The following is a 56926-nucleotide window of genomic DNA, read 5'->3' as shown; positions in this document are numbered from 1 at the left end:
CTCCAGGAGTTCCAGGGCAACCGGTGGGGGCTCTTCGGCTGGTTCGAGTGCGAGGACGACCAGGAGGCCGCCACCGCCCTGCTGGACGCCGCCGGAGCCTGGGCGCGCGAGCGGGGCTGCGACCGGGTCGTGGGGCCGATGAGCTTCACGACCAACGACGAGTGCGGCCTGCTCGTGGCGGGCTTCGAGCGGCCCCCGATCGTGCTGACGGGCTGGCACCATCCGTACTACCGCGACCTGATCGAGAACGCGGGGGGCTTCCACCGGGCGATGGACGTCCTGATGTGGGATCTCCACGCCCGCGACCGCGAGCGCGTGCACCCCATGATCTGGCGGATCGCCGAGCGCGTCGAGTCCGAGCACGGCATCGTCACCCGCCACTTCCGCAAGAAGGACCTCGACGCCGAGGTCGGGCGCTTCCTCGAGGTCTACAACGCCGCGTGGGAGAAGAACTGGGGCTTCGTGCCGCTGAACGAGACCGAGGTGCGGCACTACGCCAAGGAGCTCGCGCCGATCCTCGACGAGCACTGGGCGATGGTCGCCGAGAACCCCGAGACCGGCGAGGTCGTCGGGGCGGCGCTCTCGCTGCCCGACCTCAACCAGGTCCTCGCGCGGCTGAAGGACGGCCGCCTGCTGCCCTTCGGCTGGCTGACGCTCCTGCGCCACCGCCACCACACCGACCGGGTCCGCGTGTTCGCGCTCGGGGTGAAGCCCGAGCACCAGCACACCGGGGTCGGGGCGAAGCTCTACGAGATGCACTACCAGTCCGCCATGCGCCGCCCGCAGGGCGGCGGCGAGTGCGGCTGGATCCTCGAGTCGAACACGAACATGAACCGGGCCATGACGAAGATGGGCGGCACGGTCGCCCGGCGCTACCGGTTCTACGAGCGGCTGCTGGAGGACGACGCCGAGCCGTCGACGCCGAAGGACTCGAAGTGGACCGGGGACTGGGTCGACGAGGAGTCGGTCCAGGCCGGCGGTCGGGTCTGAGCCTACGCCGCGACGGGGCGCGGGGCCAGCGGCTCGACGTCGGTCGCCGGCGCCGGGGCGCCGGCCCGGCGCCGCGCCGGGGCGAGCACCCGGACGGCGAGCGGGCCGGCCGGGGCCGGCGCCGCCACGGGCGCCGGCCGGGCGGGGGCGGGCGTCGTGGCCTGCGGCAGGTCCCGCTCTCGCGGCAGGGCCTCGCCCCGGGTGGCCATGACGTGCGCGGCGGCGAGCGCTCCCCACGGCGCGTAGCGGGCCAGCAGCGCGTCGACCTCGGCCTCCGTCGCCCGGGCGCGCGGGTCGCCGGTGCGCATCCGCCCGAGGGCCTTGACGAGGTTCAGGTCGCCGGACGGGGGCCGGTCGAGGCGTCCGAGGACCTGGGTGGCCACGAGCGCGAGCGTCCAGGAGCCGATCTCCGGGATCGCGTCGAGGCGGCCCAGCACCCGCTCGCCGTCCCGGTCGAGGCCGGCGTGGGGGACGGCCGCCGCCGCGCCGCGGCCGTGCGGGTCCAGCCGCCCGGCGGCGAGCTCGCGGGCCGCGCGGTGCAGCGCCTGCGCCCGCGCGGGGGCCAGGCCGCACGCCTCGAAGTGGGCGGGGACGAGCCGCGCGGCGACCTCCTCGGCGCTCGGCAGCGCCCAGAGCACCCGCCGGGCGCCCCGTCGCCGCAGCCGTCCCGCCGCGCCGGAGCCGCGCTCCAGCCCGATGACCCCGTCGCGCGCGTCGAGCCCCAGCGCGGCGCCGTGGCGCCACGCGATCCGGCGCTCGATCCGCACGGCGTCCTCGAACGCGATGAGCTGCTCGCACACCGCGCAGACCAGCGCCTCGAAGAGCGACCCGCGCCGGCTCGGCCGCAGCCACGGCCGGTCGCGCAGCGACGGGCCGATCAGCGCGTCGCCGCGGTGGGCGGCGAGGAACGGGCGCAGGTCCTCGTCGCAGGCGAGGATCCGCCGCCAGCGCGTCAGCGCGCGGTCGAGGAGGGCCGCGTCGTCCCCCGAGGGCTCGGCGGCGGTGGCGCCGAGCGCGAGGCGGCCGTCGGCCCGCAGCGCCGCGCGCAGGAGGACGAGACGACCGTCGACGCGCTCCACGCGCCGCACGATCCCGCCCTCGCGGCGCTGCTGCCCCTCGGGCGAGCCCCCGGGCAGGCGGTAGGGACCGACGGGCGCGACGACGATCCGGCGCTCCGCCGGACCGGTCGCGACCGGACGACCGGGCACCGCGCTCAGCGCGCGCGGACGCGCACGCGATGGACGTCGACGACGAAGCGCTGGGTGTCGAGCACCTCGACGCCGCGCGGGAGCGCCGGGCGGCGCCGCGCGGCGGCGCTGCGGTGCGCGACGACCGCGGTGGCGATCGCGCCGGCGACGAAGCCGGTCGTCGCCACGGCGGCCGCCTGGACGGCGACGGCCTTCGCCGAGCGGCGCGGCTCGAGCTCGCGGGCGGTCGCCTCGACGGCGATGAGCTCGCCGTCGACGAGCTCGCTGGGCACCGCCTCCGCCGCCACCGCGCGGAGGTCGAGGTCGGGCTCGGGAGGCGACCAGGACATGACGCCCCCGAGGCTAGCGCCAGGGGCGGCGGCACACGCCGCCCCGGCGGTGGGACCGTCGGACCCCGAGCCCGGTGCGGGACTCCGCGGCGCCTACGGCCCCCGGACGCCCTCGGGGACCTGCGACGGGCGCTCCGCGCCGCTCGGGCTCTTGCGGCCCTCGCCGCCCGCGCCCTCGCCGGGCAGGAAGTCGGTCGTCACGACGTTGTCCAGCGGGATCGGGCGGGTGAGCAGCGCGTTGTCGACCATCCACTGGCCGTAGTCGGCCCAGTCGTCCGTGCTGAGCCAGCCCCACGGGCGGCGCGGCTCGGCGGGGAAGAACGCGCCCTCGCGGACGGTCCGGCGGATCGCCGCGCCCTGCAGGCCGCGGTCGAGGTCGGGGTTGGCCTTCACGAGCGCCTCGGTGCCCACGGCGGGGTCGCGCCGGACCGCCTCGTAGCCGTTGGCGAGCGCCCGCACGAACCGGCGCACGCCGGACTCCTTCTCGGCCAGCGTCCGGCTGCGCGCGACGAGCACGAGCTCGTCGTAGCGCGGCACGCCGAGCTCGTCGACCGGCACGACGACCGGCTTGCGGTCGGCGCGCTCCAGCTCGAGCCCCTCGTAGTTCCAGTACGCGCCCAGCGTGGCGTCGACGCGGCCGGAGACGAGCGCCCGGTTGAGGTTGAAGCCGACGTTCACCTGCTTGACGTCGGACGGGTCGACGCCCGCCTCCCGCAGGATCGTGCGCAGGTAGGCGGTCTGGTAGGGGATCCCGGCGGTACCGACGGTCTTCCCGCGCAGGTCCGCGGGCTTGGAGATCTTCGCCTTCGGCAGGCTGATGAGCGACGTCAGCGGCTTCGTGACGATCGCGGCGACCGCCGTGACGTCCTTGCCGGCGGCCTGCGCGAGCAGCACCTCGGGCTCGTAGGTGATCGCCAGGTCGACCTTGCCGGCGGTCAGCTGGTTGAGGACCGTGGCCGGGTCGCTCGGGGTCCGCAGGTCGACGTCGAGGCCGGCCTTCGCGAAGCCCCCGCTCTCGCGCGCCTGGTAGATCCCGGCGTGGTTCGCGTTGGGCAGGTAGTCCAGGAGCACCGAGAGGCGGGTCGTCGGCGGCCGCTCGTCGGAGAGGTCCTCCGGCTTCTCGCCGCAGGCGGTGAGCAGCAGCGCGGCCAGCAGGGCGCAGGTCAGCAAGAGCGGTCGTCGGGTCATCGAGCGTCTCCGGGTCGGGCGGCGTGGGCCACCGGGAAGCGTTGCGCGTGCGGGGTGAGCGGGCGCCGGGTCACCGGGCACCGTCCGATCCGCGATGCGCCCAGGGTGCCAGGAAGCGCTGCGCGGCGGCGAGCGCTCCGGTCGTCAGCACCGCGAACGCGGCGAGGATCGCGACCGCGGCGAGCGCCCGGTCGGTGGCGAGGTTCGACTGCGCGGACTGGATCGTGCGGCCCAGCCCGCCGTGTCCCTCCTCGCTGCCGGCGTACTCGGCGAAGACCGCCGCGATCGCGGCGATCGCCACGGAGACCTTCGCGCCCGAGAGCGCGGCCGGCAGGGCGGCGGGCAGCTCGACCCACCGCAGGCGCTGCAGGCGCGAGGCGCCCATCGTGCGCAGGAGGCGGGCGTAGGCGGGGTCGACCCGGTCCAGCGCGTCGAGGGTCGCGACGGTGATCGGGAAGAAGCAGATGATCGCGACGATGGCGACCTTCGGCGCGACGCCGAAGCCGAGCCAGAAGACGAGGATCGGCGCCAGCACCGGCAGCGGGATCGCCTGCGAGCCGACGACGAGCGGACCCAGCAGCGCCCGGACGACCCGCGAGAGGTGCATCGCGAGGGCCAGCAGGGCGCCGACGGCGAGCGCCGCGAGAAGGCCGAGCGCGATCTCCTGGCCCGTGACGCGGAACGCGTCCCAGAGGATCGACCGGTCGTCGACCAGCGCCGTGCCGACCTGGCTGGGCGGCGGCAGCAGCAGGTCGTCGACGTCCGCGAGCCGGCAGTACGCCTCCCACGCCCCGAGGACGACGAGGGGCCCGAGCAGGCCGAGCGCGATCCGCACGGCGAGCGGCAGGGCGCTGCCGGACGCGCGCCGCGCGCGTCGCGACGCCCGTGCGCCGGGGACCGGGTCGGGAGCCGGGGCGCTCACGCGGGCGCCCCGGCGGCGATCGCGGTCTGCAGCGCCTCGTGGATCGTGCGGCGCGCCGCCACGATCGCCGCGTCGGTCGCCGTGCGGTCCCGGGCCGGCCCGGCGTCGATCGCGACGGTCGCGGTCACCCGGGCGGGACGCGGCGAGAGCACGACGACGCGCTCGGCCAGCAGCGCGGCCTCCTCGACGTCGTGGGTGACGAGCAGGACGCTGCGCGACCGCTCCGCCAGGCGGTCGGCGAGCCAGTGGCGCAGCGCCTCGCGGGTGATCGCGTCCAGCGCGCCGAACGGCTCGTCGAGGCAGAGCAGGTCGCGGTCGCCCGCCACCGCGCGCAGGAACGACACCCGCTGGCGCATGCCGCCCGACAGCGCGTCCGGCGCGCTGCGGGCGAACGCGCCGAGCCCGACGTGATCGAGCAGCCCCTGCGCGGTCGCGCGGGCCTCGCGGCGCGCCGTCCCCGCCACGCGCAGCGGCAGGGCGACGTTGTCCCGGGCGTCGAGCCAGGGCAGCAGGAGGTCCCGCTGGGGCATGAGCCCCGCGGGGCGGGCGTCGATCGACCCGCCGTCGGGCTGCTGGAGCCCGCACGCGAGCTCCAGCAGCGTCGACTTGCCGCACCCGGACGGGCCGACGAGCGCCACGACCTCGCCGTCGGCGACGTCGAGGTCGATGCCGTCGAGCACCGGCAGCGGGCCGAACGCGTGGCGCAGGCCGCGCGCGGTCAGCGCCGCGGTGCTCACCGCCGCGGGGGAGCCTGCGGCTCGACCGGGCCGACGCGCGTGAGCGCCGCGACGAACGCCTCGAGCTGGTCGGCGGTCCAGCACTCGTGGACCTGGCAGAACGGCGCGTAGCGGCTGATGACCGAGTCGCCGTAGTCCCAGTAGAGCCGCGGCTCGGGGTTCAGCCAGAAGGTCCGGCCGGCCCGCTCGGCGATCCGCGCGAACGCCGCCTCGGCCGGCTCGCGCCCGTTCGTCCGGGCATCGCCGAGGACGATGACCGTCGCCCGGGGGTGCAGCTCGTCCTCGGTCCGCTCGAGGAACTCGCGCCAGACGCGACCGTAGTCCGTGTAGCCCGAGACGTCCGCGACGCCGGCGTCGCGCCCGATCGCCTGCGCGACGTCCTGGAACTCCCGCTCGCGCTCGAAGAGCTCGGTGACCTCGCTGATCCGCTCGACGAAGACGAACGAGCGCATCTTGCGGAACGCGTCGTGCAGCGCGTGCATCACCGAGAGGAAGAAGAGCGACGCGCTCGTCACCGACGTCGACACGTCGCAGAGCACGAAGATCTCCGGCCGCCGCGGCCGGATGGCCTTCTCCTTCACGTCGACCGGCACGCCGCCGGTCTGCAGCGACGCGCGCAGCGTCGCGCGGAGGTCCACCTGGGTCCTGCGCCGGCGGCCGCGGAGCTCGTGGCCCTGGGTGTTCAGGCGCCGCTTGAGCTGCCGGACGACGCGGTGGACCTCCGACAGGTCCTGGCCGGGCGAGCTGGGCAGCGCCCGGTCCATCTGGTTCAGCGCCCGGGCGGGCGGCAGCTCGCCGACCTGCTCGATCCGGCGGCGCTCGAGCTCCTGGCGCAGCGCCTGCTCGAACGCGCGGATCCCCTCGCGGGGCAGGCCCTGGCGCCGCGGATCGTCCTCCGGCGCGTCGGGGTTCGGCTCGGCCTTGAGGTCCAGCGCACGGCGGATCCGCTGGACGTCGACGCCGACGACGCCGGAGCCCTGGACCTGGCCGCCGACGCCGGCGATCGCCAGGCGGGCGAGATCGGTCAGCGCGCCGCCGTCGTCGCCCGTCGCGATCGCGCGGGCGATCGCCTCCCGCAGCGCCTCGAGGTCGAGCTCGCCCCCGCCTCCGCCGGCGCCCTCGCCCTCCTCGGGGCCCTCGCCGGACGCCGCGTCCCCGCCGTCCTGGGCGGTCTCGCGCAGGTCGGCGTCGGTCGCGTGGTGGCGCAGCGCCTCCGCCTCGCCGGCGCGGAAGAAGAAGCGGTCGAAGACGAGATCGAAGACGCGGCGGTCGTCGGGCGACTTCGCCAGCGTCGCCGCGAGCGTCTCGCGGAACGGCTCGCGCGCGGTCCAGGGGATCGCGTCGAGCGCGGCGAACGCGTCGAGCAGCTCGCTCGTGCCGACCGACATCCCCTCGCCTCGCAGCTCCTCGCCGAACGCGACGAGCTGCCCGGCGAGCCCGCCGGTGGCGGGGGCCGAGGCGTGGATGGCCGCCTGGCGGAGCTTCCGGGCGCTCGCCTGGTGGGCGGCCGCCCGGCCGGCGCCCGGGGTCCCCGCGGCGATGCCCGGCCGGTCGCCGGGCGCCAGGCCGCCGACGCTGGAGCGCAGGCCGTGGATGGGACCGGAGGGACCGGCGCCGCTGCTGCTCATGCCGCCTCTCGCCTCCCGCGCCCCGGCGTCAGTCCGCGGCGGCGGGCAGGCGCACGCCCACCCGCTCGGCGACGAGGTCGAGGTCGGTCCGGTGCTTCACGATCACCGACAGGGTGTCGCGGAAGACCCGTTGGTCGAGGTCCTCGGCGCCGAGCAGGAGCAGCGTCCGCGCCCAGTCGATCGACTCGGCGATCGACGGCGGCTTCTTCAGGTCGAGGTCGCGGACCTCGCCGACGACCTCCACGAGCCGGCGCGACACCGTCGCCGACAGGCCCGGGACCCGCGAGCGGACGATCTCCAGCTCGTGCTCGAGCTCCGGGTAGTCGAGCCACAGGTAGAGGCAGCGCCGCTTCAGCGCCTCGGTGAGCTCGCGGGTGTTGTTCGAGGTCAGCAGGACGACGGGCTGGGTCGTCGCGGCGACCCGGCCGAGCTCGGGGATCGTGATCTGGAAGTCCGAGAGCAGCTCGAGGAGCATCGCCTCGAACTCCTGATCGGTCTTGTCGATCTCGTCGATCAGCAGCACGACGGGCTTCTCGCTGACGATCGCCTGCAGGAGCGGCCGGCGCAGCAGGAACTCCTCGCCGAACACGTCGTCGCGGACGTCGCCCCAGCCGCCCTCCTCCTGCGCTCCGGCCGGAGCGCCGTGCTCGGCCTGGATCCGCAGCAGCTGCTTGCGGTAGTTCCACTCGTACAGCGCCTTGGCCTCGTCCAGGCCCTCGTAGCACTGCAGGCGGATCAGGTCGCGGTCCAGGACGCTCGCGAGCGCCTTGGCGAGCTCCGTCTTGCCGACGCCGGCGGGGCCCTCGACGAGCACCGGCTTGTCGAGCTGGATCGCGAGGTGCGAGACCAGCGAGGTGCGCGTGGCGGGCAGGTAGCCGACGCCGCGCAGCGCGGCGTCGAGCTCCTCGACGGATGCGGGAGTCACGGACACGACCCCGATTCTATGGGCGACCCGGGTCGGGCCCGCGGACCGGCGTGCGGTCGCTGTGGGATCCTGGGCCGGTGGAGGGGACCCCGATCGGCCTGCTCGCGACCGCCATCTCGGCCACGGTGGTGGTCGTCGCGATGGGCGTGGCGATGGCGATCGTGCTGCTCGGGCACCTCGTCCGGTCGCGCGCGACCGTCGCCACCGGCATCGTGCTGCTCTTCGCCGCGACGTTCGGGATGCTCGTCGGCGGCTTCGGGGCGTGGCGCGACAGCCCCGGCCCGGCTCCCGACCCGCTGCGGGGCACCGAGGTGCCCCAGAACGAGACCCAGCGCGAGTCGCGGGAGCGGCGCGAGGCCGAGCGGGACGCGCGCGACCAGCAGCCGTAGGCCGCTCAGCCGCGCTCGTCGCGCGGCGGCTCGCCGTGGGACGGCCGGCGGGGCCGCGCCGGACGCGGGTCGTCGGCATCGATCCCGGACTCGCGCAGCAGCCGCGTGGCCTCGGAGCGCCCGAGCGCGCGCGTCCGCTCCTCGTCGGGGGCCGGCGGGCGGGGCCGGGGACGCTCGACGACGGCGTCCGGCACCTCCCAGCCACCGTCGTCGGACCGCGCGGGGCGCTCGCCGGTACCGGCGGCGGGTCGCTCCTCTCCGCGCGAGCGCGCGACGCGGGTCTCGGGCTCCGGCATCGTCGTGCGCTCGCGCCGACGCGTCACCCGGGTCTCCGCGTCGGGCGCCGGACGCTCCTCGGCGACCTCGCGGCGGCGCGCGACGCGCGTCTCGGGCTCCGGGGTCGCGGGGCGGCTGCGGCGGCGCTCCTCGCGCCCGACGACGACGGTCGCCGGATCCACGCGGGGGCCTCGCGGCTCGGGGACCGGGCCGCGGCGCGGCGCCCCGGCGCGCCGCTGGTCCAGCCCGCACGCGAGCAGGAGCCCGACGGCGGCGAGGCTCGCGAAGATCCCCCACGAGAGCCCGACGGAGCGACTGACCTGTCCCACGATCTCCGTGTCGGGGCGGTCGAAGAGGCGGTACACGACGAGCAGCCCGACCCACCCGGCGGCCGCGACCACGAGCGTGCCGTCGGGGAACGGGAGCGAGAAGCGCCGGTCGGTCGCCCGGCCCCAGGTGAGCGCGAGCACCGCGCCGCCGACGAGCAGGACCGCCGCCTCGACGAACGAGAAGGCGCCGAGGGCGGAGATCGTGTTCTCCGTGATCGTCGCCCGGCGCGTGCCGACCGGCGTCAGCGTCTCGGTGTACCACGGCGCCTGGAGGCTGATGAGGACGACGATCGCCGCCACCGCCGTGCGCTGCTGGGCGCTCGTCAGCGCGCCCCACGCGCGCAGCGGCCCGCTCGCGGACCGCGGACGCGCGCGGCGCTCGCGCCGGCGCGGCTCGTCGTGCTCGCCCGGGTCGCTCATCCGATCGGGATGTCCTCGACGTCGGAGGCGGCGGCCGGTCGGGACGCGCCGAGGCCGCCGGGGGCCGCGCCGGGCTCCAGGCGGGCGACCCACCAGTCCAGGATCGCGCGGACGAGCAGCAGCAGCTGCCGCAGGACCTCGGTGACCTGCGCCTGGAGCTCGTCGGGGAGCAGGTCGCGCAGCGCGCGCAGGAGCGACGCGAGCGCCGAGACCTCGTCGGCGCGCGAGGCGCGCTCCTGCGCCGAGGCCCAGCCGGCGGGCGGGACCTCGCCGGCGGCCTCGGCGGCGCGGGCGGCCTCGGCCTCGGCGTGGAGGCGCTCGGCGGCCTCCTGCGTGGCGTGCACGCGGCGGCGCAGCTCGTCGAGCGGGTCGTCGGTGCTGGGGGTCGCGTGGCTCATCGCTCGGCGGCCACCGGCGCGCGGAGGGTCACCTCGAGCGTCCCGTCGCGGAGGGTGGCCTCGTGGGGACGATAGTGCGCGATCGGGTCGGGCAACAGGACCGTTCGCCGCCGGCCGGCGACCTCGACGACGAGCTCGTCGCCGGAGCGCCGCAGCCCGACCTCGCCCCGCTCCGCCAGGCCGACGGCGATCCGCAGCCGCGCGACGTCGCCCTCGACGACGAGCTCGCGCCCGTGGCCGGGGTGCAGGCGGGCCGCGGGATCGTGGTCGGGGTACAGCGCCGCCGCGAGCCGGTCCAGGGCGGCGTCGCCGATGACCTCGGCGTCGTAGTACGGCGCCCGCAGGACCGGCAGGGGGGCGAACGCGGCGTCGATCTCCTCCAGCAGCGCCTGCTGGCGGTCGCGCCAGCCGGCGAAGTACGCGCCGACGTCGGCGGGGAAGAGCCGGTTCACGACGATCGCGTCGGTTGCGATGCCGTGCAGCGAGAGGTACGTGTACGTGCGGCGGGCCTCGTCGACGACGATCCGGTCGGCGGTCGTGACGAGCCGGACGCTCAGCGCGTCGCCGTCGCAGAGCAGCTCGCGCATGGCGAGGAGGTTCGCCATCAGGCGCCCGAGCTCGTCGAGGACCTCCCCGTCCGGGACCGTGATGTCCAGGACGGCCCGGGCGAGCGGCCGGGCGGCGCCGAGCAGCTCGCCCTGGCGGGGGACGATCCGGTCCAGCCACCAGCGGGCGATCTCGGGGAAGGCGAGCAGGCGCAGCGTCTCGCCGGCGGGCGCGCAGTCGACGACGATCGCGTCGTGGTCGCCGCGGTCGCGCAGCTCGACGATCCGCAGCAGCGCGAGCAGCTCCTCCAGCCCCGGGGGCACCGTGAGCTCCTGGGCGGAGATCCGGTCGACGCCGCGCCCGACGAGGCTGCGACCGGCCCACGCGCGGACCGCCGACCAGTGGCGGGTCAGCTCGGCCTGCGGGTCGACCTGGAGCCCGTCGAGCCGCTCGGCGACCGCCGTCGGCTCCGCGCCGATCGGGCGACCGAGCACGTCGGCGAGGCTGTGCGCCGGGTCGGTCGAGAGGACGAGCACGCGCCGGCCGTCGGCGGCGAGCCGCCGCGCGGTCGCGGCGGCGACCGAGGTCTTGCCGACCCCGCCCTTGCCCGTGTAGAGCACGATCCGTGGCCCCGGCGCCATCGTGCCGCGGGAGTCTACGAGGCCGGGTCGCGGCCGTCCGGGCGTCGCGGTCCCGGGACGGCGCGACCGCCGTCCCGGACCGGCTCAGCGATCCGCGGGCGACTCGCCCGGGCCGGGCTGCAGCAGCCCGTCCGCGAGGCCGACGGTCGGCTCCTCCCGCGGCGGCGGCGCGGTCGCGGCGCCGCCGGCGGCACGGCTCCGCGCCTTCGCGCCCGGGCCGTTCGGGGTCCTCTGCAGGTACGCGGTGTAGCGCTCGGCGGCGGCGCAGTAGGGGGCGGCGGGCGGCGGGGCCACCCCCGCGGGGACCGGCTGGCCGGCCGCGAACGCGACCGCGTCGGCCTCCAGCGCCTTGCAGAGCCCGCGCACGAGATCCCGCGAGAGCACGTGGTACGAGACGGTCGCGTTCGCCCCGCCGAGGCTGTAGCGCGTCCAGCGCCCCGTGTCGTAGGCGGGCAGCTCGGCGCGCAGCTCGCGCTCCGCCCGCACGTAGGCGGCGCCGACCTTCGCGTCGCCGGTGCTGAGCGCGACCTCGCGCAGGCCGGACACGGACTGCGCGAAGGCGTTCAGGACCCGCATGCGGGTGAACGTGTAGAGCAGGATGTGGTCGCCGGCGGGGCGCTTGTACCGCGCGCCGCTCGTGGGGGCGCGGCGCACGAGCGAGACGGCCCGCAGCGCGGTCGTGCGGTGGCCGGCCTGGCCGGTGCGCCCGGCGAGGCGCGTCAGCGCCTGCATCCCGGTGATCTGGGCCATCCCCGAGCCCCACGGTGGCGCGCCGCCGCCGAAGTCGAAGAGGTACTGCCAGCTCGGGCCGCCCGCGCGGCTGGAGGCCAGGCGCAGCGCCTCGTCGCCGATCGCCTGCTGCTGGGCGAGCTTCTCCGGGTTCGTCGTCGTCCCGAGCGCGTTGGCCAGCCCGAACGTCCCGAGCCACTGGATCTGCAGCCCCTCGCCCACGTAGTACTGCCAGACGAGCGGGCTGCCCGGGACGGTCGGCCGGGAGCCGGCCACGGGGATCGGGCGCGACGTCCACCAGTCGCGGTTGACCTGCAGCGTCAGGAAGACGCTCGGGGCCAGCGACGCGCTGATCCGCCCCCGGCGGGCCATGTCCTCGGTGTTGTCCAGCACGCCCTGCAGCTCCCGCGCCGCGGTGCTGCGCTTCGGCAGGGACCGAACGGCGGCCCGCGCCTGCCGGTACGTCGCGCGCCACGCCCGCCGGTCGGCGAGCGTGATCGAGCCGGCCCGGCGCAGGCGGGTGAGCTCCCCCTCCACGGTCCGCTTGGGCTTCTTCTTCGCCGTGCTCTTCGCCGCCTGCGCGGCGGGCGGAGCGAGGGACGACGACGGGGGAGCGGCGAGCACGAGCGCGGCGACGAGGGCCGCTGGGGCGGCGACCCGGGACGTCGCGCGCCCGGCCGAGAGGGGCGTCCGGAGGCGCATCGGGCGATGGTAGGCTCGCCGCCTCGCGCAGCGCGCAGGTTCTCGCCCGCGCCCTGCTCCGCGCTCACGTTCGCTCCCGGCCCGGCCCCGGAGCTCCTCGATCCGCTCCCGTGCACGCCGCCCGACCATGAACGCTCGCTCCCGCCGGCGCGCCCTGCCCGCGCTGCTCGTCCTCCTGCTCGGCCTCGCCGGCGCGCTCACCGCGTGCGGCGGGTCGGAGTCCGCCACCGACGTCGTCGCCCGTGCCTTCGGCAAGGGCGACCCGATCAAGAGCGCGACCGTCGACGTCTCGCTCGACCTCTCCGGCGAGGCCGCGGGCGGCCAGCCGCTGAAGCTCGGCCTCAAGGGCCCGTACAAGACCGAGGGCAAGGGCGCCGCGTTCGACTTCGCCGTCGACCTCGGCAGCGCGCTGGCCGCGGCCGGTGGCGGCAGCGGCGCCGCGGGCCAGGGCCAGATCGGCCTCCTGAACGTCGGCGGCAAGACCTACGTGAAGCTCGGGGGCCAGCCGTTCCTCGTGGGCGAGGACGTCGTCCAGGACCTCCAGGACGACGAGCGCAAGGGGGAGGGGCTCTCGTTCTCCTCGCTCGGCATCTCGCCGCGCTCGTGGCTGACGGATCCGAAGACCGTCGGCGACGAGGAGCTCGCCGGCGAGGACGTCACCCACGTCCGCGCGGGCGTGGACCGCGACCGCCTCGCGACCGACCTCGTGAAGCTCATCGATCGCGCGGGCAAGGCGTCGGGGGCCGACCAGGCCAAGCAGGCCGCCGACACGGTCAAGCAGCTGCGCGGCGACCTGCAGAAGGCGACGATCGACGTCTGGGCGGCCGACGGCGACGGCGCGCTGCGCCGGATGAAGCTCGACGCGACGCTGAAGTCCGGCCGGATCGTCCTCGACTTCGGCCTCAGCAAGATCAACGAGGACGTGAAGATCGAGGCGCCGCGCAACGCCCCGAAGCTCCAGGACGCGCTGCAGCTGCTCCAGGGCTCGACCGGCAGCGCCTCGGGCAGCGGCACGGGGTCCTCGGGCGCGTCGGGTTCGTCGTCGGGGGGCTCGTCGTCGGGCAGCTCGTCGTCGGGCGGCTCGTCGTCCGGGGGCGGGGCCGCGGGCTCGAGCTACGAGGCCTGCGTCCAGCGCGCGGGGCGCGACATCGAGGCCCTGCAGCGCTGCGCCTCGCTGGCGCCCTGATCCCGGAGCGGGGCGGCGCCGGCGGACGCCGGCCCAGCGCTCACGCCGGGAGCTCGTCGAGCAGGTCGGCGAGCCGCGCGCGCAGCAGGTAGTGGCCCTCGTCGGCCAGCAGCCGCAGCCGGCCGCGCGGCAGCCGGCGCTCGATCTCGCGGGCGTGGGCGACCGGCACGGTGGCGTCCTGCGCACCGTGGACGAGGACGACCGGCGCCCGCACCGACTCCAGGGCGAAGCCCCACGGCTGCAGGACGAGCCGGAGGTCGGCCAGGAACGGCCCGGCCCCGCGGCGCGTCGCCGCGAGCGCCGCCGCCACGAGCTGCCCGCGCTCCCCGGCGTCGAGCCGCCGCCGGTCCGCGCCCGACGCGGGCACCCCGACCGCGGTGCCGAGCAGCCCGGGGTGGCGGTGCAGGATCCCCACGAGCCGGTCGCCCCAGCGGTGCGCGGCGGCGGGCCGGCGGACGAGCACGCGCCCCAGCCGCAGCGCGGGGGTCGTCGCCACGGCGGCGCCGGGGCCGACCACGGGTGCGATCCCGCCGGCCACGACCGTGCCGTGCAGGCGCGACGCAGGCACCTGGTGCGCGCAGGCGAGGGCGTACGGGCCGCCGGCGGAGACGGCCAGCAACCCGAACCGGCCGATCCCGAGCGCGTCGACGAGCGCGAGCAGGTCGGTGGGCCAGTCCGGCACGCGGCGCCCGGCCAGCGGGTCCGAGGTCCCGAACCCCGGACGGGACGGCGCGATCAACCGGATGCCGCGGCCGTGCAGCACCCCGAGCATGCGGGGGTCGGGCGACAGCGACGTCCCGACGGCGCCGTGCAGGTAGACGACGGGTCGGCCGTCGGCGGGCCCGTAGTCGGCGTAGCCGAGCCGTCGTCCGTCGGGGAGGCGGATCGCCGACGTGGCGGCGGCCGGACCGGCCCGGCCGGCCGTCGGCCGCGGGGCGCGAGTCGGGAGGGGCCGGGCGGGTCGCACGGCCGGACCCTGCCGCCGCCGCCGGGCCCGCCGGGTGAAGATCCCGCCTCCCGGGCGTGGCCGTGCGGTGAACGCGAGCCGCAGGCCCCCTCCGGGTGCCCCGGGACGGGACCCGGCCCCTCGGGGTGTCCCGGGCCGTGACGTTCCCGGTGGCTGGGACGGTGGTCTCGCCGTCGCCCGGGACGGGACCCGGCCCGCTTCTCCCTACGGATCGAGGCGCTCGAGCAGCTCGGCGACCTCCCGCTCGACGTCGCCCTCCGGCTCGCCACGGCGGCGGCGGCGCGCGTTGCGCGCGTCGACGACCGCGCGGGCCTCGGCGACCGTCTCCGCGTCGTGGCTGCGTGCGGGCCGGTCGTCGAGCAGCTGCCGCAGCTCGGCGTCGACGTCGGCGGCCTGCTCGCCGCGGGCGACGCGCCGCCGGTTGCGCGCCTCGAGCATCTGCCGGATGTCGTCCTCGCGCAGCGCGGCCGACTCCTCCGCGCCGCCGCTGCCGCCGGACCCGGCGGGCGGGCGCAGGTCCATCCCGCCGGCGCCGATCTGGTCGAAGGCCTTGCCGTTCAGCAGCACGCCGATCGCGACCAGCCCCGAGACGACGACCAGCGTGAAGACGACGATCGTGATGGCGGTCCCCACGCGGAGCAGTCTGACGGACCGGCGGGCGGCCGTGGACGCCGCACGCCGCGACGCCACGACCGCCGCCGCCGCGGAGCGCTCCCCGAGGGGGCTCCGGGGCGGCCGTCCCCGCCGTCGCCGTGGCCGTGCGATGCTGGACGGCGTGTCCCCCTCGCCCTCCCTCGACCGGCGCAGCGCGGCCCGGAAGGCCGCCCGCGAGGCGGCCCGGGCGGCCACCGACGCGCCGGCGCACGGGGAGGCGCCCACCGGACGCGGCGGGAGCCGGACGAGCGGGGGACAGGACCCGCTCGCGGGGGCGCTGCGCCGCGCGGGCCTCGTGCGCCTGCTCGTCCTGCAGTTGCTGGACGAGGCCGAGCCCGCGTACGGCAATCGCCTGATCGAGCGGATCCGCGAGCTCTCCGCCGGGCTCGTGACGGTCAACCCGAACACGATGTACCCCCTCCTGCGCGCGCTGGAGGAGGACGGCTTGGCCACGGGCGAGTGGGAGCATCCCGTGCGGCGCTCCCGGCGCTTCTACCGCCTGACCCCGGCCGGCGAGGCCGAGCGGGAGCGCCTGCGGGAGGAGGTCCTCCCGGCCCTCGACGAGGTCGCCGAGGCGGTCAGCGCGCTGCGGCACGAGCTCGGCGGCTGATCGCGCCCGGCCGATCGGCGCTGGCTCGGCCGGCCCGACCGCGCGCCGGACGCGCGAGCGCATAGTGTTCGCGCCGCCGCCGGCGCCCGCCCCGAGGCCGCGCCGGCGCGGTCATCGATCCCCGAGGAGTGGAAGCCGCATGTCGTTCGTCTTCAAGGCCGCAGTCGTCGGCGCGGGCACGATGGGCGGGCAGATCGCCCAGACCATCGCCGCTGCCGGCATCGACGTCGTGCTGAAGGACATCAAGCAGGAGCTCGTCGACCAGGGCATCGAGGCGGCGCGCCAGGCGAGCGCCGGGGCCTTCAAGAAGCAGGTCAAGCGCAAGAAGCTCACGCAGGAGCAGGCCGACGCGGCGATCGAGGAGATCATCGGTCGCATCCACGGCACGCTGACCTACGACGGGTTCGGCGACGTCGACTTCGTCATCGAGGCCGTCCCGGAGAAGCTCGAGATCAAGCAGGCGGTCTTCGCCGAGCTCGACGCGGTCACGCCGGGCCACGCGATCCTCGCCTCGAACACCTCGGGCCTCGCGATCACCGACATCGCGGTCGCCACGACCCGCCCCGACAAGGTCGTCGGCACCCACTACTTCTTCCCGGCGTCGGTCATGCCGCTGCTGGAGATCGTCGAGGGCGAGCTCACCTCCCCCGAGACGATCGCGACGACCTACGCGTTCGCCCAGGCGACGAAGAAGCAGCCGATCGTCGTCGGCGAGGGCCCGGGCTTCACCGTCAACCGCCTGCTCGCCGCGGGCCTCTCCGAGGTCTTCCGGGCGCAGGAGGAGAACGGCCTGTCGATCCAGAAGATCGACGAGGGCCTGCGCGGTCGCGCGCTGCCGATGGGGCCGTTCTTCCTGCTGCACTCCCTCGGACTGGACCCGTCGCTGCACCTCCAGGAGCAGATGGTCGAGGAGGTCGACGAGGGCGACACGTCCGGCGCCGCCCGCTTCTACGTCCACAAGCGCCAGCAGGAGCTCGTCGCCCAGGGCGACCTCGGCGCGAAGACCGGCGAGGGCTTCTTCAAGGCCGACGGCAGCCCGAACGTCGACGGCGACGCCGACCCGGACATCGACGAGCTCGTCAACCTGTCGCACCTCGCGCAGGTCCGCGAGGCGTCGCTGCTGATCGAGGACGGCGACGCGAACCACCGCGACATCGACCTCGGCATGGCGGCCGGCACCGGCCTGGACCCGCGCCGCGGCATCCTGCCGCCCCTCCTGAAGGCCGACGCCGACGGCCTCGACGTCATCCTCGAGCGCTTCGAGCAGGCGCAGGAGCGCTACGGCGACCGCTTCGAGGCCCCGGTGCTCGTGCGCCGCCTCGTCGCGCAGGGCCGCCTGGGCGCCAAGAGCGGCCAGGGCTTCTACGTCTACCCGCAGTACGACGACGAGCAGCCGGGCACCCTCGTCAAGGTCGAGACCCGCGACCACGGCGTCCGGATCGCCTGGCTCGACAACCCGCCGGTGAACTCGATCTCGCCCGACCTCGTCGCCGACCTGCGCAAGGTCTGGGACGCGGCGAAGGCCGACGGCGTCCGCGCGCTCGTCCTCGCCTCGGCGTCGCCGATGTCGCAGGTCTTCTCGGCCGGCGCCGACATCAAGGCGTTCACGACGCTCGGCCCGGACAGCGCGAAGCTCCTCGACGACGCGCACGCGCTGCTGCGCGAGTTCGGCGAGAGCCAGATCGTCACGATCGCCGCGGTGAACTCGCTGGCCTTCGGCGGCGGGTCGGAGCTCGCGCTCGCAGCGGACGTCCGGATCGCCGCCCGCTCGGCCGTGTTCGGCCAGCCCGAGGTGAAGCTCGGGATCATCCCCGGCTTCGGCGGCACGCAGCGGCTGCGTCGCCTCGTGGGCGACGCGAAGGCGCTCGAGCTGAACCTCGTCGGCGACCCGATCCTCGCCGAGGAGGCGTACGCGCACGGCCTCGTGAACACCGTGGTCCCGGACCACGAGCTGCTCGACGTCGCGCTGAACTGGGCGCGCCGCCTCGCCGGCCAGGCGCCGCTGGCGATCGCCGAGATCAAGAAGGCCTCGGCCGTCGCGGATCTCGACGCCGGCATCCAGGCGGAGAAGGACGGCTTCGCGAGCGTCTTCGCCACGGAGGACGCCAAGGAGGGCATCGGCGCCTTCATCGCCAAGCGCGAGCCGCGCTGGCAGGGCAAGTAGCCCGACGCGGATGACGGGTCCCGCCTCCTACGACGAGCGGCACGAGCGGCTGGCCCGCCTCGTCCACGAGGCGGGCTCGGTCGTCGCGCTCACGGGGGCGGGGATCTCGGTCCCGTCCGGGATCCCGGACTTCCGGACCCCGCAGACCGGGATCTGGGCGAACGTCGATCCGATGGAGGTCGCGCACGTCGACGTCTGGCGGCGCGACCCCCAGCGGTTCTGGGCGTTCTACGGGCACCGCTTCGCCGTCCTCGGCGACGTGCGGCCCAACGACGCGCACCGGACGCTCGCGGAGCTCGAGCGGCGCGGCCGGCTCGACGCCGTGCTGACCCAGAACATCGACCTGCTCCACGAGAAGGCGGGCTCGCGGGACGTCGTGGAGCTCCACGGCTCGATCGCCGGCACGCACTGCCCGGCGTGCGGCGCCCGGGCGAGCCTCGAGGAGACGCTGCGGCGGATCGAGGCCGCCCCCGATGGCGTGCCGCGCTGCGCGGAGTGCGGCGGCGTGCTGAAGCCCGACGTCGTCCTCTTCGGCGACATGCTGCCCGTCGCGGCGCTCGAGCGGGCCGAGCAGCTGGCCGCCGGGGCGGACGTCCTGCTCTGCATCGGCAGCTCGCTCGTCGTCTATCCCGTGGCCGAGCTGCCGCGGACGACGCTGCGCCATCGCGGCCGCGTGGCGATCGTCACCACGAGCGAGACGCCCTACGACGAGCTGGCCGCGGCACGGCTGGACGGCGACGTCGTCGCCGAGCTGCAGGGCCTCCTCGCGGCGCTCGACGCCCTCGAGGCCTCGTAGCTCAGGCGAAGCGCTCGCCGACGCGCCGGCCGTCGTTGCGCCGGCGCAGGGCCGTCGTGGTCTCGCGCACGAGGTTGCGCACGAGCTCGAGCTGGTCCTCGTCGAGGCCGCCGCGGACCGCGGCCGCCGCGAGGTCGGCGACCGCCCGGCGCTGGTCGCGCAGGCGGTCGATCGCCGGACCGAGCTCGGGCGCCGCGCGCCATGGCTCCAGCTCGGCGATCGCCGCCTCGACGGCGACGCGCAGCTGGAGCGCGGCCTCGCGGGTGCGACCGCGCAGCAGGTCCTCGCGCGCCCGGAGCGTCAGGAGCTCCGCCGCCAGGACGGCGTCCCGGCCCGCGAGGAGGTCCGCGAGCCGCTCGTCGGGCCCCATGCCGCTGCCGCTGCGCCGCACCCGCTGCGGGGCCGCGCTCGCGACGGTGATCGGACGCGCCTGCGAGAGCTGCCCGTCGGCGGCCTGCTCCCCGGTGCCGTAGCCCAGCAGGGCGGCGCTCAGGTCCTGTGCGCGGACCGAGCGCGGATCGGTCTCCTCGGCGGCGGCGGCGTGCAGGTGCAGCAGGCGCCCGACGCGCTCCAGCGCGGTGGCCAGCTGCGGCCGCGGGTCGGCACGGTGCAGCCAGCGGTCGGGGTCCTCGACGTCGAGCGGATCCGCGTCGATGACCGTCAGGCGGACGGCGTCGATCGCGGGTGCCTCGTCCGACTCGCCGCGCCGGCGGCGGAACCTCGAGCGCGGGCGCTCGACGTGCTCGACGACGACGACCGCCTCGGGACGGTTCGCGTGTCCGCGCAGCATCCAGCGGCCGTCCGGGACGTCGACGCGTCCCGGGGCCTCGAGCCGGACGATCCGGAAGCGGGCGTCGGCCACCGGCGGAACCGGCGGCGTCAGTCGCCGGACTTCGGCGTCTTGATGGCGTACTTCGACGGCGACGTGAGCACCGTCGGGTTGTCGATCTCGCTGATCCGATCGATGAGCTTGATCCACTGACCCGGCTTCAGCACCTGCTCGACCTGCTTGCCGAGCTTGGTGCTGCCGGTGATCTGCGGCCGGTACCCGACGTGGATGTGATCGTCGTGATCGGGCAGCGACAACGTGTTGTCGGTCCCGGGGTAGGTCATCAGCGAGATGATCTGGTGCGGCTTCATCGCGCCCTGCAACTGCAGGATCAACCGGTTGGTCTGATCGGTGATCGACCCCGCACCCTGGGTCTTTCGCTCGATCCGGATCCCGTTCACCGCGGCGATGTCGACCGCGGTGCCGGTGGAGTGCTCGGAGACGTTGCCGGACTTCGACAGGATCGAGTGCCCGGACTTCAGCGAGGTGATCTGCAGTCGCAGGCCGTTGGCGGTGAGGTACTCCAGCAGCGCGAGGACGCGCCGGTCGATCGCGCCGCGCTCGATGTCCTGGCGGCCCGCGCCGTAGATGTCGAGGTCCTTGTTGGCCAGGACGCGCTGCACGAGCTGCTCCTTGCTCATCAGCAGCACCTGGCCGGCGGACGCGTTCTCGCCGAAGAACGCGTTGGACCCCTTCGCGCGGTAGACCGCGGTGGACTCCAGCAGCTTCCAGCCGTCGAGGACCGGCTTGGGATCGATCCGCGGCGCGCCCTTCCCGACCGGACGGACCTCGAACCGCAGGAACGGCGACGTCGTCGCCTCGCCCTGGTCGTTCGTGTTCTGCGGGGTGTTGCCGAGGCGGCCGAGGACCGTGCCGGCGAGGACGCGGGAGCCCTTCTTCAGGCGCTTCAGCGTCACGTCCTTGGCCGACAGGCCGTGGAGCGCGGAGAGGTAGGAGGAGTACCCGCCGTCGGCCAGCTGCGCGTTGGCGAGCTGCTCGGCGCCGCCGTGCTCCTGGGCGCCCGGGCGACCCGGGTTGGCGAAGACGCGCTGCTTGCCGTCGGTCGCGGCCTCCGGCGCGGGAGCCGCGGGGGCGTCGGCGGACCGCTGCGTACCGGCGGACGCGGCGCTCGTCGGCGCCGGATCCTTCCCGGGCTCGTCCTTCGCGGCCGCCGCCTCGCGCTCGGACCGCGCCACGGCGGCCGGCTTCGGGACCGGGTAGTACGTCGCGACCTTCTTGAGGTTGCCGTACGTGTAGGTGTTGCCGAAGGCGTCGCGCAGCTGGACGAAGCGCCCGAGCCGGGCGTTCTCGCCGACCTTCACGACCTCGCCGTCCTGGACGGCGATCGCGGCGGCCCCGTTGCGGGAGAAGATCTCCAGCGAGTCGCGGCCCTTCTCGGCGTCGACGGTCCTCGCGGCGTTCTTCGTCCGCTTGACCTTCTTGAGCTTCGCGACCGCGTCAGCGTCCGCACCCGCGTAGCGCGCCTTCGCCGCGACGGGGAACACGCCCTGCGTCAACCCCGTCAACGAGCCGACGAGATCCGGCGGCAACCCACCGACGAGCCGGGCGCGCAGCAGCACCGAGTCCACGTACCAGTCGGCGTGGTTGTAGGCGAAGATCGCCTTGCGCAGGTCCTTCTCCGCCCCCGCAGCCCGCAGGTACCGCGCCGCGGCGAAGATCGCGTCGACCGGGTTGTACGGATCCTTCTCCCCGTCCCCGTTGGCGTCGACGCCGTAGGCCTTCCACGTGGCCGGCATGAACTGCATCCAGCCCAGCGCGCCCGCGCTGGAGACGTTGAGGTTGCGGCCGTAGTCGGTCTCGATCTCGTTGATCGCCGCGAGGATCTCCCACCGCACGCCGTACTGGATGCCCGCGGCCTGGTAGATCGGCAGCAGGAACGGCGGGATCCGGAACCGATCGATGAAGAAGTTCGGCACGCCGACCGGCGCGGGACCGGGGATCGACTCCACGGTCCCGGGGTCGAGCGGATCGGGCTCGTTGACCTCGCCGGCGGCGGCGCGCTGGGCGGCGTCGCGCTGCGAGCGACGGGTGACCTTGCGACCGTCGGCCCGCTCGGCGGCGGCCTGCGCCCGCTCCGCGTCGGCCTTCGCCGCTCGCTCGGCGGCGTCCCGCCCGTCGCCGCCGCTGTCGTCGCTGATGCCGGCGATCGCGCGACCGGCCGGCGCGGCCTGGTCGGTCGCCGTCGGGGCCGCGGCCCCGGTCGTCGACTCGGCGGGCGTGGCCGGCGCGGCGGTGCCCGCGTCGGCGACCCGGATCACCGGCGCGCCCAGGTCGGGCAGCGGGATCTGGTCGACCGGCGTGCCGGGCGGCACGTCGACCGTCACCTGGACGACGCGCCCACCGGCGAGGGTGACGTCGAGCGTGCGGGCCTCCGCCCCGGCCTGGTGGACCGTGGCGCCGAACCCGGCGGCCACGGCACCCGCAGCGGTGAGGCCGGCCAGCAGCTTGCGCGTCGACAGCGACATAGATCCTCAGAGTCTCCTGGAGAACGGCGTCGAGAGCCCACCCTGGACGCCGGCCGCGCCACCCTACCACGGCTCCCCGGCGGTTCGAGGCGCCTCGCCGGGCCGTTCCACGCGCGCGTGGGGTCGTCGCGGCGTGCGGCGAGCCGCCACGGCGTAGGCTGCGCCGACCGGCGGTCCCTCGCCGGCCCCGACGAGCGACGGAAGGCTGAGCATGACCGGAGAGCCGAGCAAGGACCTGCGCGGGCGCGTGAAGGGCGCCGGCGAGGAGACGATCGGGAAGCTCGCGCAGGAGGTGCTGGGCAGTCCGCTGGTGACCGGCGCGGTCCAGCGCGCGATGGACGTGCGCGAGCGCGCCACCCAGGCGCAGGAGGCCGCCTTCGGCGCGCTGAACGTGCCCTCGGCCGCCGACATCGAGCGGCTGACCCGCCGGGTGCGCAACGTCTCGCAGCGGCTCGAGGCGATCGAGGACGCCGTGGACCGGCTCGACGACCGCCTCGCCGGCCTCGGCGGGCGCGCGGACCAGGAGCGGCTCGACGCGATCGCCGCGCAGCTCGACCGGATCGAGCAGGCCCTGGGCGACGCGCGCAAGGCGGACTGAGCCGCCGCGCGACGCCGACCCTCAGCCGGCCGCCGTCGCGTCGACGAGCGCCGCCGCGGCGGCCGCGCCGAGCGCCCGCCACCACGCGGCGCGCGCGGCCTCGTCCTCGTCGCCCCGCGGGAACGCCAGCACCGCCGCCGCGGGCACGCCGAGCCGTGCGGCGGCGCCGAGCAGGGGCGCCGTCTGCCGGTCGAGCGCGTCCATGCCGTCCAGCGACGGCACCGGCCCGCCGTCCTGCGGCAGCAGGTCGACGCTCAGGACGGCGACCGAGCGCCCGTCGCACGCCACGTCCAGCCGCTCGGCGAGCCCCGCCTCGGGCGCCGCGGTCGGGCCGAGGCCGAGCGCGGCGCTCGCGCCGTCGGCCGCGACCGCCGCGGAGACGACGTGGGGGAGGTTCGGGCGATCGGGCTCCACCGCGATCGCCGAGCCGGCGCGCACGACGCGCCGGACCCCGGCCGCGGCGAGCTCGGTGAGCACGGCCACGGCGCTCGGGCCGCCGGTGCCGGTGGACTGGATCGTGAGCGGCTCGCCGTCGGCGGCTCGCCCGGTGTAGCCCCACAGCCCGCGCTGGTGGTTGCTCATGAGCGGCCGCTCGAGCAGCGACTGCGCCAGCTCGAGCGCCCGGCCGGGGTCCCCGAGGACGATCGCCCGCTCGGCGACGGGGTTGACGAGGTGGAGCATCGGAGGGAGCGGCCGCACGGGCGGCGAGGATAAGCGCCGCGCCGGGGCCCGCGGCCCGCCGGCGCCGCCGGTCGCGCGCCGGGAGCCCCTCTAGACTCCGGGCCGTGGAGCCCGACCCGCCGCCCACCCCCGAGGACGCCGTCGATCCGCGGCGCGCCCGCGTCGAGGCCGTCCGCCGGGCGGTCGACCAGGCGCTCGTCGCCACCGCGACCTCCACGCGCACGCGCGCGGAGACGCTCGCCGACGAGCTCGGCCAGGTCGTGGGGCGGATGCGCGACACCGTCGGCGACCTCTCGAGCGCGGGCACGGTCGGTGCCGGGCAGCTCGCCGATGAGCTCCAGCAGGCCCTCGGACGGCTCGGGCGCTCGCTCGACGAGGCCCGGCCGGCGTCCGCCGAGGACGTCCGGCGGCTCGCGGCGCGCGTCGACGCGCTGGAGGCGCGCCTCGAGCGCGTCGCGCCACGGGACCCCTCCGACCCCGCGGCCTGACGGGGCGCGCTCGCCTTGACGGGGTGTCAGGGGGCGGTGTATGACTGAGGCACCGGAACCGACCTCAGGCCAGCGCGTGGATGGTGCGCCATCCGCGAGGCGCCGCCCCCGCCGGGGACGAGCGTCGACGGCCGACGGTGCGGGCCGCGATGCCCGCCGGCGGCGGGACCCCGCCGGGTCTCGCCGCCAGACGGCCGGCGTCGCCGCCCCGACGCCCGTCCCGGTCGAGCGGATCGCCGCGCTCGTGGGCGTCTCGACGAGCACGCTGCGTCGCTGGGCCCGCGAGGGGCTCGTCCCGGTGGAGGAGGACGGGTCCTGGTCGACGCGGTCGCTCCACCGCGCCCGGATCGTCCAGCGGCTGCGGCTCCGCGGCCGCTCGCTCGCCGAGATCGCCGAGGTCACCACGCGCAGCTCGCTGGCGCTGGACTACCTCGGCGAGGTCGTGACCGGCACGACCGAGCACGTCTCGATCGCCGACGTGGCGCGCGAGACCGGGCTGCAGGTCGCGCTCGTGCGGCGGATCGCCGAGGCGTTCGGCTTCTCCGAGGACGCGATCGAGCGGATGACGCCGACCGACGTCGAGCTCTTCCGCCACGTGGCGCGCGCGCTCGACGCCGGGTACCCGCTCGTGGCGCTCCTGCAGCTCGCCCGCGTGTACGGGCAGGCGCTCGGGCGGGTGGCCGACGCGGAGGTGCGGATGTTCCGGCTCTACGTCCGCGACCCCGCCGTGCGGGACGGCGGCGAGCCGCTCGCGGCCGCCGCGGAGCTGGCGGACCTCGCCCGCGAGGTCCGGCCGCTGGCGGACCCGATCATCCGTCACGTGCACCGGCGCTCGCTCGACTGGTTCATCGAGCAGGACGCCGTGAGCCTCGTCGAGCAGGCGCTGGACGAGGAGACGCTGCTCGGGCTCGGGCGGCTGCGCGTGGCGATCGCCTTCGCCGACCTCGCCGGGTACACCCGGCTGACCGACGAGCAGGGCGACGAGGAGGCGGTCGAGGTCGTCGAGCGGTTCGTCGACGCCGTCGAGCTCTCGCTCCCCGACGACGCGCGGATCCTCAAGACGATCGGCGACGAGGTGATGGTGATCGCGGACGACCTCGCGGCGCTCGTCGACTGGGCGGTCGGCTTCCAGGCCCTGCACCCGGACGAGCCGCGGCCGCGCATCGGCGTGCACCACGGCGAGGTCCTCTTCCGCGACGGCGACTACTTCGGACGGGAGGTGAACCTCGCGGCCCGCGTCGTGGCCCGTGCGGGCGGGGGCGAGGTGGTCGTCACCGAGCCCGTCGTCGCCGCGGCCGGCGCGCACCTGCGGTTCGATCCGATCGGCGCGGTCCGGTTGAAGGGGTTCCGCGAGCCCACGGCCCTCTACCTCGCCGACGTCGCCGGCGGGCGATGAGCGCCGCTCCGGCCGGCGACCTCGCGGGCCGGGTCGCCGCGACCGGGACGCTCGCCGCCGGCGCGCCGGTGGTCGTCGGCTGCTCGGGGGGCCGCGACTCGGTCTGCCTGCTCGACCTCGCCGTCCGGATCGCCGGGCCGGACGCGGTCCTCGCGGTCCACGTCCACCACGGCCTGCGCGGTGCGGACGCGGACCGCGACGCCCGCCACGTCGCCGGGATCGCGCGCCGACTCGGCGTGGCGTGCCGGCAGCTGCGCCTCGGGACGCCACCGCGCGCCGGGTCGACGGGCGCGTGGGCGCGCGCCGGCCGCGCGGACGCGCTCGCGCGCGCGGCGCGGTCCTGGGGCGGGCCGGGCGGACCGGCGCCGGTCGCCCTCGCGCACACGATCGACGACCAGGCCGAGACGGTCGTCCTGCGCGCCCTCTCCTCGCCCGGCCTCCGCGCGCTCGGCGGGATGGCGGACCGGGACCCCGGACGCGGGATCGTGCGACCGCTGCTCGCGGCCGGCGTCGCGCGGCGCGCGACCGCCGCCTGGTGCACCGCGCGCGGGCTCGACTGGCGCGAGGACCCGGCCAACCCGGTCGGACCCCGGGGGCGGGTGCGCGCCCTCCTGCGGGCCGCGGCCGCGATCGACGAGCGCGCGATCGGCACGCTCGTGCGCACCGCCGAGCGCGCGCGCGAGGACGAGGCCGCGCTGACGGCGGCCGGCGCGTCGCTCGTGCGCGCCGGCGACCCGCCGACGCTCGACGCCGCGGCGCTGCGGGCCGCTCCGCCGGCGATCGCCCGCCGGGCGCTGCGACGGCTCGCCGAGGACGCGCTCGGTCGGCCCGCTCCGCGGGTCGAGCGGCGGCTCGAGGACGTCCTGGCCCTCGCCGCAGGTTCGCGCGACCCGGCCGCGCTCGACCTCGGCGACGGCGTGCGGGTCGTCGTGGCCGCCGCCGAGCTGCGCGTCGAGCCGACGCCGCTGCGCTGAAGGGGAAGACGCGCCGAGCCGCGCGCGCAGCGGTCGGCGGGCGCGGGCGCGACGCACCCGGACGCCCGTCCGGATCGCGCGGGGACCCGCCGGCCCCGCGCGGCGACTCATCTACACTCGGCCCGGTGCGCGACCCGAACATCGGCGAGATCCTCATCCAGTCGGACGAGCTCCGCCGGCGGGTGGAGGTCCTCGGAGCCGAGATCAGCGCCGACTACGCCGGGCCGCCCGCGCGCGAGATCCACCTCGTCTGCGTGCTGAAGGGGGCGGTGCTCTTCGTCGCCGACCTCATGCGCCAGCTGACGGTGCCGTGCCAGGTCGACTTCATGGCCGTGTCCTCCTACGGCTCCTCGACCCGGTCCAGCGGGGTCGTGCGGATCCTCAAGGACCTCGACAAGTCGATCGAGGGCAAGCACGTCCTGATCGTCGAGGACATCATCGACTCGGGCCTGACCCTCCAGTACCTCCTGCGCAACCTCAGCTCGCGCAAGCCCGCGTCGCTGGAGGTCTGCTCGCTGCTGACGAAGCCGAGCCGCGCCGAGGTCGACGTCCCGATCCGGTACACGGGCTTCGAGCTGCCCGACCGCTACGCCGTCGGCTACGGCCTCGATCTCGATCAGCGGTACCGCAACCTGCCCTACGTCGCGGCCCTCACCGACGAGGCCGTCGCGGCCGCCGGCTGAACCGCCGCCGACACGTGAACCGGATCACAACACTGATGCGGCGAGGCGGTTACAGCGCCATTGCTACGCTTGGCCCTCGGCCCTGGGTGCCCGTCGACGTGACGGTCCGGGGTCGACCAACCCCATGAACCGGTTCTTCAAGAGCGCCCTCTTCCCGATCCTCATCGTCCTGCTGCTCGCGTTCTTCGCGCAGCGGGTCATCACGAGCGAGTCGACGGTCAAGGCGACCTTCAACGAGTTCCAGTCCCAGCTGGACAACGGCGAGCTCAAGAACGTCGTCGTCCAGACGAAGGACAACTCGCTCAAGGTCACGCTGAAGAGCGACAAGACCTACGAGGTCGGGTACATCCCGGCGTTCGGCCCGCAGCTGGAGGGGATGCTCCAGCAGGCGGCCAGCGATCGCAAGCTCGCGAACTACGACGTGAAGTCGTCGCGGACCTCGGGCCTGTGGCAGATCCTCGCCTACACGATCCCGTTCATCCTCTTCATCGGGCTCTGGTTCCTCATCATGAACCAGGTCCAGGGCGGCGGCTCGAAGGTCATGTCCTTCGGCAAGTCCCGCGCGAAGAAGATGTCGGTCGACGCGCCGAAGATCACCTTCCGCGACGTCGCCGGCGCCGACGAGGCCGTGGAGGAGCTCCACGAGATCAAGGAGTTCCTCGAGAACCCGAAGAAGTTCCAGGCGCTCGGCGCGCGGATCCCGAAGGGCGTCCTGCTCTTCGGCCCCCCGGGCACCGGCAAGACGCTCCTCGCGCGCGCCGTGGCCGGCGAGGCGGGCGTCCCCTTCTTCTCGATCTCGGGCTCGGACTTCGTCGAGATGTTCGTCGGCGTCGGCGCCAGCCGCGTCCGCGACCTCTTCGAGCAGGCGAAGCAGAACTCGCCGTGCATCATCTTCATGGACGAGATCGACGCCGTCGGCCGCCACCGCGGCGCCGGCATGGGCGGCGGTCACGACGAGCGCGAGCAGACGCTGAACCAGCTCCTGGTGGAGATGGACGGCTTCACGATGACGGACAACATCATCCTCATCGCCGCCACGAACCGCCCGGACATCCTCGACCCGGCGCTCCTGCGCCCGGGCCGCTTCGACCGCCAGATCGTCGTCGACCGGCCCGACCGCAAGGGCCGGGCGAAGATCCTCGAGGTCCACACGCGCGGCAAGCCGCTGGCGGGCGACATCGAGGTCGAGGCGCTGGCCGGGCAGACGCCGGGCTTCACCGGCGCCGACCTGGCGAACCTCGTCAACGAGGCCGCGCTCCTCGCCGCCCGCACGGGCAAGAAGCAGATCACCCAGCACGAGCTCGAGGAGGGCATCATGCGGGTGATCGCGGGTCCGGAGAAGAAGACCCGCGTGATGACGGAGAAGGAGCGGGAGATCACCGCGTACCACGAGATGGGCCACGCCTTCGTGGGCCACTTCCTCGAGCACGCGGACCCGGTCCACAAGATCTCCGTCGTCGGGCGCGGCCAGGCGCTCGGCTACACGATCTCGATGCCGTCCGAGGACAAGTTCCTCACGACGCGCGCGCAGCTGCTGGACCAGATGGCGATGACCCTCGGCGGCCGCGCCGCGGAGGAGATCGTCTTCGGCGAGATCACGACGGGCGCGTCGAACGACCTCGAGAAGGTCACCTCGTCGGCGAAGCAGATGGTCATGCGGTTCGGCATGAGCGAGCGGCTCGGCCCGCGCGTCTTCGGCCACAACCACGGCCAGCCGTTCCTCGGCCGCGACATGGCCTCCGAGCCGGACTACTCCGACGAGATCGCCCGCGAGATCGACGACGAGATCCGCCGGATCGTCGAGAGCGCCCACCAGCGCGCGACGGACCTGCTGAACGAGCACCGCGAGGCGCTCAACCGGATCTCGGAGATCCTCATCCGCCGCGAGACGATCGAGCGCGACGAGTTCCTCGCCCTGCTCGACGGTCGTGACGAGGACGACGTCTTCCACGACGATCCGCCGTCGCTGCCGCCGGGCGCGCCGAGCACCGCCGACGAGGAGCGCAGCGAGCGCCCCGCGCCGCGCCCGCTCCCGCGTCCGGGCCTCGGCACCGCGATGGACGCCGGGGACGGCCCGCAGCGGCCGCGCCGGATCTAGGACGACCACCGCACCTCCTGCGCGACGCGCCGCCCCCGGGCGGCGCGTCGTCGTTCAGGGCCGTCCGCGCGGCTCGCCGCAGGGCGCGCGCTCTACCCTCTCGGGCGTGCCCGCGTTCGAGGTCATGGGCGTGGTGAACGTCACGCCCGACTCCTTCAGCGACGGCGGCGAGTGGTTCGACCGCGACGCCGCGGTCCGTCACGGCCTCGAGCTCGCGGCGGCGGGTGCGGCGATCCTCGACGTCGGCGGCGAGTCCACGCGTCCCGGTGCCGACCCGGTGCCCGAGGCCGAGGAGCTGCGGCGCGTCTTGCCGGTCATCGAGGAGCTCGCGGCGCGCCTGCCCGACACGACGCTCTCCGTCGACACGACGAAGGCCGCCGTCGCCGCGGCGGCCATCGACGCCGGGGCCCGCTACGTCAACGACGTGACGGGGCTCCGCGGCGATCCGGAGATGCTCGCGCTCGTCGCCGAGCGCGACGTGCGCTGCTGCCTCATGCACATGCGCGGCGAGCCGCGCACGATGCAGCGGGACCCGGTCTACGACGACGTCGTGGCCGAGGTCCGGGTGTTCCTCGAGGAGCGCCTCGCCGTCGCTCGAACGGCGGGCGTGCGCGCGGAGCGGATCGACCTGGACCCGGGGGTCGGGTTCGGCAAGACGGTCGAGCACAACCTGGCCCTGCTGCGGCGCCTCGACGAGATCGTCGCGATCGGCCCCCGGGTCCTCGTCGGCACCTCGCGAAAGAGCTTCCTCGGCCGGCTCACGGGGCGCGACGACCCACGGCAGCGACTCGCGGGCACGATCGCGACGAACGTCCTGGCCCTCGCCGCGGGCGCCCGGGTCTTCCGCGTCCACGACGCCGGCGCCATCCGCGACGCGCTGGCGGTCGCGGCGCGGGTCCTCGACCCCGACGACGCGGTCTAGCGCCGCCGGCCGCGAGCGGCGCACGTCCCCGACGGGTCGCCCGGGCGAGCGGGACCCCGACGCGTCACCGCTCACCGGCCCGGCGGACGCGGGTCGGCGACGAGCCGTTGCTAGCGTGCCCGCCCATGCCCGAGGACCGCCCCGACGAGCGCCCGTTCGACGAGGAGCCGGACGAGCCGGAGCTCGAGGCGGACGACGACGACGACGACCTCGACGAGCTCGACGGCGACGATCGCGACGAGGTCACCGTCGAGATCCGCGGGCTCTCGCTCTACACCCACCACGGCGTGTCCGCCGCCGAGCGGGAGATCGGTCAGCGGCTGCTCGTCGACCTGCGGATGGCGGTCGCCGACTGCGACGCGACGGTGACCGACCGCGTCGAGGACACGATCGACTACGGCGAGGTCTGCCAGCTCGTGGCGCTCGTCGCCCAGCAGCGCTCGTACAAGACCCTCGAGCGGCTCTGCGCCGCGATCGCCGACCGGATCGTCTCCGACTACGGCGCGGAGGAGGTCTGGGTGAAGTGCACGAAGCCCGAGCCGCCGATCCCGCTGCCGGTCGACGAGGTCGCCGTCGAGCTCTGGCGGGCCGGGGAGCACGGATGACGAGCACCGGCGCCGCGACGGCCTTCGACCGCGCGATCGCCGTCGTCCCCGGGCCGACCGCCACGACCGCGGTCGCCACGATCGACCCCGCCTGGGGCGCCCCGACCGGCCCGAACGGCGGGTACCTCGCGGCGACGGTCATCCGGGCGATCGAGCTGCTCGTCGACCCCGACGACGCGCTGCGGCTGCGGTCGCTGACGCTGCACTACCTGCGCGGCGCCGGTCCGGGGCCGCTGGAGCTGGAGGTCGAGGCTCTGCGCCGGGGGCGACGGATCACGAGCCTGCGGATCGCCGCCCGTCAGGACGACCGGCCGATCCTCGCCGGGCTGGCGGCGCTCGCGGCCCCGGGGATCGCCTCGCCCGTGGCGTGGGGGCCGGTGTCGCCGGCGCCGCGCCCGGCCCCCGCGCGCGACGCCGGGCTCGTCCCGGTGCACGAGTACCGTCCCGACGCCGGCCGCTGGATGCAGCCGGTGCCGCAGATGCCGCCGATCGTCCACGAGGTGCGCTTCGCGCCCCAGCTCGGGGGCGTGCCGCTCGCCGGGCGGGTCCCGGATCCCGGCGGCGCCGTGGAGACCGGCGGCTGGGTCTCGCTGCCCGAGCCGCGGCGGATCGACGCCGCGCTCGTCGCGCTGGCCCTCGACGTCTGGTGGCCGCCGGTGTTCGAGGCCGTCACGCGGCCCGTGATCGCGCCGACGATCGACCTCACGATCCACTTCCGCGCCGACGTGCCGCGCGTCGGCCTCGACGGCGACGCCGTCTTCGGCCTCTACCGCTCCACGAGCGCGGGGGAGGGCATGGTCGAGGAGGACGCCCGCGTGTTCGGCGAGGACGGCACCCTGCTGGCCGAGAGCCGGCAGCTCGCGCTGCTGGTGGCCGCCGGATGACCGACCTGCGTCCCGGCGAGCAGGTCGGCTACCTCGGGCTCGGGTCCAACATCGGCGACCGGCGCGCGGCGTTGCAGCGCGCCGTCGACGCCCTGCCGCGCCACGGCGTGCGCGTGCTGGCGAGCTCCGCGCTCTACGACACCGACCCGGTCGGGGAGATCCTCGACCAGCCGTCGTTCCTCAACGCGTGCGTGCGGATCGCGACGGCGCTGGCCCCCGAGGAGCTCCTGAGGGCCTGCAAGGCCGTCGAGCGCGATCAGGGCCGCACCGCGGTGCCAGGGGACCCGGGCTACGTGCGCCACGCGCCGCGGGCGATCGACGTCGACCTGCTCCTGCTCGGCGAGGCGCCGTACCGCTCGGAGCGCCTGACGCTGCCGCACGCCCAGGTCACGGAGCGGCGGTTCGTGCTCGTGCCGCTCCTGGAGCTCCAGCTGGACCTCGCGCTGCCGGACGGCACGCGCCTGGCCGACCGCCTCGCCGAGCTGCCGCTCGACGAGGGCGTGCGACGGGTGCAGGACCCGCTCGACCTGCCGGGCTGAGCGCCGCCGGCACCGCGCGCGGGTGCCGCGCGGGGTGCCCGTCCTCAGCCGCGCAGCGGCGCGAGCCAGGCCTCCGGCAGGGCCCCGGCCGGGACGTCGCCGTCGTACTCCGGGAACAACCGCAGCGCCAGCTGCCCGGCGGGCCGCGCCTCGAGCGGTCCGCGCAGGTCCTGGATCGTCATGAGGAGCCGCAGCGACGCGGCGATCTGCAGGTCGGCGGCGTTGGCCTCCGGCCCCCCGAGCGTGCCGTCTGCGAGCCAGCCCTCGATCCGGTCCAGGTGGGCGGGCAGGTCCTGGAGGTCGGCCTTGACGCTCGCCTCGTTGACCCGGTTGAGCCGGTGCTCGGCGGCGATGATCAGGGGCGCCACGAACGGGACCGCCGCCTTCGGCATCGGCAGGCGCGAGTGCTCCTGGAACGTCGGGATCGCCTGCGGCTTGCGGTCGAGGGCGAGCCACAGCACGCGGCGCGGGATCGACTGCAGCACCGCGTCGCCCCACGCCTCCGCCGCGAGGACCCGCTCGCGGGCGGCGGGATCGGCCGGCAGCAGCGCGGGGCTCGGGAGCCGCTCGTCGAGCCGCCGGAGGATCGCGCGCGACCCGACGACGCGCTCGCCGTCGTCGAAGCGGATCGCCGGCACGGTGCGACGCTGGAAGAGCAGCGTCTGCAGCAGTGCGTGGGCGGCCGGCGGCCATTCGATCACGCGGTGCTCGACGCCCTTGCGCTCGAGCGCCCGCTGGACGGTCGCGCAGGGGTGCGAGCCGTGGACGACGAACAGCGTGGCGGGCATGGGGCGCCAGCATAGGGGCGTCGCCGGGGCGCGGCGCCGTGCGCGCGTCCTCCCGCCGCGCCGCGCGGATGGGTCCGCGCCACGAGCGCGCGATACTGGCGCGATGCTCCTCGTCGTCGACGTCGGCAACACCCAGACCCACTTCGGCACCTTCGACGGCGACGACCTCGTCGAGCACTGGCGCTTCGCGACGGTGCGCACCTCGACCGGCGACGAGCTCGGCGCGAAGCTCCGCAGCCTGCTCGAGCTCCGCGGGATGGAGATGGAGGACCTCACCGCGTCGATCGTCTCCTCGACGGTCCCGCAGCTCGCCGACGAGTGGCGCGCGATGGCCGACCGCTACCTCGACCACGAGATGATCGTCGTGCGGCAGGGGATCAAGACGGGGATGGCGCTGCGCTACGACAACCCGCGCGAGATCGGCGCGGACCGGCTCGTGAACGCGGTCGCCGCGTTCGACCGCTTCCGGGGGGCCTGCGTCGTCGTCGACTTCGGCACCGCGATCACCTACGACCCCGTGTCGGCCGAGGGCGAGTACCTCGGCGGCATCATCAGCCCGGGCGTCGAGATCTCGCTCGAGGCCCTCACGAGCCGCGCGGCCGCGCTGCCGCGGATCGACCTCGTCCCGCCGCGCCAGCTCATCGGCAAGTCGACGATCGAGGGCATCCGCTCCGGCGTCATCTACGGCTTCGCCGGCGGGGTCGACGCGATCGTCGGGCGCCTGCTCGACGAGCTCGGGCAGGACACCGGGCTCATCGCGACGGGCGGCCTGGCGCGGGCGATCGTGCCGCACTGCCGGACGATCCACGAGGTCGACGACCTCCTGACGCTCACCGGCCTGCGCCTCCTGCACGAGCGCAACGCCTGAGCGACGAGCGACGAGCGCGGGCTACCCTTGGTGGTCGCATGTCGCTGCCCGCCCTCACCGAGCCGTGGTCGATCGCCGGGGTCCGGATCCCGAACCGCGTGACGCTCGCGCCGCTGGCGGGCATCGGCAGCTGGGTGACCCGGCTGCAGGCCAAGCGCCACGGGGCCGGCTACGCGGTCAGCGAGATGGTCTCCTCGTTCGCGATCCACTACGAGAACGAGAAGACGCTGCGCGACCTGCTCGTCTTCCGGCCCGAGGAGCGGGAGGACGGACCGGTCGCGATCCAGCTCTTCGGCCAGGACCCAGAGGTCATGCGGTCGGCGGCCGCGCACGTGGCCGAGCACCTGCCGCACGTCGACGTCATCGACCTGAACATGGGCTGCCCGGTGCCGAAGGTCTGCAAGACCGGTGCCGGCGCCGCGATGCTCAAGGACCCCGACACGGCGGTCGCGGTCGCCCGCGCCGCCCGCGAGGGCTCCGGCCTGCCGGTGACGGTGAAGCTCCGGTCCGCGACGAGGAAGGACGGGGAGCACGACGGCTACGCGCTGGCGCAGCGGCTCGTGGAGGAGGCGGGCGTCGCGTCGATCGGCTTCCACCCCCGCAGCGCGCAGGTCCACCACAAGGGCGTCCCGGACTACGACCTGGCCGCGCGCCTCGTCGAGGAGCTGCCGGTGCCGGTGGTCCTCACCGGCGGCCTCCACACCGCGGCGGAGACGCGCGCGGCCTACGAGCACGTCCGTCCCGCGGCCGTGATGCTCGCGCGCGGCATCCTCGGCAACCCGTGGCTCTTCTCGACGCTCCTGGACCGCCGTCCGGACGTGCCGCCGACCCCGCGCGAGGTCCTCGACGAGGTCGACTGGGTCCTGGACCGGACGGTCGAGCACCTCGGTGCCGACCGGGCGGCGCGCTACCTGCGCAAGCACTACCCCTGGTACGTCGAGCGCCTCGCCGAGGCGCTGAGCGCGGGCGAGGAGCCGCGTCCGGTCCGTCCGTGGACGACGCCGGCGTTCAAGCGGCTCCAGGCCGAGCTCCAGCGCAGCGAGGGCGTCGAGGCCGCGCGGCAGCTGCTGCACGCGGCCGCGGCGCTGCCCGCCTGAGCGTCGGCCACGCTGCCGTCGGGCAGGCGCCGGGCCGCGCCTCGGCCGCGCCCGACCGGACGGCGCGGAGGGCGCCGCTGGACGGCAAGACCCCGGCCGCACGTGGACTTCGGGGGATGCGTGGCTATACTGCCCGCTCGCTCACGCGGGGCGGCGGCGCCCGACGGACCAGGATCCCCGGTCCGCGCGACGTCCATCGGTCGGCACCGTCCCCGCCCGCCAGCCGACGGCGAAAGGTCGCCTCCGCCCATGCCCAAGGACGTCATCCTCACCCACGACGGGCTCGAGAAGCTCAAGCAGGAGCTCGAGCACCTGACCACGGTCAAGCGTCGCGAGGTGGCCGAGCGGATCAAGGAGGCCCGCGAGTTCGGCGACATCTCGGAGAACTCCGAGTACGACGACGCCAAGAACGAGCAGGCGATGGTCGAGCGGCGCATCCTCGACATCGAGGAGCAGCTGCGCTCGGCCCAGGTCGTCGACGAGGCGCACCTCTCGACCGACGCCGTCCAGGTCGGCACCCGCGTCCGCGTGAAGAGCGACAAGGGCGAGGAGGAGTTCGCGATCGTCGGCTCCGCCGAGGCGAACCCCGCCGAACGCAAGCTCTCCAACGAGTCGCCGGTCGGCCGTGCCCTCCTCGGGCAGTCGCGCGGCGCGAAGGTCACCGTGAACCTGCCGAGCGGCAAGACGCGGACCCTCGAGATCCTCGAGATCTCCCGCTGAGCGCCGGATGAGCGACGCCGAGACGGCACCGCCCGGGGCGCCGGACGCCGGCGACGACGGCACCGACCTGCTGGCGGTCCGCCGCGGCAAGCTCGACCGGCTGCGCGCCGAGGGCATCGAGCCGTTCCCGCACGACTTCGACGGCGTCGAGGCGATCGCCGCCGTCCGCGAGCGCCACGCCGGGCTCGAGGCGGGCGCCGAGACCGACGTCCGGCACCGGATCGCCGGACGGCTCCACGCGCGCCGGGGCCAGGGGAAGATGGCGTTCCTCGACCTCGACGACCGCGGCGGGCGCCTGCAGCTGCAGGCGAAGCTCGACGTCCTGGGCCCCGAGCGGATGTCGCGGCTGCTGGAGGCGGTCGACCTCGGCGACGTCCTCGGCGTCGACGGCGTCGCGTTCGTCTCGCGCCGCGGCGAGCTGTCGCTGCGGATCGAGGACTTCACCGTCCTGGCGAAGGCGCTGCGCCCGCCGCCGGACAAGCACCACGGCCTGCAGGACACCGAGCTGCGCCAGCGCCGGCGCGAGCTGGACCTCCTCGGCAACGAGGAGACGCGCGAGGCGTTCATCACCCGCTCGCGGATCGTGTCCGAGATCCGCCGCTACCTCGACGGGGAGGGGTTCCTCGAGGTCGAGACCCCGGTGCTGCAGCCGCTCTACGGCGGCGCGCTCGCCCGGCCCTTCGTCACGCACCACAACGCCCTGGACCGCGACTTCTACCTGCGGATCGCGACCGAGCTCTACCTCAAGCGGCTCATCGTCGGCGGGCTCGAGCGGGTCTACGAGATCGGCAAGAACTTCCGCAACGAGGGCATCAGCCACAAGCACAACCCCGAGTTCACGATGCTCGAGTGGTACGAGGCGTACGCGGACGTCGAGGACGCCGCGAACCGCCTCGAGGCGTGCGTGCAGCACGTCGCGCGGGCGATCGGCGTCGACGACCCGGAGGATCCCGACGCGATCCGCTGGACGGAGCCGTGGAAGCGCCAGACGCTCGCCGGCGCGATCGAGGAGGCGACGGGCATCGACGTGCTGGCCCATCGCGACGCGGCGTCCCTGGCGCAGGTGATCCGGGACTCCGACGCGACCGACCTCGACCCCGACGGCCGGACCTGGCCGCAGCTCGTCGACGACCTGCTCTCCAAGCACGTCGAGCCGTTCCTGCAGCAGCCGACGATGCTCTTCGACTATCCCGTCGAGCTCTCGCCGTTCGCGAAGGCCAAGCGCACGGCGGACGGCGTCGACACCGGGCTCGTCGAGCGGTTCGAGGCGTTCGCCTGCGGGATGGAGATCGCCAACGCGTTCTCCGAGCTCAACGACCCGGACGAGCAGCGCCGGCGGTTCGAGGAGCAGGCGCGCCTGGAGCTCGAGGGCGACGACGAGGCGCAGCCCTACGACGAGGCGTTCGTCGAGGCGCTCGAGCAGGGGATGCCGCCGACCGGCGGCCTCGGCCTCGGCATCGACCGGCTCGTGATCTGCATGACCGGGCGCCGGACGATCCGCGAGGTCGTCCTGTTCCCGGCGATGCGCGACTGAGCGGTCCCCGCGCGGGTTCGAGTCCGCGGTCAGTCGCTCGGGCGTCGCCCGTGTCTGCGCGCGGCGGCGGGCGGGTACACCCTCTCCGTGCCCGATCGCGCGGCGTCCGGGGGCTCGGCCCCCCGCGGTAATGGTAGAATCCGGACTGGATTTGACGTCATTGTTCCGGATGGCGCACCGCCCGCACGTTCGTCCGCTCCAGCGGCCCGGACTGGGGCCGTCGGGGCCGCTGGTACGATCACTGTCAGGGAACGACTGAAGGGCCCGGACGCGCATCTGCCCGACTCGGACGGGGCGTAGAGATGGGTGAACGGGTCCGTCGGCGTACCCGAACGCGGGACCTACCCGGGCCGGATCCACCGACCCGGGGGCCAGGAAGGATCCAGGGAATGTTCGAGCGATTCACAGAACGAGCCAGGCAGGTCGTCGTTCTCGCCCAGGAAGAGGCGCGGACGCTCAAGCACAACTACATCGGCACCGAGCACATCCTGCTCGGGCTGCTGCGCGAGGAGGAGGGCCTGGCGGCCCGCGTCCTCGAGTCGCTCGACATCACCGTCGAGCGGGTCCGGGCGCAGGTCGTGCGGATCGTCGGGTCGGGCGAGGAGGTCACCTCCGGCCAGATCCCGTTCACGCCGCGCGCCAAGAAGGTCCTCGAGCTCGCGCTGCGCGAGGCGCTCAGCCTGGGCCACAACTACATCGGCACCGAGCACATCCTGCTCGGCCTCGTGCGGGAGAACGAGGGCGTCGCCGCCCGCATCCTGCTGGACTTCGACGCCGACAGCGAGAAGATCCGCAACGAGGTCATCCGGATGCTCTCCGGTCCGGGCGGCCGCCGCCAGACGGCGGGCTCCTCGGTCGGCGGCAGCGGCGCGCAGGCGGGCGAGGGCTCGCCGCAGAAGCGCTCGTCCAAGGTCCTCGACCAGTTCGGTCGAGACCTGACGAAGCTCGCCGCGGAGGGCAAGCTCGACCCGGTCGTCGGTCGCGAGACCGAGATCGAGCGGATCATGCAGATCCTCTCGCGCCGGACGAAGAACAACCCGGTCCTCATCGGCGAGCCGGGCGTCGGCAAGACGGCCGTCGTCGAGGGGCTGGCGCAGCGGATCGCGTCGGGCGACGTCCCGGAGCTGCTGCGCGACAAGCAGATCTACACGCTGGATCTCGCCGCCCTCGTCGCCGGGTCCAAGTACCGCGGCGAGTTCGAGGAGCGCCTGAAGAAGGTCATGAAGGAGATCGCCAACAAGGGCGACGTCATCCTCTTCATCGACGAGATCCACAACCTCGTCGGCGCCGGCGCGGCCGAGGGCGCGATCGACGCGGCCTCGATCCTGAAGCCCGCGCTGGCCCGTGGCGAGCTGCAGACGATCGGCGCCACGACGATCGACGAGTACCGCAAGTACCTCGAGCGCGACTCCGCGCTGGAGCGCCGCTTCCAGCAGGTCCGCGTGGAGCAGCCCGCCGTCGAGGAGGCCGTGCAGATCCTCAAGGGCCTGCGCGACCGGTACGAGCAGCACCACAAGATCGAGATCACCGACGAGGCCCTCGAGGCCGCGGCGGAGCTCGCCGACCGCTACATCTCCGACCGCCAGCTGCCGGACAAGGCGATCGACCTCGTCGACGAGGCCGCGTCCCGCAAGCGCATCCGGTCGATGGGCAGCCCGCCCGTCTTCCAGGAGGTCGAGGAGCAGATCGCCGAGGCCCGCCGCAAGAAGGACGCGGCGATCGAGGCGCAGGAGTACGAGTCCGCGGCCGCGCTGCGCGACGAGGAGCGCAAGCTCGTGCAGAAGAAGCGCGAGCTCGTCGAGCAGTGGGAGGCCGGCGAGGGCGAGCAGCCCCGGCTGTCGATCGGCGAGGAGGAGATCGCCGACATCGTCTCGATGTGGACGGGCATCCCGGTCTTCAAGCTCACCGAGGCCGAGACCCGTCGCCTGATGGCGATGGAGGAGGAGCTCCACGAGCGCGTGATCGGGCAGGAGCAGGCCGTGAAGGTCGTCTCCAAGGCGATCCGCCGCTCGCGTGCGGGCCTCAAGGACCCCAAGCGCCCGACCGGCTCGTTCATCTTCCTCGGCCCGACGGGCGTCGGCAAGACGGAGCTCGCCAAGTCGCTGGCGCAGTTCCTCTTCAACGACGACGACGCGATGGTCCGCATCGACATGTCCGAGTACATGGAGAAGCACGCGGTCTCGCGGCTCGTCGGCTCGCCCCCCGGCTACGTCGGGTACGACGAGGGCGGCCAGCTGACCGAGGCCGTGCGGCGCAAGCCGTACTCGGTGCTCCTGCTGGACGAGATCGAGAAGGCCCACCCGGACGTCTTCAACCTGCTGCTCCAGATCCTGGAGGACGGCCGGCTGACCGACTCGCAGGGCCGCACGGTCGACTTCCGGCACGCCATCGTGATCATGACCTCGAACATCGGGGCCTCGGAGATCGCGAAGTCGACGCCGCTCGGCTTCCAGATCGGTGACGAGGACGCCGAGATCAGCTACGAGGACATGAAGCAGCGCGTCACCGGCGAGCTGAAGAAGGCGTTCAAGCCGGAGTTCCTCAACCGGATCGACGAGGTCATCGTCTTCCACAAGCTGACGAAGCCGGAGATCGCCCGGATCGTCGACCTGATGGTGGACCGGGTCCGCAAGTCGCTGAAGGACCGCGAGCTCACGCTCGAGCTGACCGACGGCGTCAAGGACCTGCTGACCGAGAAGGGGTGGGACCCCGCGATGGGCGCCCGTCCGCTCCGCCGGGCGATCCAGCGCTACATCGAGGACCCGCTGGCGGACTTCGTGCTCGCCAACGAGCTCCACCCCGGCGCCGTCGTGACGGTCGACCGCTCCGCGGAGCCCGACGACGAGGGTCGCGAGGTGACGCTGAGCGTCGACACGACGAACGCGAAGGTGCCGGCCGCCGTCGGTGCCGACGACGAGACCGAGAACGAGGACGCCGAGGAGCCCGCCGAGGCGACCGAGGAGTCCTGATCGGACCGCGCCCCGCGGGGCGCGACCAGCTCGACGGGGGCGGCACCAACCTGGCGGTGTCGCCCCCGTCGTCGTTCTCGAAGCGGTCTGCCGGGTTCGCCGGCCGAGGATCCCTCGGTGCAGGGCGTCGGACGGCCGTGGCCGGTGGCCGGCGGCCGGAGGTCCCGGGTACCGGCGACGTCGCTCGCGCGTGGCGGCGCGCCACGCGGGGCTGCAACGACCCGGTCACCCCTCGGCCACTGCCAGGCCACTCGCTAGGGTTGCCCGCGATGCGTCGCTGCCCGTCGCCGCTCGCCCGTGCCCTGCGGGCGCCGTCCGTCCCCCGAGACTCGTGGGGCCGCGCGTGAGCGCGGACGAGCGCGCCGGCGAGGGCGGGTCCTCCCCGAAGGACGGCGGGTCGGCCTGGGCGCCAGGCGAGGCCGGGGTCCTGCCGCGCGGGGTCGCGGCGCGGGCGCGGGCCGAGCTCGAGCGCCAGCGCGGCCGCGGGCCGCGGCCGGCCGTCGCGCCGGACGACGCCGGCGCAGCGCCGGCGTCCGGGCCCGAGGGCCTCGCCGACGCCACGCGGATCGTCCGCGCGGGCCTTCCGAGCGCGGGACAGGGCCGGCCGTTCCTCCCCGGTCCGGTCTTCGCCGCGCCGTACCACGCCGCGGGGGACCTCGACGAGGCGCCGCACGTCTACGGCCGGATGACGAACCCCGGCTTCGAGCGCTACGAGCACGCGCTCGGCGAGCTCGACGGGGGTCACGCGGTCGTCTTCGCCTCGGGCATGGCGGCCGTGGCGGCGATCCTCCACCACCTCCTGGGTCCCGGTGACCTGCTCGTCGCCCCGACCGACGGCTATCCGGGGGTGGCGCAGCTCGCGCGCGAGCACCTCGCGCTGCGGGGCGTCGGCGTGCGGCTCGTGCCGACCGCGGACGAGCAGATCCGCCGTGCCGCCAAGGGCGCGAGCCTCGTGTGGCTCGAGACGCCCGCGAACCCCGGCCTCGAGGTGCTCGAACTCGAGGAGACGATCGCCGCGTGCCGCCGCGCCGGGGCACGCGTCGTCGTCGACAACACACTGGCGACCCCGTTGCGCCAGCGGCCGCTCGAGCTCGGCGCCGACCTCGTCGTCTCCTCCGACAGCAAGCACCTCGCCGGCCACAGCGACCTCATCCTCGGGCACGTCTCCGCGGCCGACGAGGAGGTCGCCGCGGGCCTGCGCTCGTGGCGGACCCTCGCCGGCGCGGTCCCCGGACCCTTCGAGACGTGGTTGGCCCACCGCTCGCTCGCCACGCTGGAGGTCCGGCTGGCGCGACAGGAGCAGGTCGCCGAGGCGCTCGTCGCCGCCCTCCGCGAGCGCGACGACGTCAGCGACGTCCGCTACCCGGGCCTGAGCTCCGTGGTCGGCTTCGACCTCGGCTCGCCCCGCCGGGCCCGCACCTTCCTCTCCGCCCTGGAGATCGTCCTCGAGGCCACGAGCTTCGGCGGCCTCCACACCACCGCCGAGCGCCGCGACCGCCACGGCGACGGCCAGGTCCCGCCGGGCTACATCCGCCTCAGCGCGGGCATCGAGGACCCCCGGGACGTCGTCGCCGACGTCCTCACCGCCCTCGACCGCTCCCGCTGACCGCCTTCGACCGCTCGTTGCCGGCGTGAGCGCCCTCGCCCGCCGGGCACGCGCTGAGCGGCACGGAGCCGTGGGCTCGAGGCGCCGGCCGTTCTGCGCGGGTCGCGGCGAACCGCTGCACGAGCGGTCCGGCGCTCGCGCCGTGAGCGAAGCCCGCGTCGGCCGCGGGAATCTCCGATGTCGAGCGGCGGCTGGCGCCGTGAAGCAGCAACGGTGGCGCGTGATTGGACGGCTCTGTCACGGCACGCCACCGCGCGTCGATGCTCGTCCCAGGATCAGCGCGAGCTCGGCGATCAGGGCGACCGGCTCCTCCCGCACCCTCCGAGCGCCGACGCGGACGACGAGGTAGCCGGAGGCGGCGAGTCGGCTGCTTCTCCGGCGGTCCGCCTCGGCCCGGGTCGGGACGGCGTCGTGGAACCCCCGACTGTCGAGCTCGACGACGACCCGGTGCTCGGGCCACAGCGCGTCGACGGTGATCCCGGCGACGCGTGCGTTGGCCTCGTACGCCGGCAGCTGCGATCGCGCCCACAGCTGCCGGAACATCCGCTCGAGCTCGGATCGGGTCGCGCCGCGATGCGCGGCGAGCATCGCGCGGAGCGCGGGAACGCCCCGGGTGCCGCCGTGTCGCCCGAGGTGCCGCCGCAGGTCCTCGGGGGTGACCCGGCGCGCCACCAGCGCCTGATCGACGAGGCGCTCGAGGGCCGCCGGGCCGACGCTCGCCGCCAGGTCGCAGATCGTTCGTTCCGGACTCGTCACCCGGAGTCCGTCGACGTGCAGGACCTCCGGCGGGTCGAGGCGGCGCACGCAGCGGACCGCGACCCCATCCCGCGAGCGGCGTCCTCGAACGGCCGTCGCGACCGTCACCGGCCCCCCGGTGAACGGCCCGAATCCGAGGTGCCAGGCGGCCCACCCCCGGTCGAGCGCGGCGTCGTCCCCGACGGCCAGCAGCGCTGCGCGGCCGCGCACCCTGGCGGTCACCGGCCCGGGGCCGGCGAGCACGACGCCCCGGTGCAGCCGAAGGAAGCGCCCGCGTCGGACCGCCCGCTCGACCGCGTCCGGGCTCCATCCCCGCTCGACGAGCTGCCGCGTCGTGGCGAGTCCGTCCTGGCGCACGGCCAGGTCCCGGAGGCGACGTTCGCGGTCCGCCGACATCGCGACCGATCGTGCCGCGGTCCTCGCGCAATCGGTGCTCCGTTTCGTGACGGACGCGTGCCATGGGCGCGCCAGTCCACGTGCGTGAGACGAGGACGACCCGGGAGGGACGGGACGGGATGAGGTGCGGCGAACCGCGGTCGGCTCGATCTCCGCCGCCGACCGGTTCGCGAACCCCGCGAGGGGTGCGGCGAAGGCCGGCCACGCTCGTCCCGGCGTTCTCGTTCCGCCGTTCCCCGCACGCTGATCGCGGGAGCACCGGCGGGCTCGTCGCGCCCGCCTGCCGCCGGGGGCGTCCGTAGCCTCGAAGGCCGATGGCTCGCGTCGCCACCGCCCACGTCTGCTCCGCCTGCGGGCACCAGAGCCCCCGCTGGCTCGGGCAGTGCCCGGGCTGCGGCGCGTGGGGCACGCTGAACGAGGAGCGGGTCGAGCGCGGGGGCGGCGGCGCGTCGCGACGCGGCGGCGGTGCCGCGCGGGGACCGGGCGCGGCGGGTCGCGGCGCGCCGGCCGGCCGGCCGACGCGGCTGGGCGACGTGACGACCTCGCGCGTGCCGCGCCTGCAGACCGGACTCGCCGAGGTCGACCGGGTGCTCGGCGGCGGCCTCGTCCCGGGATCGCTCGTGCTGCTCGGCGGCTCGCCGGGGATCGGGAAGTCGACGCTCCTGAACATGGTCCTCGGGCGGCTCGCGGACGCGGGCCGGCGAACGCTCTACGTCTCGGGCGAGGAGTCGGCGTCGCAGGTCCGCCTGCGCGCCGAGCGGCTCGCGGGGATCCCTGGGGCGCTCGACGTGCCGATCCTCGCCGAGACCGACCTCGACACCGTCCTGTCGACGCTCGAGCAGGAGCGCCCCGACGTCTGCGTCATCGACTCCGTCCAGACGCTCCACGACGCGGAGCTCTCGGGGGCGCCCGGGTCGGTCGGTCAGGTCCGAGAGGTGGCCTCGCGCCTCATGGGGGTCGCGAAGCGGCTCGACATCGCGACGGTCCTCGTCGGGCACGTGACGAAGGAGGGCGCGCTGGCGGGCCCGCGGGTCCTCGAGCACCTCGTGGACTGCGTCCTGCAGTTCGAGGGCGAGCGCGAGCGGACCTACCGCACGCTGCGGGCGCAGAAGAACCGCTTCGGCTCGACGAACGAGGCCGGGGTCTTCGAGATGCACGGCAGCGGCCTCGTGGAGGTCCTCGATCCGTCGGCGCGGTTCGTCGGGGAGGCGACGCGGGCGCCCGGCTCGGTCGTCCTGTGCGCGATGGAGGGCTCGCGTCCGCTGCTCGTCGAGGTCCAGGCGCTCGTGTCGCCCAGCGAGCTCGTGCCGCCGCGGCGCGTCTGCAACGGCATCGACCGCAACCGGCTCGCGCTCGTGCTCGCGGTGCTCGGCCGCCACGCGGGGCTCTCGACGAGCACGAGCGACGTGTTCGTGAACGTCGTCGGGGGGATCCGCGTCGACGAGCCGGGGGCCGATCTCGCGGTCGCGCTCGCCGTGGCGTCGGCGGCTCGGGGCGTCGTGCCGGGCCTCGGGGGACCCGGCGCACCGGATCCGCAGGCCGGCGCCACCGTCGCACCGCCGGTCGCGTGCTTCGGCGAGGTCGGGCTCACGGGCGAGCTGCGCGGCGTCGCGCACGGGGACCGCCGGCTGAGCGAGGCGCGGAAGTTCGGACTGGACCCGGTCGTCTCCCCGGAGCGCTGCCCGACGCTCCGCGACGCGCTGCGGACCGCGCTCCCGCGGCGCCCGCAGGGCGGGGGGCGGAACGGTCCCGGTCGGGAATCGCCCGTCCCTGCTTGACTTTTCGTCCCCGACGTGCCCGTGTATGGCGTACACAGGGGACTCAAGTCGCCCTAAAGAGATTGCTACAATCGTTGCGATGGCGCGTAGTCCCGGGGAAGAGCTCCAGGAGCTCGAAGGTCGCCAGGAGCCCCGGTTGGTGAAGGCTCTGGAGATGATCGCGCCGGGTACGGCGCTGCGCGAGGGCATCGACTCGATCCTCAACGCGCACACCGGTGGCCTGCTGGCGATCGGCGAGCCGGAGGAGATCTCGCACCTCTGCTCGGGCGGCATCCGCCTGGACATCGACTACACGCCGGCGTTCCTCTACCAGCTGGCGAAGATGGACGGGGCGATCACGCTGAACGCCAACGCGACGAAGATCGCGATGGCGAACGTCCAGCTCGTGCCGGACCCGACGATCCTCACGCAGGAGACCGGCACCCGTCACCGGACGGCCGAGCGCGTCAGCAAGCAGACCGCGGCGCTCGTCATCGCGATCTCGCAGCGGCGCGAGGTCGTCTCGCTCTACGTCGACGGCGCCCGCTACCAGCTCGATCAGATCCCGGTCGTGCTCGCGAAGGCCAACCAGGCGCTCGCGACGCTCGACAAGTACCGCACCCGCCTCGACCAGGTCTCGACGCGCCTCACGGCGCTGGAGTTCGAGGGCGGCGCCTCCCTGCACGACGTACTCACCGTGCTGCAGCGCGCCGAGCTCGTCTCGCGGATGGCGGTCGAGATCGAGCGCTACATCGTCGAGCTGGGCACGGACGGCCGCCTCATCGAGATGCAGCTCGAGGAGACGACGGTCGGCACCGCCGGCGAGAAGGCCGCGCTCGTGCGCGACTACGCCACGGATCCGGGCGAGGAGGCCGTCGCGGAGGCGCTCGACCTCCTGCCGCGCCTGCCGCACCCGGATCTCCTCGACTTCGGACGGCTCGCGGAGCTCCTCGGCTACAACCGCAAGCTCAACACGCTGGACTACCCGGTGAGCCCGCGCGGCCACCGGGTCCTGGGGCGCATCCCGCGCCTGCCCAAGCTCGTCGTGCAGCAGATCATCGACCGGTTCGGTGGCCTGGACGAGCTGCTCGTCGGAACGGACACCGAGCTGGAATCGGTGCCCGGTGTCGGCGAGATCCGTGCGAAGGACATCCGCGAGGGCCTTCGTCGACTGCAAGAGATCAACCTCGTCGACCGCTTCCTGCAGACGTGACGCTCCCAGCGTCCTGCGTCTGCCGGTACCGACCGGCCCGCCGCGCGTAGCGGCGAGCCCGCCCAGGAGGACGCATGCCCGAGACCACCAACGACGACGACCTGTTCGAGGCCGCCCCGAGCACGGAGTGCGACTTCCAGGTCGGTGACAACGTCGTCTACCCGCACCACGGCGCGGGAGTCGTCAAGGCCCGCGCGCCCCGCAAGGTGCTCGGCGAGGAGCGGGAGTACCTGAAGATCCGCATCCTCCACAACGACATGACGGTCCACGTCCCGTGCGACCAGGCCGCCCAGGTCGGGCTGCGCCGCGTGATCAACGAGGAGACGATGGCGAAGGTCCTCGCCGTCCTCGGCGGTCCGTGCACGGAGATGCCGAAGAACTGGAACCGGCGCTTCAAGCACAACCGCGAGAAGATCAAGACCGGCGACATCCACGAGCTGGCCGAGGTCGTGCGCAACCTCGCCGTCCGGGAGAACGAGAAGGGCCTCTCGACCGGCGAGAAGCAGATGTTCACCCGCGCCAAGAAGGTCCTGGCGTCGGAGCTCATGTACGCGCTGGAGAAGTCCGAGGAGGAGGCCGAGGCCTACCTCGACGAGCTCCTGGGCACGAGCCCGGACCCCAGGGTCGTGGCCGAGGGCGAGGACGACGAGGACGTCGTCGAGGACGAGGAGCTCGCGCTCCAGGACTGAGCGGACCCTCGGGTCCGCCCGTCGCCCGGCGACGATGGCCGTCGCGATCGTCGTCGCCGCCGGGCGCGGCACCCGGCTCGGGCACGAGCGCCCCAAGGCGCTCGTCCCGCTCGCCGGTCGGCCGCTGCTGGCGTGGTCGCTCGAGGCGCTCCTCGCCGTCCCGGACCTGCGGCGCGTCGTCGTGGCGCTGCCGGCCGGGGAGGCGCTTCCCGCGGATCCGGCGCGCTGGGGACTGGCGCCGCGCGCGTTCGCGCCGCTCCCGGGCACCGACGAGCCGCGGGTGGTCGCCGTCGCCGGCGGCCGCGAGCGCTCGCACTCCGTCCGCGCCGCGCTGGCGGCCACGGGCGACGGTCCCGACGACGAGCCGGTGGTCGTCCAGGACGGCGCCCGACCGCTCACCACGCCGGCACTCGTCGACGCCTGCCTCGCCGGCGTCCACGCGGGTGCCGACGCCGCCATCGCCGCGGCCCCCGTCACCGACACGGTCAAGCAGGCGCACCCCGACCGGCCCGGTGCCGGGCTCGCACGCGTGGCCGCCACGCTCGATCGCTCGCTCCTGTGGGCGGTCCAGACGCCCCAGGCCTTCCGTCGCGACGCGCTCCGCCGGGCGCTGGACCAGCCCGACGCGGTGCTCGCCGCGGCGACCGACGACGCCTCGCTCGTCGAGGCCGCCGGCGGCGACGTCCGGCTCGTCCCAGCGCCCCGCTCGAACCTCAAGGTGACGGTCCCCGAGGACCTCGAGCTCGCGACCCTGCTCCTCGCGCGCGACGACGCGCCCACCGTCGCGGGCTGAGCGTCGATCGGCGGGGCATCCCCTCCGGTGGACGACGGTGCGGCGCACCGCGGACGGCCGCAGGTCGCCCGAGCGGCGGCTGCGCGAGAATCCCGGTCGTGCTGACCGACCTGCACGTCCACCTGCGGCCGGACGAGCGGCCCTCGGAGCCCGCGCAGTACTTCACCGCCGCCAACGCCGAGCGCTACCGCGAGGCGGCGACGGCTCGCGGCGTGACGGAGCTCGGGGTGAGCGAGCACATCCACCGCTTCGCCCAGGCGCTCGAGGTCTGGGACCACCCGTTCTGGCGCTACTCCGCCGTCGACGACCTCGACGCGTACTGCGCGTGGGTCCGCGGCGACACCGACCTGCGGCTGGGGATCGAGGCCGACTTCGTGCCCGGCCGCGAGGACCGGCTGGCGGAGCTCCTGGCGGCCCGCGACTGGGACCACGTCATCGGCTCGGTCCACTTCCTGCGCGACCGCGGCGTCGACGCCGAGTACTCCGAGACCGGCACGAACTGGGACGTCTGGCAGGGCGTCACCCGGCCCGAGGAGGTCTGGGAGCGCTACTTCCTGACCCTCGCCGAGGCCGCGCGCAGCGGGCTCTACGACATCCTCGCCCACCCGGACCTCGTGAAGGTGTGGGGACCCAACCGGCCGCTCCCGGAGCGCGATCTGCGGTTCTTCTACGAGCCCGCGGTCGAGGCGATCGCCGAGACCGGGATCACCGTCGAGGTCTCGACCGCCGGCCTGCGCAAGCCGGTCGGGGAGCTCTACCCCGCGCGGGCGTTCCTCGAGATGGTCGCCGACGCGGGCAACCCCGTCGCGCTCTCGAGCGACGCGCACAAGCCCGAGCACCTCGGCTACGGCTACGCCGAGGCGCTCGAACTGCTGCACGACGTCGGGATCACCGAGCTGGCGACCTTCGAGCGGCGCCGGCGGACGCTCGTGGCGATCGAGGACGCGGACCGCGACCACGCCCACCGCCACGGGAACACGCCGCCGCCCGCGATCGGCGCCGACGGCCGGCCGGCGAGCCTCTGATGGCCGACCGGGACGCCGTCGCGCCGATCATCGACGTGCGCACCGGCCTGGGCTGGGACAGCCATCGGCTCGTCGCCGGCCGGCCGCTCATCCTCGGCGGCGTGACGATCGAGAGCGACCTCGGACTCGACGGGCACAGCGACGCGGACGTCCTGACCCACGCCGTGATCGACGCCCTCCTCGGCGCCGCCGGCCGGGGGGACATCGGCGAGCACTTCCCCGACACGGACGAGCGGTGGCGCGGCGCCGACTCGATCGCGCTGCTGCGGCACGTCGCCGGGCTCGTGGCCGGCGACGGGTGGGCCGTGTCGAGCGTCGACGCGACGATCGTGCTCGAGCGCCCGAAGCTCGCATCGCACAAGGCCGCGATGGCCGCCCGGATCGCCGAGACCCTCGGCATCGACGCCGGGCGCGTCGGCGTGAAGGCCACCACGGCCGAGCGCCTCGACGCGGTCGGCCGCCGCGAGGGCGCGGTCGCCCAGGCGGTCGCCACGATCGTCCGGCACGCCTGACCCCGGGTCCGGCGGCCGTCCCGGCGCGCCGCGGCCAAGAGGCCGTCGCTACGATGTCGCGCCGATGGGCATGCCTCGCACGCCCGTGATCGCCGCCGCGGTCGTCTTCGCGGTCGCGCTGCTCTCCCTGATCCTCCCGTCGACGGCGACGTACGACCCGTGGGCGTGGATCGTGTGGGGCCGCGAGGCGTACCACGGCGACCTCGTCACGGCCACGGGTCCGTCGTGGAAGCCCCTGCCCGTGGCGATCACGACGCTCGCCGCCCCGCTGGGCATCGCGCCGGACGCCTGGATCGTCGTCGGGCGGGCCGGGGCGCTCGGCGCGCCGCTGATCGCCTTCGCGCTCGCGCGCCGCTACGCCGGGACCGTCGCCGGGCTCGTCGCGGCCCTGCCGCTGGCGCTCGAGCCGTGGTGGTTCCGCCACGGGTGGCTCGTCAACAGCGAGGGTCTGCTCGTGGCCTGCGTGCTGGGCGCCGTCCTGGCCGAGGTCCACGGGCGCCGCGGCTGGGCCCTCGCCGCCGGCCTCGGGGCGGCGATGCTCCGTCCGGAGGCGTGGCCCTTCCTGCTCGCGTGGGTCGCCCTGCTGGCCTGGCGCTCGGGGTGGCGCAGTCGCGCCGGCCTCGCGGCGCTGCTGGCGACGATCCCCGTCGCCTGGCTCGTGCCGGAGAAGATCGGCTCGGGCGACTGGTGGCGCGCCGCGACCCGGGCGCAGAACCCCGACCCCGGCGCCGCGGCGCTGACCGACCGGCCGTCGCTGACGATCCTCGAGGACTTCCTGCGGATGTCGCCGTGGCCGATCTGGGTCGGGCTCGGCGCGGCGATCGTGCTGCTCGTGCTGCGTCGCCGCGCGCCCGCCTCGCCGGAGGCCACGCCCGCCTCGCCGGGGTCGACGCCCGCCTCGCCGGAGGCCACGCCCGCCGCACCGGCCGCCGTCGGCCCGGTCGCCGCCGTCGGCCCGGTCGCCGCCGTCGGCCGGTTCCTGCGCGCCGTCGGCGATCCGCCCGCGGTGCGCCCGCCCGATCCGCTCAGCGGCGGCCTGCTGACCACGGGGCTCGGTCTCGCCTGGTTCCTCCTCGTCGCGGCCATGACCGAGGCCGGCTACTCCGGGAACGAGCGCTACCTCATCCCCGCCGTGGCGCTCGTCCTCGTCGGCGCCGCGATCGCCGTCGGGGTGCTCTGGCAGCGGCTGCCGCCGGTCGGGACGCTCGCCGTCGGCGCGCTGCTCGTGGGCCTGACCGCCGGTCCGGCGATCGCGCAGGTGCCCGACGACGCCAGCCGCGTCATCGCCGAGGCCCGTGCGATGGAGGACCTGCCGCACGCGATCGAGGCGGCCGGCGGCGCCGACGCGCTCGAGCGCTGCGGGGCGCCGTTCACGAACCGCTTCTTCGTGCCGCAGGTCGCCTGGCAGCTCGACCTCCACGCCGAGCAGGTCGGGTTCCAGCCCCGGGGCGGGCCCGTCGTCCTCTTCCGCCCGTGGCGCTACTACCGCTGGTCGCGGGAGCCCGAGACCACCACCGTGCAGGGCCTGCGGACCGTCGTGCGCACCCGCTGGTGGCAGATCGAGGTCTCCTGCCGTCCCGGGGCGGAGCTCCGGCGATGAGCGCCGCGGCGCTGCGGGAGCGCGCCGGGACCGCCGGCCGCTGGCTCGTCGGCCCGGGCGCCTGGGTCGCGGTGCTCGCGCTGCTGCTCTACAGCGCCTGGCTGCGGACCCGCAACGTCGATGCGCCGTTCTGGATCGACGAGGGCATCTCCGTCGGCGTCGCGAACTACCCGTTCCACGAGATCCCGGACGCGCTGAGCCGCGACGGCAACCCGCCGATCTACTACCTGCTGCTCCACGGCTGGCTGCAGCTGTTCGGCGACAGCGAGCGCGCCGCGCACGCGCTCTCGGGGGCGTTCGCGGTGGCGACGGTCCCGCTGGCGTACCTCGTCGCCAAGCGCCCGCTCGGGCGCCCCGCCGGCGTCGCGGCGGCCGCGCTGGCGGCGGTCCTGCCGTTCCTGACGTACTTCGGGCAGGAGACCCGGATGTACGCGATGGTCGCGCTGCTGTCGCTGCTCGTGGCGGCGGCGCACCTGCGGGCCTTCGACGCGAACGCCCGTGGCTGGCAGGTCGGGCTCGCGCTGATCGCGATCGTCCTGCTCTACACGCACTCGTGGGGCGTCTTCCTCGTCGGCGGCAGCGCGCTGGCGGTCGGTGCCCGCGCGCTCGTCGTGCCGGCGGGTGCCCCGCGCCGTCGGGTCGTCCGGATCGGGTTCCTCATCCACGCCGCGGCGGGCGTCGCCTGGCTGCCGTGGCTGCCGACGCTCGCCCGCCAGGCGCGGGAGACCGGCGCCCCGTGGTCGCTGCGCCCGACGCTCGAGATGGCGCTCGAGGGGCTCGGCTCGATCGCGCAGCCCGAGATGACCGCGACGATCTTCCTCGTCGGGCTCGTCGCGTCGGGCGTCGCGCTGTCGGCCGCCGCTCGCGGGCGCCTCAGCGGGCCGGTCGTCCCGGCGCCCGAGCGCGCGGCGACGCTGCGGGCCCAAGCGGTCGTCCTCGCGACGCTGCTGCTCGCGACGCTGCTCTTCGCGTGGCTCGGGTCGCAGGTCAGCCCGGCGTGGGCGAACCGCTACATGGCGGTCCTCGTCGGGCCGGCCGTGCTGCTCGGGGGGCTGCTCCTCACCCACAGCGGGCGGTTCGGCCTCGTGGTGCTCGTCCTGCTCCTCGTCGTGTGGGGGCTCGACGACCAGGGCGACCGCCTCCGGGGGAAGGGCACGCCGGCCGCGATGGCCGACGCGGTCGCCACGGAGCTGCGGCCCGGCGACCTCGTCGTCAGCACCCACCCCGAGCAGCTCCCGGTCATCGCCTACGACCTGCGCCGGCGGGGCGCGCCCGAGGGGCTGCGGTACGCCACCTCGCTCGGACGGCAACGCGACGTGCGGATGTTCGACTGGCGCCACGCCGTCGACCGGCTCGAGGCCGCGGCGCCGTGGGTCGTGGCCGACCGCCTGATCGCCGATCAGCGCCCCGGAAGCCGGATCCTGCTCGCGGTCCCGGTGCTGTCGGCGGGCAACTGGACCGGCACGTGGACCCGGCTGGTGGCGGACCGCACGCGCGCGTGGGAGGCGCTGCTGGAGGCCGATCCGCGCCTGCGGATGATCGGGCCGCGACCGATCACCGGCCTCCGACGCGGCGTCGTTGGCGTACTCTTCGTGATTCGCCCGTGACCACGAGGCCGCGACGGGGTACTCACCCTTGAGCGCCCGCCTCGCGTTCTCGCGGTCCGTGGCGGCCTGACCCAGGTCCCACGTCACCGCGCGAATCGCACCGCTCAGCCCCTCGCGGTCACCGCGACCCCGACCCAGGAGTTCCGATGCACGGCACCCCCCAGAACGACCCGACCGGCCCCGAGGGACGCACCCTCGTGCTCGGTGGCGGCCCGGCCGGGCTGACCGCGGGGTACCTGCTGGCCAAGCGCGACGCCGACGTCGTCGTGTACGAGGCCGGCGACCAGGTCGGCGGGATCGCGATGACCGTCGAGCGCGACGGCTACCGGTTCGACCTGGGCGGGCACCGCTTCTTCACCAAGGTGAAGGAGGTCGAGAACCTCTGGTACGAGATCATGGGCGACGAGTTCCTGCGCCGTCCGCGGATGTCGCGGATCTACTGGAACCGCAAGTTCCTGGCGTACCCGCTCGAGGGCATGGACGTCATCAAGAAGCTCGGGCCGATCGAGCTGACGCGCGCCGGCTTCTCGTACCTCTGGGCCGTCGCGAAGAAGCCGTTCCGGCGCAAGCCGGAGACGACGCTCGAGGAGTGGGTCTCCAACCGCTTCGGCAAGCGCCTCTACCAGCTGTTCTTCAAGACCTACACCGAGAAGGTGTGGGGGCGCCCGTGCGACGAGCTCTCCGCCGACTGGGCCGCCCAGCGGATCAAGGGCCTGTCGTTCTGGACGGCGGCGAAGGAGGCGTTCTTCCCGTCGAAGAACGGCGACATCAAGACGCTCATCACCGAGTTCGACTACCCCCGCTACGGCCCGGGCCAGATGTGGGAGAAGATGACCGGCGCGATCGCCGAGCGCGGCGGCGAGATCGCGATGGAGACGCCGGTCGAGCGCCTGCGCCTCGAGGGCAACCGGATCACCGCCGTCACCGCCGGCGGCGAGACGGTCACCGAGTTCGACCAGATCATCAGCTCGCTGCCGCTGCGCAACCTCCTGCGCATGACCGACGGCGCCCCGGAGGAGGTCAAGCGGGCGGCCGAGGGCCTCGAGTACCGCGACTTCCTCACGGTCTCGCTCGTCATCGACGGCGAGGACCTGTTCCCGGACAACTGGATCTACATCCACGAGCCGGGCGTCACGGTCGGCCGGATCCAGAACTTCCGCTCGTGGTCGCCGTGGATGGTCCCCGACGAGTCCAAGGCCTGCGTCGGCATGGAGTACTTCTGCTTCAAGGGCGACGAGCTCTGGGACGCGCCCGACGAGGAGCTCGTCGCGCTCGCGACCCGCGAGCTCGAGCAGATCGGCCTGGCGAAGGCCGGGCAGGTCGAGAAGGGCTACGTCGTCCGCGTGCCGAAGGCCTACCCGGTCTACGACGACTCCTACAAGGAGAACGTCAAGGTCATCGCCGACTGGCTCGCCACCGTCGAGAACCTCCAGCAGGTCGGACGCAACGGCCTGCACCGCTACAACAACTCCGACCACTCGATGCTCACCGCCATGCGCGCGGTGGACAACGTCTTCGGCGCCGAGCACGACCTGTGGGCCGTGAACGCCGACGCGGTGTACCTCGAGGAGGGCGAGGAGGAGTCCAACCCCTACCCGTACCGCGCGGGCGCGACGCCGGCCGGCGAGTCGCAGCGCCACGACGACGTCGCCGTGCGCACCGGCGAGGGCGTCTCGTCCGGCGACTGAGCTTGGATCCAAGCTGGGCCCCTCCGCAGCACCTGGTCGACGGGCCGCCCTCGGGCGGCCCGTCGACGTTCGGGGACCGGTCGCCCGGGCGGGGGCGCGGGCAGGCCGCCCGGTAGCCTCGGCGGCGTGCGCACGATCCACCTGCACGACACCGCCAGCGGGACGCTGAAGCCGCTGGTCCCGCGCGAGCCGGGCACGGTCGGGATCTACGCCTGCGGGCCGACGGTCTACAACCGGATCCACGTCGGCAACGCCCGGCCGTTCGTCGTCTACGCGCTGCTGAAGCGGTTCCTCGAGCACGAGGGCCTCGAGGTGACGCTCGTGGCGAACCTCACCGACGTCAACGACAAGATCTACGCGGCCGCGACGCGCCAGGGGGTCGCCTCGGCGGACCTCGCCCGCGAGATGGGCGACCTCTACCGCGCCGACACCGACCTGCTCGGGCTCGGCCGTCCCGACCACGAGCCGCTCGTGACGACGTCGATGGACGCGATCATCGAGCTCATCGCCACGCTCATCGAGCGCGACGCGGCCTACGCCGTGCAGGGCGACGTGTACTTCCGCGTGCGACGCGACGACCGCTATGGGTCGATCAGCCACCGCGACGTCGACCAGATGGACCAGGGCGAGGGCGACGATCGCTCCTCGCTGAAGGAGGACCCGCTCGACTTCGCCCTGTGGAAGGCGACGAAGCCCGGCGAGGACACCGCCTGGGACGCGCCGTGGGGCCGCGGCCGGCCCGGATGGCACATCGAGTGCTCCGCGATGGCCGAGTCCCTGCTCGGCGTCGGCTTCGAGATCCACGGCGGCGGCAGCGACCTCGTCTTCCCGCACCACGAGAACGAGGCGGCGCAGACCCGCTGCGCCCGGGACGCCGAGCTCGCGCAGATCTGGATGCACAACGGGATGCTCCAGCTGCGCGGCGAGAAGATGGCGAAGTCGGTCGGCAACGTCACGCCGCTGCACGAGGCGGTCGCCGAGGTCGGCCGCGACGCGCTGCTGCTGCTCTTCTGCGGCGCGCACTACCGCCAGCCGGTCCAGTTCTCCGACGAGACGATCGAGCAGGCCCAGGCCGGCGTGCGGCGGATCCGCGAGGCGGCCCGCGGTCTGGAGCCCGGGGACTCGCCGGCGGAGCTCGCCGCGCACCGGGAGGCGTTCCTCGCGGCCCTCGCCGACGACTTCAACACCGCCGGGGCGCTGGCCCACCTGTGGGGGTGGGTGCGTGACGCGAACCGGCGCGGCGCCGAGGGCGCGGCGACGGGCGACGCGGACCTGCGGGTGATGCTCGGGCTGCTGGGGCTCGACAACCTGCTGCAGGAGGACGACGGGCCCGACGCCGACGCGCTCGCGCTGCTCGAGCGTCGGCAGGCGGCCCGCGCCGCGAAGGACTGGGCAGCGGCCGACGCCCTGCGCGACGAGCTCGCGCAGCGCGGCTGGACGGTGCGCGACGGCGCCGAGGGCGCCCGACTCGTGAGGAGCGAGGCATGACCGAGCGACGGGGACCCAAGCGGGACGGCGGCCGCGGCGGCCAGGGCGGGGGAGGCCCGCGCGGCGGACGCCCGGGCGGGGGCCGCCCGGGGGGTGGCCGGTCCGGCGGCGGACGCGACGGCGGCGGGCGCTCCGGTGACGGCCGCGCGGGCGGGGGCGGGCGCTCCGGCGGCGGACCCGGTCGTCCGGACGGTGGTCGCTCCGCGGGCTGGGACGGTGGCGAGCGCTCGGGCGGTGGCCGCGCCGGCGGCTGGGAGGGCCGCGGTCGCTCCGGCGGCCGCGACGGCGACCGGTCCGGCGGCAGCCGCTCGGATGGCGGTCGGTCCGGCGGATGGGAGGGCGGAAGCCGGTCTGGTGGCGGTCGGTCCGGCGGCTGGGACGGCGGCCAGCGCCCCGGTGGGCGCCCGGCGGGCCGCGGCCGCGGGCCCGCGAACCGCGAGGAGGGCGGCTGGTCCGGTGGCGACGCCCGGGGCGACCGGCGTGGGCCGGGCGCCCGCGGGGCTCGCGGCGGCAGCTCGTGGGAGGACCGCGGGACTCGCGGCGGCTCGTGGGAGGACCGTCGGCCGCGCGGCGGCGGGCGGGCCTCCGGGGACGGCGGTCGCGGATCCCGGGGCGGCCCCGGTGACGCTCGGGGACGCGGTCGCCGGCCCGACGACCGCGGATCGGGTGGCACGCGCGACCGCGGCCCCGGCGGCTCCCGCGTGGAACGCGAGCGGTCGGTCGAGGCCCCGCCCCTGCCGCGCAGCCTGCCCGCCGAGGGGCAGGTGCTCTACGGACGCAACGCGGTGCACGAGCTGCTGCGGGCCGACCGGCGGCGGATCCACGCCCTCTGGGCGACGGCCGCCGCGCAGGAGGCCGAGGCGTGGATCGACCGCGACCTCGCGCGCACCGTGGAGGCCGACGAGCTGACGGCGCTCGTGGGGACGGGCGACCACCAGGGCGTGGCCGCGGCGGCGAACCCGTACCCCTACGTCGAGCTCGAGGACCTGCTCGCCGTCGAGCGGCCGCTGCTCGTCGCCCTCGACGAGGTCCAGGACCCGCAGAACGTCGGCTCGATCGCCCGGACCGCGGAATGCGCCGGCGCGACCGGCCTGCTGCTCTGCCGCCACCGCGCGGCGGGCGTGACCCCGGCCGCCGCGAAGGCCTCCGCCGGCGCGGTCGAGCACCTGCCGATCGCCGAGGTGCGCAACCTCGCCGATGCGCTCGAGCAGGCCAAGCAGGCCGGGGCGTGGATCTACGGCGCGGCCGGCGAGGGCGCCGGCGACCGGCGCCCGGTCCCCTACGACCAGCCCGAGTACGACGGCGGGGTGGTGCTCGTCATGGGGGCGGAGGGGAGCGGTCTGCGCGACCGCGTGGCGCGCACCTGCGACGAGCTGGTGGCCCTGCCGCTGCACGGCCGGATCGACAGCCTGAACGTCAGCGTCGCCACCGGGATCCTCCTGTACGAGATCTTGCAGCGACGAGGAGCGCTTGACAACGGCACATAACGTCTGCCACAGTCGCCTCCGTCATCACCGTCGACCTGAGGTCGAGACCGGGCCCGAGGGTGGACGAGGATGACGACGCAGCACCCGCAATGGACTCATAGCGCCGTGGGAGGCGCGCGCTACGAGGCTTCAAGACTCGCGTGGAGGCGAGTCGGAAAGGCTTCTCGTGGCACAGACTTCGATCAACCCTCGATCTCGACGTGAGGTTGAGGATTCCTTCCTCATCGCCCGTGCCAAGCGCGGCGACGAGCAGGCGACCAATCAGCTCATCCGCCGCTACCAGGGGTTCGTCCGCCTGAAGGCGTCCTCGTTCTTCCTGAGCGGCGGCGATCGCGACGATCTCGTGCAGTACGGCCTGATGGGCCTCTACGAGGCGATCCGGGACTTCCGCAGCGACCGCGAGTCGAGCTTCCGCA

General features: G+C 75.0%; 52 protein-coding genes (2 of these 52 only partly in view). 34 read left to right on the top strand and 18 right to left on the bottom strand.

Features of this window, described 5'->3' with window-relative positions; genetic code table 11:
• Window positions 1-990, top strand: the 3' portion of a protein-coding gene (locus SK069_RS15965) for a GNAT family N-acetyltransferase (RefSeq protein WP_319955246.1). 240 nt of this gene lie to the left of the window's left edge; only the last 990 of its 1230 coding nucleotides appear in the window; its start codon lies off the left edge, out of view; it ends in the stop codon at window positions 988-990.
• Between the two features lie 2 nt (window positions 991-992).
• Here SK069_RS15965 and SK069_RS15960 read toward each other — a convergent pair whose 3' ends face one another.
• The 7 genes from SK069_RS15960 to SK069_RS15930 all read right to left on the bottom strand — a co-directional run bounded on the left by SK069_RS15960 (window position 993) and on the right by SK069_RS15930 (window position 7933).
• Window positions 993-2198, bottom strand: coding sequence for a DNA-3-methyladenine glycosylase family protein (locus SK069_RS15960; protein WP_319955245.1), 1206 nt, complete (start codon window positions 2196-2198; stop codon window positions 993-995).
• Between the two features lie 5 nt (window positions 2199-2203).
• Window positions 2204-2527: a hypothetical protein gene (locus tag SK069_RS15955; RefSeq protein WP_319955244.1), complete on the bottom strand. Its 324-nt coding sequence runs from the start codon at window positions 2525-2527 to the stop codon at window positions 2204-2206.
• Between the two features lie 93 nt (window positions 2528-2620).
• Window positions 2621-3715: an ABC transporter substrate-binding protein gene (locus tag SK069_RS15950; protein ID WP_319955243.1), complete on the bottom strand. Its 1095-nt coding sequence runs from the start codon at window positions 3713-3715 to the stop codon at window positions 2621-2623.
• 70 nt (window positions 3716-3785) lie between these two features.
• Window positions 3786-4637: an ABC transporter permease gene (locus tag SK069_RS15945; RefSeq protein WP_319955242.1), complete on the bottom strand. Its 852-nt coding sequence runs from the start codon at window positions 4635-4637 to the stop codon at window positions 3786-3788.
• Window positions 4634-5374 carry an ABC transporter ATP-binding protein gene (locus tag SK069_RS15940; protein ID WP_319955241.1) on the bottom strand — a complete coding sequence of 247 codons (741 nt, stop codon included), beginning with the start codon at window positions 5372-5374 and terminating at the stop codon, window positions 4634-4636. Before SK069_RS15940 ends, SK069_RS15945 begins: the two co-directional genes overlap by 4 nt.
• On the bottom strand, window positions 5371-7002 hold the full coding sequence (locus SK069_RS15935) for a VWA domain-containing protein (protein ID WP_319955240.1): 1632 nt from the start codon (window positions 7000-7002) through the stop codon (window positions 5371-5373). Before SK069_RS15935 ends, SK069_RS15940 begins: the two co-directional genes overlap by 4 nt.
• A gap of 28 nt (window positions 7003-7030) precedes the next feature.
• Window positions 7031-7933 carry an AAA family ATPase gene (locus tag SK069_RS15930; RefSeq protein WP_319955239.1) on the bottom strand — a complete coding sequence of 301 codons (903 nt, stop codon included), beginning with the start codon at window positions 7931-7933 and terminating at the stop codon, window positions 7031-7033.
• Between the two features lie 71 nt (window positions 7934-8004).
• Here SK069_RS15930 and SK069_RS15925 point away from each other — a divergent pair, with 71 nt between their 5' ends.
• Window positions 8005-8316, top strand: a complete 312-nt coding sequence (locus SK069_RS15925; protein ID WP_319955238.1) for a hypothetical protein — start codon at window positions 8005-8007, stop codon at window positions 8314-8316.
• A gap of 5 nt (window positions 8317-8321) precedes the next feature.
• Here SK069_RS15925 and SK069_RS15920 read toward each other — a convergent pair whose 3' ends face one another.
• From SK069_RS15920 to SK069_RS15905, 4 genes are all read right to left on the bottom strand, one after another.
• Complete coding sequence (locus tag SK069_RS15920; RefSeq protein ID WP_319955237.1) at window positions 8322-9341, bottom strand: hypothetical protein; 1020 nt, start codon at window positions 9339-9341, stop codon at window positions 8322-8324.
• Window positions 9338-9739: a hypothetical protein gene (locus tag SK069_RS15915; protein ID WP_319955236.1), complete on the bottom strand. Its 402-nt coding sequence runs from the start codon at window positions 9737-9739 to the stop codon at window positions 9338-9340. The genes SK069_RS15920 and SK069_RS15915 overlap by 4 nt, the downstream gene beginning before the upstream one ends.
• Window positions 9736-10926 carry an ArsA family ATPase gene (locus SK069_RS15910; RefSeq protein WP_319955235.1) on the bottom strand — a complete coding sequence of 397 codons (1191 nt, stop codon included), beginning with the start codon at window positions 10924-10926 and terminating at the stop codon, window positions 9736-9738. Before SK069_RS15910 ends, SK069_RS15915 begins: the two co-directional genes overlap by 4 nt.
• 84 nt (window positions 10927-11010) lie before the next feature.
• On the bottom strand, window positions 11011-12357 hold the full coding sequence (locus SK069_RS15905; protein ID WP_319955234.1) for a D-glucuronyl C5-epimerase family protein: 1347 nt from the start codon (window positions 12355-12357) through the stop codon (window positions 11011-11013).
• Between the two features lie 127 nt (window positions 12358-12484).
• Here SK069_RS15905 and SK069_RS15900 point away from each other — a divergent pair, with 127 nt between their 5' ends.
• On the top strand, window positions 12485-13543 hold the full coding sequence (locus SK069_RS15900) for a hypothetical protein (protein ID WP_319955233.1): 1059 nt from the start codon (window positions 12485-12487) through the stop codon (window positions 13541-13543).
• Window positions 13544-13583: 40 nt separating this feature from the next.
• Here the strand turns inward: SK069_RS15900 and SK069_RS15895 are convergent, their stop codons facing one another.
• Together SK069_RS15895 and SK069_RS15890 are read right to left on the bottom strand one after the other, a co-directional pair.
• Window positions 13584-14510 carry an alpha/beta hydrolase gene (locus SK069_RS15895; RefSeq protein WP_319955232.1) on the bottom strand — a complete coding sequence of 309 codons (927 nt, stop codon included), beginning with the start codon at window positions 14508-14510 and terminating at the stop codon, window positions 13584-13586.
• Between the two features lie 204 nt (window positions 14511-14714).
• Window positions 14715-15143 (bottom strand): hypothetical protein, encoded by a 429-nt coding sequence (locus tag SK069_RS15890; protein WP_319955231.1) that lies wholly within the window; start codon window positions 15141-15143, stop codon window positions 14715-14717.
• A 142-nt stretch (window positions 15144-15285) separates the two neighbouring features.
• Here SK069_RS15890 and SK069_RS15885 point away from each other — a divergent pair, with 142 nt between their 5' ends.
• The 3 genes from SK069_RS15885 (at window position 15286) to SK069_RS15875 (ending at window position 18734) form a co-directional block, all read left to right on the top strand.
• Window positions 15286-15774, top strand: coding sequence for a PadR family transcriptional regulator (locus SK069_RS15885; protein ID WP_319955230.1), 489 nt, complete (start codon window positions 15286-15288; stop codon window positions 15772-15774).
• Between the two features lie 139 nt (window positions 15775-15913).
• The gene (locus tag SK069_RS15880) at window positions 15914-17938 is read left to right on the top strand and encodes a 3-hydroxyacyl-CoA dehydrogenase/enoyl-CoA hydratase family protein (RefSeq protein ID WP_319955229.1); all 2025 of its coding nucleotides are present in this window, start codon (window positions 15914-15916) and stop codon (window positions 17936-17938) included.
• Window positions 17939-17948: 10 nt separating this feature from the next.
• On the top strand, window positions 17949-18734 hold the full coding sequence (locus SK069_RS15875; protein WP_319955228.1) for an SIR2 family NAD-dependent protein deacylase: 786 nt from the start codon (window positions 17949-17951) through the stop codon (window positions 18732-18734).
• A 1-nt stretch (window position 18735) separates the two neighbouring features.
• Here the strand turns inward: SK069_RS15875 and SK069_RS15870 are convergent, their stop codons facing one another.
• Window positions 18736-19596, bottom strand: coding sequence for a hypothetical protein (locus SK069_RS15870; RefSeq protein WP_319955227.1), 861 nt, complete (start codon window positions 19594-19596; stop codon window positions 18736-18738).
• A 17-nt stretch (window positions 19597-19613) separates the two neighbouring features.
• Window positions 19614-22049, bottom strand: a complete 2436-nt coding sequence (locus SK069_RS15865) for a lytic murein transglycosylase (protein WP_319955226.1) — start codon at window positions 22047-22049, stop codon at window positions 19614-19616.
• 211 nt (window positions 22050-22260) lie between these two features.
• On the opposite strand from SK069_RS15865, the gene SK069_RS15860 reads away from it, so the two are divergent.
• Window positions 22261-22647: a hypothetical protein gene (locus tag SK069_RS15860; protein WP_319955225.1), complete on the top strand. Its 387-nt coding sequence runs from the start codon at window positions 22261-22263 to the stop codon at window positions 22645-22647.
• Window positions 22648-22668: 21 nt separating this feature from the next.
• Here the strand turns inward: SK069_RS15860 and SK069_RS15855 are convergent, their stop codons facing one another.
• A complete protein-coding gene (locus tag SK069_RS15855; RefSeq protein WP_319955224.1) occupies window positions 22669-23346 on the bottom strand; it encodes a phosphorylase family protein in 678 nt (225 codons plus the stop codon).
• An 86-nt stretch (window positions 23347-23432) separates the two neighbouring features.
• Here SK069_RS15855 and SK069_RS15850 point away from each other — a divergent pair, with 86 nt between their 5' ends.
• The 9 genes from SK069_RS15850 (at window position 23433) to folK (ending at window position 31917) form a co-directional block, all read left to right on the top strand.
• Entirely contained in the window at window positions 23433-23816 is a 384-nt protein-coding gene (locus tag SK069_RS15850) for a hypothetical protein (protein WP_319955223.1), read from the top strand.
• 244 nt (window positions 23817-24060) lie between these two features.
• Complete coding sequence (locus SK069_RS15845) at window positions 24061-25212, top strand: adenylate cyclase regulatory domain-containing protein (RefSeq protein WP_319955222.1); 1152 nt, start codon at window positions 24061-24063, stop codon at window positions 25210-25212.
• A complete protein-coding gene (locus SK069_RS15840) occupies window positions 25209-26186 on the top strand; it encodes a tRNA lysidine(34) synthetase (RefSeq protein WP_319955221.1) in 978 nt (325 codons plus the stop codon). Before SK069_RS15845 ends, SK069_RS15840 begins: the two co-directional genes overlap by 4 nt.
• A 125-nt stretch (window positions 26187-26311) precedes the next feature.
• Window positions 26312-26869 (top strand): hypoxanthine phosphoribosyltransferase, encoded by a 558-nt coding sequence (gene hpt, locus SK069_RS15835; RefSeq protein WP_319955220.1) that lies wholly within the window; start codon window positions 26312-26314, stop codon window positions 26867-26869.
• 124 nt (window positions 26870-26993) lie between these two features.
• The gene (gene ftsH / locus SK069_RS15830; RefSeq protein WP_319955219.1) at window positions 26994-28967 is read left to right on the top strand and encodes an ATP-dependent zinc metalloprotease FtsH; all 1974 of its coding nucleotides are present in this window, start codon (window positions 26994-26996) and stop codon (window positions 28965-28967) included.
• A gap of 106 nt (window positions 28968-29073) precedes the next feature.
• Window positions 29074-29889 carry a dihydropteroate synthase gene (folP, locus tag SK069_RS15825; protein ID WP_319955218.1) on the top strand — a complete coding sequence of 272 codons (816 nt, stop codon included), beginning with the start codon at window positions 29074-29076 and terminating at the stop codon, window positions 29887-29889.
• Window positions 29890-30014: 125 nt separating this feature from the next.
• On the top strand, window positions 30015-30494 hold the full coding sequence (folB, locus tag SK069_RS15820) for a dihydroneopterin aldolase (protein WP_319955217.1): 480 nt from the start codon (window positions 30015-30017) through the stop codon (window positions 30492-30494).
• Window positions 30491-31378 carry a thioesterase family protein gene (locus SK069_RS15815; protein WP_319955216.1) on the top strand — a complete coding sequence of 296 codons (888 nt, stop codon included), beginning with the start codon at window positions 30491-30493 and terminating at the stop codon, window positions 31376-31378. The genes folB and SK069_RS15815 overlap by 4 nt, the downstream gene beginning before the upstream one ends.
• The gene (gene folK, locus SK069_RS15810; protein WP_319955215.1) at window positions 31375-31917 is read left to right on the top strand and encodes a 2-amino-4-hydroxy-6-hydroxymethyldihydropteridine diphosphokinase; all 543 of its coding nucleotides are present in this window, start codon (window positions 31375-31377) and stop codon (window positions 31915-31917) included. Before SK069_RS15815 ends, folK begins: the two co-directional genes overlap by 4 nt.
• A gap of 44 nt (window positions 31918-31961) precedes the next feature.
• Here folK and SK069_RS15805 read toward each other — a convergent pair whose 3' ends face one another.
• Complete coding sequence (locus tag SK069_RS15805; RefSeq protein ID WP_319955214.1) at window positions 31962-32705, bottom strand: glutathione S-transferase family protein; 744 nt, start codon at window positions 32703-32705, stop codon at window positions 31962-31964.
• Between the two features lie 103 nt (window positions 32706-32808).
• Between SK069_RS15805 and SK069_RS15800 the strand changes: the two genes are divergently transcribed.
• The 6 genes from SK069_RS15800 (at window position 32809) to SK069_RS15775 (ending at window position 41499) form a co-directional block, all read left to right on the top strand.
• Window positions 32809-33573, top strand: coding sequence for a type III pantothenate kinase (locus SK069_RS15800; protein WP_319955213.1), 765 nt, complete (start codon window positions 32809-32811; stop codon window positions 33571-33573).
• Window positions 33574-33611: 38 nt separating this feature from the next.
• Window positions 33612-34670, top strand: coding sequence for a tRNA dihydrouridine synthase (locus SK069_RS15795; RefSeq protein ID WP_319955212.1), 1059 nt, complete (start codon window positions 33612-33614; stop codon window positions 34668-34670).
• A gap of 249 nt (window positions 34671-34919) precedes the next feature.
• The gene (greA, locus tag SK069_RS15790) at window positions 34920-35390 is read left to right on the top strand and encodes a transcription elongation factor GreA (RefSeq protein ID WP_319955211.1); all 471 of its coding nucleotides are present in this window, start codon (window positions 34920-34922) and stop codon (window positions 35388-35390) included.
• Window positions 35391-35397: 7 nt separating this feature from the next.
• Window positions 35398-36924, top strand: a complete 1527-nt coding sequence (gene lysS, locus SK069_RS15785; RefSeq protein ID WP_319955210.1) for a lysine--tRNA ligase — start codon at window positions 35398-35400, stop codon at window positions 36922-36924.
• Window positions 36925-37313: 389 nt separating this feature from the next.
• Entirely contained in the window at window positions 37314-39893 is a 2580-nt protein-coding gene (locus SK069_RS15780) for an ATP-dependent Clp protease ATP-binding subunit (protein WP_319955209.1), read from the top strand.
• 565 nt (window positions 39894-40458) lie between these two features.
• Entirely contained in the window at window positions 40459-41499 is a 1041-nt protein-coding gene (locus SK069_RS15775; RefSeq protein ID WP_406628305.1) for a PLP-dependent transferase, read from the top strand.
• Window positions 41500-41736: 237 nt separating this feature from the next.
• Here SK069_RS15775 and SK069_RS15770 read toward each other — a convergent pair whose 3' ends face one another.
• Window positions 41737-42651: a type IV toxin-antitoxin system AbiEi family antitoxin domain-containing protein gene (locus SK069_RS15770; RefSeq protein ID WP_319955207.1), complete on the bottom strand. Its 915-nt coding sequence runs from the start codon at window positions 42649-42651 to the stop codon at window positions 41737-41739.
• 314 nt (window positions 42652-42965) lie between these two features.
• On the opposite strand from SK069_RS15770, the gene radA reads away from it, so the two are divergent.
• The 12 genes from radA to sigH form a co-directional block, all read left to right on the top strand.
• Window positions 42966-44429: a DNA repair protein RadA gene (gene radA, locus SK069_RS15765; RefSeq protein WP_319955206.1), complete on the top strand. Its 1464-nt coding sequence runs from the start codon at window positions 42966-42968 to the stop codon at window positions 44427-44429.
• A 79-nt stretch (window positions 44430-44508) separates the two neighbouring features.
• The gene (disA, locus tag SK069_RS15760; RefSeq protein WP_319955205.1) at window positions 44509-45621 is read left to right on the top strand and encodes a DNA integrity scanning diadenylate cyclase DisA; all 1113 of its coding nucleotides are present in this window, start codon (window positions 44509-44511) and stop codon (window positions 45619-45621) included.
• A gap of 74 nt (window positions 45622-45695) precedes the next feature.
• Window positions 45696-46310 (top strand): CarD family transcriptional regulator, encoded by a 615-nt coding sequence (locus SK069_RS15755; RefSeq protein WP_319955204.1) that lies wholly within the window; start codon window positions 45696-45698, stop codon window positions 46308-46310.
• Window positions 46311-46344: 34 nt separating this feature from the next.
• Entirely contained in the window at window positions 46345-47103 is a 759-nt protein-coding gene (gene ispD / locus SK069_RS15750) for a 2-C-methyl-D-erythritol 4-phosphate cytidylyltransferase (RefSeq protein ID WP_319955203.1), read from the top strand.
• Between the two features lie 98 nt (window positions 47104-47201).
• Complete coding sequence (locus tag SK069_RS15745; RefSeq protein WP_319955202.1) at window positions 47202-48128, top strand: PHP domain-containing protein; 927 nt, start codon at window positions 47202-47204, stop codon at window positions 48126-48128.
• Window positions 48128-48640 (top strand): 2-C-methyl-D-erythritol 2,4-cyclodiphosphate synthase, encoded by a 513-nt coding sequence (ispF, locus tag SK069_RS15740; RefSeq protein ID WP_319955201.1) that lies wholly within the window; start codon window positions 48128-48130, stop codon window positions 48638-48640. Before SK069_RS15745 ends, ispF begins: the two co-directional genes overlap by 1 nt.
• Window positions 48641-48704: 64 nt before the next feature.
• Window positions 48705-50240 (top strand): hypothetical protein, encoded by a 1536-nt coding sequence (locus tag SK069_RS15735; protein WP_319955200.1) that lies wholly within the window; start codon window positions 48705-48707, stop codon window positions 50238-50240.
• On the top strand, window positions 50237-51847 hold the full coding sequence (locus SK069_RS15730) for a glycosyltransferase family 39 protein (RefSeq protein ID WP_319955199.1): 1611 nt from the start codon (window positions 50237-50239) through the stop codon (window positions 51845-51847). The genes SK069_RS15735 and SK069_RS15730 overlap by 4 nt, the downstream gene beginning before the upstream one ends.
• A 146-nt stretch (window positions 51848-51993) precedes the next feature.
• Window positions 51994-53535 (top strand): NAD(P)/FAD-dependent oxidoreductase, encoded by a 1542-nt coding sequence (locus SK069_RS15725; protein ID WP_319955198.1) that lies wholly within the window; start codon window positions 51994-51996, stop codon window positions 53533-53535.
• Window positions 53536-53661: 126 nt separating this feature from the next.
• Window positions 53662-55023 (top strand): cysteine--tRNA ligase, encoded by a 1362-nt coding sequence (gene cysS / locus SK069_RS15720; protein ID WP_319955197.1) that lies wholly within the window; start codon window positions 53662-53664, stop codon window positions 55021-55023.
• Window positions 55024-55724: 701 nt separating this feature from the next.
• Complete coding sequence (rlmB, locus tag SK069_RS15715) at window positions 55725-56510, top strand: 23S rRNA (guanosine(2251)-2'-O)-methyltransferase RlmB (RefSeq protein ID WP_319955196.1); 786 nt, start codon at window positions 55725-55727, stop codon at window positions 56508-56510.
• A 166-nt stretch (window positions 56511-56676) separates the two neighbouring features.
• Window positions 56677-56926, top strand: partial view of an RNA polymerase sporulation sigma factor SigH gene (gene sigH, locus SK069_RS15710; RefSeq protein WP_319955195.1) — the start only. It continues 407 nt past the right edge of the window; only the first 250 of its 657 coding nucleotides appear in the window; the start codon lies at window positions 56677-56679; the stop codon falls past the right edge of the window.

Source organism: Patulibacter brassicae, from assembly GCF_033949425.1.
Taxonomy (GTDB): Bacteria; Actinomycetota; Thermoleophilia; order Solirubrobacterales; family Solirubrobacteraceae; genus Patulibacter; species Patulibacter brassicae.
Note: the sequence above shows the minus strand (reverse complement) of the source record. Positions and strands in the feature narration are given on the sequence as shown.

Bases quoted from the DNA above. Each gene is read 5' to 3' on its own strand.
- SK069_RS15955 (WP_319955244.1), bottom strand. From the start codon at position 2,527: ATGTCCTGGTCGCCTCCCGAGCCCGACCTCGACCTCCGCGCGGTGGCG.
- SK069_RS15950 (WP_319955243.1), bottom strand. From the start codon at position 3,715: ATGACCCGACGACCGCTCTTGCTGACCTGCGCCCTGCTGGCCGCGCTG.
- SK069_RS15935 (WP_319955240.1), bottom strand. From the start codon at position 7,002: ATGAGCAGCAGCGGCGCCGGTCCCTCCGGTCCCATCCACGGCCTGCGC.
- SK069_RS15920 (WP_319955237.1), bottom strand. From the start codon at position 9,341: ATGAGCGACCCGGGCGAGCACGACGAGCCGCGCCGGCGCGAGCGCCGC.
- SK069_RS15915 (WP_319955236.1), bottom strand. From the start codon at position 9,739: ATGAGCCACGCGACCCCCAGCACCGACGACCCGCTCGACGAGCTGCGC.
- SK069_RS15910 (WP_319955235.1), bottom strand. From the start codon at position 10,926: ATGGCGCCGGGGCCACGGATCGTGCTCTACACGGGCAAGGGCGGGGTC.
- SK069_RS15905 (WP_319955234.1), bottom strand. From the start codon at position 12,357: ATGCGCCTCCGGACGCCCCTCTCGGCCGGGCGCGCGACGTCCCGGGTC.
- SK069_RS15900 (WP_319955233.1), top strand. From the start codon at position 12,485: ATGAACGCTCGCTCCCGCCGGCGCGCCCTGCCCGCGCTGCTCGTCCTC.
- SK069_RS15880 (WP_319955229.1), top strand. From the start codon at position 15,914: ATGTCGTTCGTCTTCAAGGCCGCAGTCGTCGGCGCGGGCACGATGGGC.
- SK069_RS15875 (WP_319955228.1), top strand. From the start codon at position 17,949: ATGACGGGTCCCGCCTCCTACGACGAGCGGCACGAGCGGCTGGCCCGC.
- SK069_RS15865 (WP_319955226.1), bottom strand. From the start codon at position 22,049: ATGTCGCTGTCGACGCGCAAGCTGCTGGCCGGCCTCACCGCTGCGGGT.
- SK069_RS15860 (WP_319955225.1), top strand. From the start codon at position 22,261: ATGACCGGAGAGCCGAGCAAGGACCTGCGCGGGCGCGTGAAGGGCGCC.
- SK069_RS15840 (WP_319955221.1), top strand. From the start codon at position 25,209: ATGAGCGCCGCTCCGGCCGGCGACCTCGCGGGCCGGGTCGCCGCGACC.
- ftsH (WP_319955219.1), top strand. From the start codon at position 26,994: ATGAACCGGTTCTTCAAGAGCGCCCTCTTCCCGATCCTCATCGTCCTG.
- folB (WP_319955217.1), top strand. From the start codon at position 30,015: ATGCCCGAGGACCGCCCCGACGAGCGCCCGTTCGACGAGGAGCCGGAC.
- SK069_RS15815 (WP_319955216.1), top strand. From the start codon at position 30,491: ATGACGAGCACCGGCGCCGCGACGGCCTTCGACCGCGCGATCGCCGTC.
- folK (WP_319955215.1), top strand. From the start codon at position 31,375: ATGACCGACCTGCGTCCCGGCGAGCAGGTCGGCTACCTCGGGCTCGGG.
- SK069_RS15805 (WP_319955214.1), bottom strand. From the start codon at position 32,705: ATGCCCGCCACGCTGTTCGTCGTCCACGGCTCGCACCCCTGCGCGACC.
- SK069_RS15800 (WP_319955213.1), top strand. From the start codon at position 32,809: ATGCTCCTCGTCGTCGACGTCGGCAACACCCAGACCCACTTCGGCACC.
- SK069_RS15795 (WP_319955212.1), top strand. From the start codon at position 33,612: ATGTCGCTGCCCGCCCTCACCGAGCCGTGGTCGATCGCCGGGGTCCGG.
- greA (WP_319955211.1), top strand. From the start codon at position 34,920: ATGCCCAAGGACGTCATCCTCACCCACGACGGGCTCGAGAAGCTCAAG.
- lysS (WP_319955210.1), top strand. From the start codon at position 35,398: ATGAGCGACGCCGAGACGGCACCGCCCGGGGCGCCGGACGCCGGCGAC.
- SK069_RS15780 (WP_319955209.1), top strand. From the start codon at position 37,314: ATGTTCGAGCGATTCACAGAACGAGCCAGGCAGGTCGTCGTTCTCGCC.
- SK069_RS15770 (WP_319955207.1), bottom strand. From the start codon at position 42,651: ATGTCGGCGGACCGCGAACGTCGCCTCCGGGACCTGGCCGTGCGCCAG.
- radA (WP_319955206.1), top strand. From the start codon at position 42,966: ATGGCTCGCGTCGCCACCGCCCACGTCTGCTCCGCCTGCGGGCACCAG.
- disA (WP_319955205.1), top strand. From the start codon at position 44,509: ATGGCGCGTAGTCCCGGGGAAGAGCTCCAGGAGCTCGAAGGTCGCCAG.
- SK069_RS15755 (WP_319955204.1), top strand. From the start codon at position 45,696: ATGCCCGAGACCACCAACGACGACGACCTGTTCGAGGCCGCCCCGAGC.
- ispD (WP_319955203.1), top strand. From the start codon at position 46,345: ATGGCCGTCGCGATCGTCGTCGCCGCCGGGCGCGGCACCCGGCTCGGG.
- ispF (WP_319955201.1), top strand. From the start codon at position 48,128: ATGGCCGACCGGGACGCCGTCGCGCCGATCATCGACGTGCGCACCGGC.
- SK069_RS15735 (WP_319955200.1), top strand. From the start codon at position 48,705: ATGGGCATGCCTCGCACGCCCGTGATCGCCGCCGCGGTCGTCTTCGCG.
- SK069_RS15730 (WP_319955199.1), top strand. From the start codon at position 50,237: ATGAGCGCCGCGGCGCTGCGGGAGCGCGCCGGGACCGCCGGCCGCTGG.
- SK069_RS15725 (WP_319955198.1), top strand. From the start codon at position 51,994: ATGCACGGCACCCCCCAGAACGACCCGACCGGCCCCGAGGGACGCACC.